Source organism: Caulobacter sp. GW821-FHT10C03 (assembly GCF_059415485.1).
The window spans coordinates 1-57,671 of record NZ_JBWKNI010000019.1; the positions used below are offsets into that span (position 1 = coordinate 1).

A 57,671-nucleotide genomic window follows, 5' to 3' on the forward strand; every position below is an offset into this window, starting at 1 on the left:
GGCCTGCTGGCCGGCTGGATCCTGTTCGCCATGTTCCTGACCGGCACGGCCAGCTACTTCCGCCCCGAGATCACCCAATGGATGCAGCCGGAACTGCGCTCGGCCTCTGTGCTTGCCGAGCAGGCCGCCCAGGCGGCGATCGCCCACATGCAGGCGACCACACCCGACGACCAGCAGTGGTTCATCTACCTGCCCGACGACCGCACGGCCGTGACCCGGGTGTTCGCCCGCGCCAAGCCCAATCCCGAAAAGCCGCCGGCCCGCCGCCCCGAACTGAAGCTGGACCCGGCCACCGGCCAGGCGCTGGAGGCGCGCGACACGCGCGGCGGCGAGCACTTCTATCGCTTCCACTTCCAGCTCCAGCTGCCGCATCCCTGGGGACGCTGGCTGGCCGGGATCTGCGCGATGTTCATGCTGACGGCGATCATCTCGGGCGTGATCACCCACAAGCGCATCTTCGTGGACTTCTTCACCCTGCGCTGGCGCAAGGGCCAGCGCAGCTGGCTGGATGCGCACAACGCCTCTGCGGTGCTGGCCCTGCCGTTCCACGCCATGATCACCTACACCGGCCTGATCACGCTGGTGGCGATGTACATGCCCTGGCCGGTGAAGGCCAATTTCGACAAGCCCGACGCCTTCACGGCCGCCGCCTATGGCGCGCCGGCCGAGGCCAAGGCTTCGGGAACGCCGGCGCCGCTGCTGCCGGTCGGTCCGATGATCCAGGCGGCCGGACGGGCCTGGAGCGGCGACGCTCCCCGCACCGTGGTCATCCGCAATCCGGGCGACGCGGCTTCAACCGTCACCCTGCTGCGCGCCACCGAGGGCCGGCTGAATGCGCGGCCGGACTCGATCACCTTCTCCGGCGCCACGGGTCAGGAGCTGTCACGTTCGCCATCGCCCGGCCCGGCGATCGCCACGGCCGGCGTCATGCTGGGCCTGCACCTGGGCCATTTCGCCGGCCCCGCCCTGCGCTGGGTGTATTTCGTGCTCGGACTGACCGGCGCGGCCATGGTCGGGACGGGCCTCGTCCTCTGGGTGGTCAAGCGCCGCAAGCCGAACGCCGCCCCGTTCTTCGGGCTAAGGCTGGTGGAACGGCTGAACATCGGCGCCATCGCCTGCCTGCCCAGCGGCATGGCCGCCTATCTGCTGGCCAATCGCCTGATCCCCGCAGATCTGCCCGGCCGCGCGGAACTGGAGGTCAAGGCGATGTTCTGGACTTGGTTCGGCCTGGCCGTGGTCTCGCTGCTGCGTCCAGCCCGCCGCGCCTGGATCGAGACCCTGAGCCTGGCGACGCTGGCTTTCGCCGCCCTGCCGGTGGTCAACGCCGTGACCACCGATCGCGGACTGGTCGCCAGCCTGCGCACCGGCGACTGGCTGTTCGCCGGCTTCGATCTGGCCATGCTGGCCATCGCCGCGCTGTGCGGGCTGGCCTCCTTCAAGGCCTCGCGCAAACCGCAGCCACCCAAGCGTAAGGCGTCCATCCGCGCGCCCGCGACGGCCGGTCCTGCGCCAGCGCCGGTCAAGGAGGGCGTCGATGCCCTTTGAAAGCGGCCTGATCAGCTTCGCGGCGTTCACCTGCATGGCCCTAGCCATGAAGAAGCATGGAAGCAGTCTGGCCTGGAAGTCCCTGCCCTCGCAGCGCGTGCTGCGGATCCTGGGTTGGGTGCTGCTAGCGTTGGCGGCCACGACCGCCGTGGCTCGGTTGGGCGCGCCGCTCGGCGTCACCACCTGGGTCGGCCAGATGTGCGTGGCCGCGTCGCTGCTGGTGCTTCTGCTGTCGTGGTGGCCAAGGCTGGCGGCGATCCTAGCCGGCAGCGCCTTTGTCGTCGCCGTCTTCTTGGCGCTCCTTTGATCGGGAAGACCTAGCTTCGTGCTAAGAATGCAACGCCATGAAAACACGCCCGGCTGATCATGATTCCAGAGGGGCGTAGTAACTGGTCTACGCTGCGCCATAAGAAGAACTTAGCTCACCTCCAAGAACTGGACGCTCAAACACTGCGCCAACGCCGCCGGCATGGCTTTTCCACCCTTGACCGGCGCCTCATCGGCGCGGTCTGGATCACGGATAAGAATGCAACCGCAGCGTCGCGTGAGCTATTCGCCTCCGGTCGCGGTCGTCACGCTTTCGATCGCGGTCACCGTCGGCGCACTGGGGAAGATATGTCAGCGGCATAGACTGAAGGGCCGCCTTTGCGCCGCCGTTCTGCTGGCGGCCTCAACGATAAGGATGCCGACGCGGGGTGAAGGTCCACGCCCCGTTGGCCACGGGCTCGACGGGGCAGCATTGACCACTATGAAGGCCAGGGCTGAGCGGTCGCCAAGCGCACTTCCCAGATGATCGCGCTCGGCGTGGATGTCGCTAGCGCCGTGTCGAAATGGAGCCTGGCCTCACTAATCTGAGGGAATGAGTCTGAGGGAATGGCTGCTTTGGACAGAGTCCTTGAAAAGGCGCTGTCGCAGAACCGTTATGATTGCTCGGTATCAGCGCCGCCGTGCCGCCCGAACCCAAATCCAACGTCGAGCGCCTCGTCCATGACGAGGAGCCCCTGCTACGGGCCTATCTGCGCCGGCGCCTGCGGGGCGCGGACGACGTGGACGACTATGTCCAGGAGGTCTACGCCCGCGTCCTGGCCACCCCGCCGGCCGAGCCGGTGCGATCCTGGCAAGGCATGCTTCGCCGCATCGCCTCCAACCTGATCATCGATGGCGCGCGCAACGCCCGCCGGCAGGGGAGCAAGGCTCAGGTCAGCCTGGACGACGGCTGGGACCTTGGCGACGACCGTCCGTCGGCCGAGGATTCGGTGATCGCCCGCGAACGGCTGTCGAGCGTCATCGCCACCCTGCAGCAGGCCTCGCCGGTCGCGCGGAGCGTCTTCCTGCTGGTCCGCGTGGACGGCCTGACCCACAAGGAGGCCGCCGAGCGGCTGGGCCTTGAGCCTAAGGTCGCCTCGCGCCACGTCGAGCGCGTGCTGCTCTTGATTTCGCGCCGGCTCGCGGAGAGCTTCCAGCCGTGACCGCCGCCCCCGCCGACACCCTGACCTCCACTGAAGAACGCATCCTCGAGGAGGCGACGCGCTGGTTCGTTCGCACCCGGTCAGAAGCCCTGTCGGACACCGAGCGCGCGGAACTGCTGGCCTGGCTGCAAGTCGCCCCCCAACACGCAGCCGCGATGGACCTGGTCTCCCGATCCTGGACGGCGTCGGAAAAGGCCGGGCGCTCCGAAGCCCTGGGGCCGGCCCTGCTGCGGGCGCGGCGGCTGCGCGACAGCCGGGCCGCCCGCCCGCGAGCGCGGTTCAGGGCCTGGGCGCGCGCGACGGCGCTCGCCGGTGCGTCCCTGGCGACGCTCGCAGTCACGGCCGTGGTCATGACCACCAGCCGGCAAACCTACGTCACCCCGCGCGGCGAACAGCTGAACGCCGTGCTGCCGGACGGCACCCGCGTACGGCTAGACGCGGCGACCCGCCTGGAGGTGCGCTACGGCCCCCTCGCCCGTGAAGTAAGGCTGGTGAGCGGCGAAGCGGCGTTCGACGTCGGCCACGACCACTGGAGCGCGCGCGCCTGGCGGCCGTTCCGGGTGAGCGCGGGGCCGATGGAGGTCTGGGACCAAGGCACGCGCTTCACCATCCGCCGGCGAGACGACGACCTTCGCGTGGTGCTGGTGCAGGGCGGCGTCGAGCTTCGCGATCCCGCCGCCGGCGCCGTACGCGCCCGCCTGCGCCCCGGCCAGGCCGCCGCGGTCACGCCCGACGCCCGGGTGACCGTGTCGCAGGTCGACCTGGCCTCCGCCCTCGCCTGGCAGCGCGGCGAGCTGGTGCTGAAGGGAACCTCGCTGGCCTCGGCCCTGGCCGAGTTCAGCGCCAGGACCCAGACTAGCTTCGACGTCGATCCCGCGATCGGCGGCAGGACGGTCAGCGGCGTCTACCGCGTCAACGACCCCGTCGGCTTCCTCAACGCCGTCGCCCTGCTTCACCCGATCAGCTGGCGCGAGACCGGCCCCGGGCGCTTCGAGATCCGGGCGCTCGACGCTCACCGCCCCTGATCCCGCCCTCGCCTTTCGTGAAATTTTCGCGACAGCGCGGATAACAGCGTTCGCCGTCGTCAACCCCTGCGACCGCCGGAGCGCTCTCGCCTCCGCACTTCGCTTTCGGGGACGACAAGATGAATTCACGCAACATCAAGGGCGCGCTTCTTCTATCGAGCTGCGCCTGGCTGGCCGCCGCCAACCCGGCGGCCGCCCAGGCGACGCAGATCCGCGCGACCGGCTTCAGCATCCCGTCGCAGGACCTGGGCGCGGCGCTGACCAGGCTGGCCCATCTGTCCGGCCGCAACATCCTGTTCACGCCGGAGCTGGTGCAGGGCGCGCGTTCCTCGGCGGTGCAGAACGCCGCCAGTTTCGACGCGGCGATCCACGGCATGCTCGCGGGCACGGGCCTGGTCGGGGTGAGATCGGGCGGCACGGTGGTGATCCAGCGCCAGCCGCGCGCCATCCTGCAGAAGACCGCCCTCGCCTCGCCCGCAGCCGCCGAACCGTCGGAGCCGGCGCCGCTCGCGGAGGCCAGCCCGGAAACCAGCCAGGTCGAGACCATCGTGGTCACCGCCCAGAAGCGCGAGCAGAGCGCCATGGACGTGCCGATCGCCTTGACGGCCTATTCCGGCGCCACGCTCGACAAGCTGGGCATCCAGGAATTCGAGGAGTTGGGCCAGTTCGTGCCGGGCTTCGACGTGCAGAACCAGTCGCCGAACAATCCGGGCTTCGTCATCCGCGGCATCACCTCGGGCGCCGGCGAGGCGACGTTCGAGCCGCGGGTCTCGGTCTACCAGGACGGGGTGTCGATCTCGAAGTCGCGCGGCGCCTATGTCGAGCTGTTCGACCTGGAGCGGGTCGAGGTGGCCAAGGGGCCGCAGTCCACCCTGTACGGCCGCGGCGCGCTCATCGGGGCGGTCAACGTCATCCAGGCCAAGGCCAGGCCCGCTTTCGACGCTAGCGCCAAGATGGAGGTCGGGACCTACAACTATGGCCTCGTCGAAGGGATGATCAACGCGCCGCTCACCGACACTCTTGCCGTTCGCCTCTCCGGGCGCGTCAAAGTCCGCGACGGCTATGTGAAGAACCTGCTGGGCGGCGAAGACTTCAACTCCACCGACACCGCCGCCGCGCGCCTGGCCTTGGCCTGGACGCCTGGTGACCGCTTCAAGTTCGACGTGCTCTACAGCTACGAGCAGGACCACCCGTCGGGCACTTCGTTCAAGTCGCTGACCTATGCGCCTACCGACCCGACGACCGGTGCGGTGATCGGCGGTCTCGGGCGCAATTCGGGCGCGGCCCTGTCGACCATCCCGGGCTTCGAGAACGACCAGAAGCTGGGCGTGGCCCGTCGCCTGTGGAGCCTGACGGGGCTGGCCAGCTACAGGCTGAGCGACAGCCTGACCTTGAGCTCGACCTCGGCCTATCGCTACTTCACCGCCGAGGAGGTGCTGGATCCGGACGGCTTCTCGCTGCCGATGCTGGTTTCGGCCGAGGACGCCCAAGGCAAGTCGGCCAGCCAGGAACTGCGCTTCAACTACGACGGCGGCGGCAAGATCACCGCCTTCGCCGGCGGCAGCTTCTTCTGGGAGGACGGCTCGCAGCGCGGAGTGCTGGGGGTCAACGAGAAGATCGCCTATCTCTTCCTGACCGGCAGGCTGACCGCCCCCAACGCCCTGTCGATGACCACGATCAACGCGCTGTCGTCGCTGGCTGCCCTGCCCTCCAGCCGCACCGAGGAATACACTGACTCCGGCAAGACCAGGTCGTACGACCTCTATGGCGACGTCACCTGGCGCGTCACCGACCGGCTCGAGCTGGCCGGGGGCCTGCGCTACACCTACGACGACAAGACCAGCGGCTACGGGGCCCGGATCAGCAGCGGCTCGGTGATCGGCGGCAGCACAGCCGGCGTCGCGCGGGGCCTCTACTTCCAGCCGACCAAGGGCGGCGTGGCGCAGTACGCCAGCTTCAACGATTCCGGTGCCACCTATCGCGCCGTGGCGCGCTACGCCACCACCGATACGGTCAACCTCTACGCCTCGGTTTCGACCGGACGGCGGCCCAAGGTGCTCAGCGGCTCCAACGGCACGCCGGGCGCGGCGGCGACCTTCTCCGAGGTCCCGGCCGAGACCGTCACCTCGTACGAAGCCGGGGCCAAGGGCGCGTTCCTCGACCGTCGCCTGACCCTGGAAGGCGCGCTCTATCACTACGACTACGAGAACTTCCAGACGAGCGTGCGCAACAGTTCAGGCCAGATCCTGTCGGCCAACGCCGGCCAAGCCAAGGCCACCGGCTTCGAGGCGCAGTCGACGCTGCAGGCGACCCCGGACGTTAGCGTCTTCGCCACCTACGCCTACAGTCACGCCCGGTTCGGCAACGGCCTGTTCGAGGGCAACCGTTTCCGGCTCTCGCCCGACCACTCCGTGTCGTTCGGCGCCAGCCTGGCCCGCGACCTGGGATTCGGCCGGGTCACCTTCGTGCCGACTTACATTTGGCAGTCGAAGGAATTCTTCGACAACAACAACGACATACCCGCGCTGCAGAACACGGTCGGGGTCGTCAAGGACACCGTCCAGGACGAGTTCCAGAAGGCCTACGGCCTGCTGAACCTGCGCCTGACCTACCAGGCCAAAGACAGCCCCGTGACCCTGGGTGCCTTCGTCACCAACGCCCTGGGCCAGGACTACATCAAAGACGCCGGCAACACCGGCGACTCCCTGGGCATCGCGACCTTCATCGCCGGCGAACCGCGGTTCATGGGCGTGTCGATCTCCATCAAGCACTAAGCCAGATCAGGACCCAGTTATGCTTATCAACCGTCGCAAGGCCTTCACCCTGCTAGGGGCCGGCGCCGCCGGTCCCGCCATGGCCGCGCGAAAGGACAACCAGGCCGAGGCCAAAGCGGCCTTCCTGCACGGCGCCGCCTCGGGCGATCCCCTCGCCGACCGGGTGATCCTATGGACCCGCGTCACCCCCGCCTCGGCCGGAGCCGCCCGCGTGCCGGTGCGCTGGCAGGTGGCGACCGACGAGACCTTCGCCAAGGTCGTCAGCCAGGGCCAGGCCAGCGCCGGCCCCGACCGCGACTGGACGGTGAAGGTCGAGGCGACGGGCCTGACGCCGAACACAGACTACGTCTACCGCTTCGAGGTGCTGAAGGGCGGCAAGCCGGCCGGCCCGGTCGTCGTCGGGCGCACCCGCACCCTGCCGACCAGTTCGGTGCGCGACGTGGTGCTGGCGGTGACCTCGTGCTCGCTTTACCCTAACGGCTACTTCAACGCCTATGATGCCATCGCCAGGCTGCCGCGGGTCGACGCGGTGCTGCACCTGGGCGACTACATCTACGAATACGGCGCCGCGCCGCACAGCTACGGCATGGACGCGCCCACGGCGGTGGAACGCGCGCCGGATCCGGCCCACGATCTGGTCAGCCTAGCCGACTACCGCCGCCGTCACGCCCAGTACAAGACCGACCTAGCCCTGCAGGCGGCTCACGCCCGCGCGCCCTGGATCGTCGTCTGGGACGACCACGAGGTGGCCAACGACAGCTGGCGCGAGGGCGCCCAGAACCATCGTCCCGCCGAGGAAGGCGACTGGGCGGCGCGCAAGGCCGCCGCGCTGAAGGCCTATTACGAGTGGATGCCGATCCGCGAACCGGCGACCGGCGGCATGCTGGAGCAGGACTGGCGGGCGTTCCAGTTCGGCGACGTCGCCACCCTGTTCATGACCGAGACCCGGCTGACGGCCCGCACCGAACAGCTGGACTACCGCCACGACCTCCTGGGCGCCAACGGCAAGCCCGACATCGCGGGCTTCAAGACCAAGTGGAGCGATCCGGCCCGACGGATGATGGGCGAGGACCAGGAGCGCTGGCTGGCCAAGGCCGTGGCCACCTCGACGGCCGCCGGCACGGCCTGGCAGGTGCTGGGCAACCAGGTGGTGATGGCCCGCGTCGCCGGTCCCGACCTGAAGGGGGTCATGGGCGCAGCTGCCTTCGGCCAGATGCTGGCGCACCTGCCCGAGGCGCTGCGCGGGCCGGTAATGGAGGCCACGGCTTTGTCGCCGCTTGGCTTGCCCTACAACCTCGATTCCTGGGACGGTTATCCGGCCGACCGCGAGCGGGTCTACGCTATCTTCAAGGCGGCTAAGGCCCATCCCATCGTGCTGGCGGGCGACAGCCACATGTTCTGGGCCAACGAGCTGCGCGACGCCTCGGGCGCCTTGGTGGCCGCCGAGTTCGGGACGACCGGGATCACTTCGCCCGGCTATGGCGACTATCTGAAGGGCGCGCCCCTCAGCGAGGCCTTCGTCGCCCGCAACAAGGAGGTGCGGTTCCACGACGCCGCGGCCAAGGGCTACGTGCTGCTGACCCTAGAAAAGGACCGCGCGGTCGGTGAGTTGATGGCGGTTTCGACCATCGCCTCGACCGACTATTCGGTCCGGATGCTGAAGCGCTTTGTGGTCACACCGGGCGCCGATGGCGGGGTTCGCCCCCTGTCGGAGGACTAGATCAGATCGGCATCAACGGTCCGAGGGCGTGATGGCCCGCTTTGGGGCTCCGTGTGTTTTGCGGAGCCCCACGTCATCGGCCTGCTCCCCGGTCGCAACCGCACGAAAGTCGCCGTAGCATCGGGGCCCCATGACAATGCCCCAAGACCAATGCGACAGGTTCGTAGCCAGCGGCGTGGTCTAGCTAGCGACGAGGCAGCGCCAATTGCTGCCGTTGGCGTAGCTCCAAGAAGTCGACGTTCGACTGACGACCGGCGCAGGCGGCTATGGCGAGGTCGAGGTGTCCGTCTCCAAGGTGCCGTTCCGATCCTGACATCGCGGATCACGCCCCTCGCCTATCGATACCCCGTTAACGGCACCTTCGCGCTTAGCCCTGCACGAAAATTCGAACTGGAAGGACCGTGAACAGGTATCGCGTCGTAAGTCTTAATCAAGGGTTCGGCGTCGAAGGCCAAACGCTGCGTCCGTAACCTTCCCATCGCCCTCTTCCCCGGCGAGGCCCCGCCACCCCTCCAGCACTGATAGATGTGTGCGCGATCCATAGAGCGCGAAGATGTCTCCGCCCACCTCTAGAATCGCGGGGCTTGGCGCGACACGCACCCAGCGATCGACGAGATCGAGAAGTGGCCCCGGTCCACCGTCTTGCTTGACGATGTCCTTGGCGACGAAATTCACGATCCGACGATGATGAGGGCGCTCCAGCACCCCATCAAGACTCTCCATGCGCTTAGCGTCGTCATCGTGGACGGCATGCTGATAGCCGACCAGGCGCGGGTCCAGAACCTTCCGCCGCCACTCGATCCACCCCATTTCGCAGCAATGCTCGGCCAGCTGGCTGAGGTCCCAATGCTCGATATGGTCTAGGTACGGCTCAAGGGATTGTAGGCGGCGAAACTCCGTTAGCTTGCCCTGTCCCTCCACCTTTATGCCGAAATGGCTGGAGATGTGGCTGAACAATGCCGTGGGGTCCTGCGCGGCTTCTATCGTCGCGGCCGCTAAAGCCTTGGTGGCTGGCGTCGCGATATACAGCGCGAGCTGGACATAGCGAGCGATCGAACCGAGATGATCCCAGTGCTCGACAAGGATCGGTTCAACGGTGCGGTCGTCGATACTCATCATCGCGTCGGCGAGCATATGGCCGGCGTAGGAAACCTCCTCGCCATCTTTATTGATCCGACGCGCGCGCCAATTGTGAAGATAGTCCCACAGGACGGGCGTCAGATCGTCCTGCCACCGCTCGCGGCAGTGCTGCCAGTACCAGGAAGCGGAATCTTTTTCGTAGAGCCTGACGGCGAGGTGTTGCGCCACCGTGCGGTCGCGCCAGCGCAGCCTGGCGGCGATAGCTAAATCACCAAGTGGACCGGCGGGGTCCAAGCTTTGGACACGCGGCAGATCCGATCTACGGGCAGCCTTCGTCCAAATGCGCAACGCGGCGCGACGAACGTCCTCATCTTCCTCATCATCGGACCAGAGATCCGCCAAGCGCTGAAGACTGGGTAGACTCATCCTGGACCCGCCGCGAGAGCGGCGCTCGCTCCAGCCATCGCCGGCCATGGAGACGAACGGCCAGAACCCGTTCGTCTCCCGCATGCGCTTAAGGGCGGCTGCGATGGAGCGTGTCACGAACTCCTGGGCGTCAGGATCGTCCCATAGCTCAATGTAGTAGGCCACGGGCCCGGCGATCTCTGGCCCAGCGCCCCGAGCGCGCATGAGGATCTGCTGCAGGGCCGCCCTGTCGCCGCGCCGGCACAGGGCGAACCTCAGGCTATCCGCCCCAGCCTCTTGGCGCTCGGATCGCGATTTGCCGTCGCCATTCTCCCCACTTAGCGCCAGCCAAGCGTCCACGACCTCGCCGAAGAGTTCAGGAGCGCATCGCCCTGCCGCCCACATCATCTCACCGATCACCTGAGGGGTGCGCGGCCTACGCGTCCAACTCGCGCGCAGAGCAGGCTCAAGGCGAGCGTCGCCAAGGCGCCCGGCCAATTGCAGCGCCGCCGTCAAGCGGCCCGCCGACGTGGTCGGATCCTCGATCAGCCGCTCGACATACCCGAAGGCTTCTTCTCCAAAACGAGCGCGCAGATGGTTGAACTGCTCGTCGGACCGCAGGCTTGTCATGCTCGCGGTGATACTGGCGGCGACACGCAGCGCAGCGCGTAAGTCGCCGTTCAGCAGCTGGGCCTCGATCCCCCAAACGGTCAGTTCGGCGAACCCGTCCAGAATCTCAAGCGCGCCCTCGACCGGAGCCTCCGCAAGCGCCCACTGGGCCGCCCAACGCAACCGGCGTGCGGCCGCCCCCTTGGCTTGGGGCTGGCCAAGCCACGCCATGATTTCTGAGCATATCGCGCAGCGCAGTTCATCGTCGGCGACACCCGCGCGCAAGGCCATAAAAAGGGCCAACGGATTTAGCCTGACCAGGGGCTCAATGATCGCCGCCCCGGCCTGTTGGCGCGCCAACAGGCCGCCGACTAATTCAGCGTAGAAAGGCTCGCTGAGGATGTCGTTCAGCGCGCCTCCAGCGGAAGCGGCCTTTGCGCCCTCGCCCGCGACCATTCCGACCAGGGCCTGGATAAGGATTTCGTCGCGAACTCGGTCGTGGCGAAACACGATCCGCTCCTCCCGACCGTCTTCAGCCCGGCGCGCCAAACGCCCGTCCTTCAGTATCAAGCCAAGATCACCGACATGCGTGGGCAGCCATTGGCGCACGTCACGCCAGGTCGGCTCCATCCGCCGGCGCAACAACATCTCGCGGGCCAGGGCGTCCAGACCATCGGAAAGATCGGAGATCGCGACGCCGCTGGCTTGGGCGATGCGCCTGAGTTGATCGGCGACGAACCCGCCAAGTCCGGCCGCCACGAAGTCCCGGTAGTCATTGAGCCCTAGAAGCAACGGGTCGCGACCGACCCGGTCAACGACCAAGCCGAGCTCATGGTCGGTCAGCACTACGCCTTGGGCGCTGGCATGCCCCGCCGCCATGGACTTGGCCTCGGCTCGATTGACGAGCGGCAGATCAAGGCGGTGAGTGTCGAGGAACTTTCTGGGCCCCTCCTCAAGCCCGAACACCAACTGGGGCCAGATCGGACAGAGCAGAGCCAGCCGGTTGCCCAATCCCCTGGCCTGCTGGATCCAGGCAACGATCTTCCTCAAGGCCTCCAACGGCTGAACCGATCGATTGATGTCTTCGATCAGCACGAGGGTCGTGAACCCGAATTCCCGGCCCATGAGGTCGGCCGCCGAACCTTCCGCCAGGCTGGGCTGAAGCCGGCCCAGCGCCAGGGCGAGCCCTTCCTGCAAGGTCTCGGTCCGATCCACGTCGGCATGGGAAAGGTGCAGGCAGGCGCCGCCCGCCGCCACGTGCCGGCGCCAGACATCACGGCAGATCGTCGACTTGCCGCTCCCCGAGGGCGCGACGAGGAGGAGGCCGCCATCGGCTTCGCCAAGACCGGCGCACAGATCGGCGTCGAAGGCGCGCGCCGCCAAGCTTGCCGGCTCATCGAACCCCATCAGTTCGTTGGGGATCCTGCCGGACAGGCTTCGAAGGAGCGAAGGCGAAAGTCGCGTTTGCGCCGCGCCGAAGAACCGAAAGCGGACCCACTGGCCTTCCGGATCCTGATCCAGAAATTCAGCCAGCCGTGATTGAGCCCAGAGGTCCAATTCATAGCCGGCGTCCAGACAGGCAGCGTTCAGCTTGGCCAGGAGCCGTGCGCCAGGTTCACGGGTTGTGGTGATAGCCAGGCGGTCGAACGGAGCCTGGGCGGATCGCGGGCCACGTTCCCGGGCGGCCTTGGCGATGTCGCCGTCCTCCGGATCGAGCCACTTGGAGGACAGATCCTTCAGAGCCGACGTGGTGTGAGCCACATGCACCACCGGACGCGCGCCCGTGATCGCGATGCTGTCGACCGGCGCTGCGACCGTGCGTCCCGCGTCGTTGACGCCAGGCTGGACGAGCGCGCGATAGGCCGGATCGGCCAAACGCAGCACCGCGCTCGCCAGGTTTTCGAACTCACCTGGATCTTTCAAGGCGGCGATGCGAGCGCGCGTGTCCGACACGCTGGCATCCTAAGGGATTCGGTCGAGGCATCGCCACTGCTCGACCGTTGTGGACGCGACCCGTCCATTACGGGCTCACCACCCAGACCGCCAGGGGATTTCCGAGAGCCGGTCCAAGAGCGCCACCCGGGCGTCGTCGTAGAACGTGGCGCCCAGCTGAGACATCGGCTGCGGCGCCTTGACGATCACCAGGCCGCAGACCCTGGGCGTCTTGGAGGTCCCAAAGCGCTGGCCGAGAAGCTGTGCATTCTCGCGCAAAAAGCTCACCCGACGCAGATGCCTCAGCAGCGAGTCCGGCCGCCCTTTGGCGTCGGTTTGCCCTCGGTAGCTGGACAGGCGGCGAGCCACCTCTCCCAACGTTCGGCAAAGCTTGAGATCCTTAGCTTCGATCACCCAAAACAGATTGTCCTCACGGCTGAACGCCAGCACATCGACATCGCCCAGACGGTCGAACTCCGGGGTCTGCTGCTTTTGCAGACACCAGCCCATGCCCATGCCGGACCAGGTCTGCAGGCCGTGGCGGGCGACGGCGTGGGCGACCGCGTCGTTGAAGTCCACACCGGTCCTTGCGCCCATCCGGCTGGAGAACTGCTGCATCGCTCGGCTCGACCAGAACCGGTTTTGCAGATCACCTCCCATGGCGCCGCCAACGTTGTGAACCAAGGCCCGTTCGATCACGCCCGGCGCCAGGACCAGCAAGGGGTCGTCATCGGACGACAGCGCCACGATGGGGCGACCGATGAGCGACTGTGGCCGATCGAATTTGGAGACATCGTAGTCACCGGCGGCCGCGCCGGGTGGAAGGTCCGACCAGCCGTTTCGCGCCGGCAAGGTCAGCCGATCGATCAGCGGTTCCAGCTTTGCTCCTACCAGGCCCTCGTCTTGGCCAAGCGCTTCAAGGAGGGCGCTTCGCGAACGAATGACGACATCGGTCCCCTCCTCAAGCGTGAGTTGGACGACCCCCATGGCGAACTCTCGCAGCACCGAATGAGGGACGCCATACTCCGCTTCGAGGGCTGCACTGAGCGCCTCGCCATCAGTATCGGCCGCGCCTTGGTGCGCCGGGGACCGCTCGTAGTTCTTGTCGGCCTCCATCCGATCGACGGCATGAAGCGCGACAACCGTCGCCCTCAGCGTCGCGTCGGAAAAACGATGATCCGATTGCAGGTCGCCAGACGGGCTGATCCTAAGCCGCGGGTCCTGATGCTCAGACAACAGAGCCGGCAGCATGTCGGCGCTATAGAACAGCGCCGCCGCCTTAGCCTGCAGTTCCTCCATGTCCAGGAAACCGACAGGAGCGCCGTCCAACGCCGCGGCGTCGGCTTGGGCGAATTCGGCTATGATGGCGCTGCAGCGGATCACAGTATTGATCTGCTTACGTTGCTCCAGGCTGTATCGGAGGTCCTCCTCCACGCCGTGGATGGCGCGCATGGCCCGCGCCGTGGTTTCCCAGATGCGCATCTCCATCAGGGCCGCCTGCTGCGCCTGAAGCGCGGCACTGACGAGGCTGCCGCGATCGAACCGGCCGACCATCGCCCGAAGATCGGCGATCTCCTGCGTGAGGCAGGCGCGCACCAGAGAAACACAATCCTCCACGCCCGTGATCTCGCGCGGAGCCTCACGCGACCTGACCCGCCATACCGCGCCGTACTTTTCGACTGACATCGCCGTCAGCGACATCCGCATCAGCGGCTGAACGACGCCCGCGGCGCCGAGGGCGTCGATCACGCGCTCCACCGTGTTGGCATGCCCATGGCGGACGGATGGCGGTGCGAGGTCGCAAACCAGCGCCAAGGCGGCCGCGCGCGAGAGGTCCAGTCCCGCGCCAAGGCTTGCCGCCTGCATCAGGCCAGCGGCCAAGGCGACCTCGGACCGGTTCTCGGCTCTAAGGGCGCCAAGATGCCAATCGTGACCCAGGTGCAGACGCACCACGCCGTTCTCTTCTGGCCAAACGCGCACGGCGGCGTCGATTTGCTGGTCCGAAGCCGGTTCTACGGCGTTGGGCTGCGGGTCCAGGGATAGGACGATGTCGATCACCGAAAAGACCGAACCTGACCGCCGAGCCCAGGCCTGCAGCACCGGCCTCCACCAGTGCAGCGTGGTGTTCCAGGTCTGATAGGTGGTCTCGCGATCAGCGTCACCGATGGCCTCGACCCAGGCGATCCCCATTGGATCGACGGTCGCGCCGATCAGACGCTGGCGGCGAACCGCCACGACCGAGGCATAGATCGGTTCATGCTCGCCGGAAAAGGGCGCACGCTCCATCCGAGACATCGGGGCCCATCCGAAGCGCGGGTGTGGCAAGGCCCGGCGGTCCCACGCCACGAAGGCTTCCGCCCGGATTTTGGCCTGATCAAGAAGCCCGAACTGGATGTTGGTCGGGGCTTGGAGTTGGGGACCTTTGGGCAGGAGATCATAGTCGTTCGCCCGCCAATAGGCGTGCAGGTTCAGCAGGGCGCCGGGGTGGTGCAGTTCGTAGCCGTCAGCGGAGAGCCGGCGTCGCAGCAATTCCAGCCGGAGAAGATCGTGAGGCTTTCCCGCCTCCCCTAGCGCCAGCATGCACGCATCGCCAGCTTCCACCAGGACCACCGGCCAGTCGGGAAATCGGTCGATCAGGTCAAGCGGGAGGCTGCGCGCAGCGCCCCAACTTCCAGCCACCCAAAGTGTGAAGCCCTGGCGAAAACCTGGTCTGTCTCGAGCCGCTGCCCGCGCCCCAGCGACCGAGCGCGCGAAGGCGGCCTGGCCGCCGTGCGAAACGGACTCTTGGCTCCCAAACCCTCGCGTCGGCCACCCCTCGAAATCGTCCACGGTCTGCAACACGTGGCAGACACGCCCAGGGGACATTTCGGTGAGATAATCAAAGGCCGGTTGGCCCGCATGGTCGACGACACGAAGCTCGCCGTCCTGGAGGAAGCCGCATTCGGTGAGCCGATCGTGCTGCAGCGACAGCATGCTCTTGAGCATCTGCGGCTGAAGCTGCCGTGCCATCACCGCCTCGATCAGGTGCGACCTGACGGCCGTCGAGATCGCGCCGGGGGAGAGAACGAGCCAGTCGCCCCCGGTGCGCCAGAGCGGCCTGACCTCCAGCGGCGACAGGCCAACTGACGCCGTCGCCAAGCGATCTCGATCCTCCTGCGTGAAGCGAAACGGCTCCAGGTCCTCCGTATCGATACCCAGGCTTGCAAGTTCGGCGGCGGTGAAGACCACGCGACGCGCCAACTTCTGAAGTGTCGCGTCCGTCGGCAGACGGATAGGTTCGGCGGGCGTATCTGGCCCTAGGGTCCAGTCCTCTTCTTGGGCGCGCGCGACGAGCGCGTCGCTAAGGGACAGCAGCGTCAAGCACCGACGGAAGGCTCCGACCAAGGAGGGTTGATTGAGCGCTTCGACACTGGAGACAATCAAATCCGTGAATGCGGCGGACTGATCGTAACCGCCTGCCACGAAGCGGAACTCACCACTTCGCGTGACCACCTTGCCGATGAACGGCTGCTCCAGAGGGTCTTCTTGGACGTCGAGCCCTAGCTGAGCGAAATCCTGGTTGAGGAGCCGATCCAAGGCGGATCGATGGGCGCTCCGGCTCCCCTTGGCAAAGGCCGCGAGCATTCGTATCGCCCAGTCCAGGCGAACTTGATGGGCATGAAACAGGCGGTCGGTCGCCAAGCCCGCGACGCGCGCCGCGCTCGCGGCGAAGTCCCGATTTTTCAGGCGGCTCCCTAGCCTTGGAAGCTTGGCCAGCGCTTCTCTTGGCGTCGCCGGGGCGCTGCGCGCGGCCCAGAACGCTTCCATGTCGATGGTTGGTCGCCCCCGTCGCACCCAGCCCCCCATTCCCCTCGTTCGCTCCACGACAAGTTGAGCCGAGTCGCGCCCATCCTGACAGTCGCCCCATCCCAAGCGAACTTGGCCCTAAGAGTCCGTCGATAGAGATGGGTTCGATGTCTGATCACGACACATTTCTTCACGCCGCGCAGGCAGCCGGCCTAGCCGGTCGGATGGCCGAGCTCTCGTGCGAGATTGATCAGGCAATCGCCAACTATCCGGCCGACGCCGATACGCGATACCTGCGACGTCTCATCGATCATCAGCGCCGGCTGGCCAATCCCGACCTAGACCTGGTGGTGGCGGTGACAGCCGACCTCTGCCAGCGCGATCCGGCGACGCGCACGAAAAATCGAGCCTTTGGCCCAACGCCTTAGCGAGCGCTACGCCGTCCTGCGACGCCTGGGCTGACAATATCCGCTATTTCAAGCCCGCCGGTTGAGCAGCATCCACGTCCGGCGCCCTTCCAGGCCAGGGGTCGATAGCGATCGAAGCCACAATTCCGAGGCCCGAGAGCGCCTATCCACAAGCAAATTCGTCTAGGGAATAGATCTTGAAAATAGGGACTTAGAATTTCCCAGGCGCCACAAACGGGTCGTCGGCCCGCTATGGCCCCGTTGTGTAGACTCCGCTTTCACAACAAGAGCCCCTTGACCGCATCAGCCGATTTGGCGCCCATACCCGAAGGGATTTCCGCAATTTATTTTGCTGAGGAATCCGTCATGACCTGCCTTCGAAAATCCAACGCCTCGACCGCACCGGCTCCGTCGGTGCGCGACCGCATCACTGTCAGCATCCTTGGCCTCATCAAGATCGAGGGAACGGGCACGGGCGTGGCCTGGGCCACCCGCCTTGGAATGACCGCGCTCGTCCTGGCGGCGCTGAAAATGCTGTTGGCCCTTGTCCATTGAACGTCGGTCAACAGCCTGGCTAGGGTGGCGACATGGACACGAAGACGATCGTTGGTTTGGTTCTGGGCTCATCGGTCATCGGCGGTGTGATCAGCGGCCTGATCGCGCAAGGCGCGCCTTGGTGGCGCGAAAAGATCGCCAGCGACAAGGCTGCGGCTTTCTCGGCGTTGCGCCTGGCGCTGTTGCTCGAAGAGTTCGCGGGCGACTGCTCGCAGGTCTATGGCGATCACGACACCCATCGCGCATCGAAAGGCGGCGCCGGCGAGATGGCGACGGGTCTGCCAAGGCTGATGGAGTATCCAGACGACATCGCCTGGCAGGCGCTCGAGACGAAGCTGGCCACCAAGGTCCTACACTTTCGCGTTGCCAGGGCCAATGCCGGGGCAATGATCTCAGCCGACGCGGAATTCGCCGACGCATGGGACCATTCGGCGCTGATCGCCCAGACGACTCTCGAGCTTGGACTTCAAGCCTTGGGTGTCGCGCACGGGCTGCGAGCGACCCTGAAGCTGGCGCCTGCGCAGACTTCCCCCTACGGCTCGGCGGAAGATTATCTGACAAGGTCGCTGGCCATGGTCGCCGAGCGCAAAGCCAAGCTCGCCGCGGAGAGCGACGACGAGCTCTAGGCGCCGGCGGACACGCTCACGAGCGCCCGGGCGCGCAGCGGGCTGCTCCTCCCGCGCCCGAAGTCCTGCAATCCGAACGCCGGCGCGCCTTCAACCTCAGCCCCCCGAATCGCAACCACCGCGCTAATCTGGCGGGCCTTGAAGAGGATCAAGGGCCGCATGGCCAAGGCCACCAACAAACACCAGGCGCAGAAGCGTGAGCGCACCGACGCTCAGTTGCTCAACGACGCCATAGGCGGGCGCATCGCGATCCGCGGCTTCCTCTATCAGTTGCTCTCGTCGTTCGAGGTCGGCCTGCAGGCCGTGGTCGGGCAGCTTCAGCAGCACGACGGCAAAGTCACCTCGGTCCAGATGATCCTCGAGCCGCTCGACGGCGGCGACAATCAAACCCAAGAAGGCTTGGTTCGAACGGTCGAGCAATTGAAGATCCGCACGACGGGCAAGGCCTGGACGACCAGCGACCTGGCCGCCGACGTCCTGCCCGACCTGATGCGGGCGGTCGGCAGCCAAGCCGAAGGCGTGGAGACCCGCTTCCAGTTCACGACCAACGAAGCGGTCAACGGCGCGCCGCTGCTGGCGCTGGGCAAGGTGGTGGCCGACCTTGGACAGTTCGACGCCTTGCCAGACAGTCTCGACGACACCGACAAGGCCTTTATCTATGGGGGCCTGCTGACCGCCCGGGCGTTCTTCCAACGGCTGGTCGAGCGCTCCGGAGCAACCTCGCCCGCCAGCCTGGGCCGGGTCCTGGCCGCCCTTTCGATCCGTGACAGGGTCACAGAGGAGCAGCTGATCGCACGGATCGACGGCATTCTCGCGGCGGTGCTCGACTATCAAGAGGGCGCCGAGGCCAAGCGGCACGAACTGATTAGCCGGATGGCCAATGAGGCCGTCGCGGGTAAACCGTTCGATGTGCAGGCGTTCCTGGCGACGGCGAACGTCCACCTCAGCCGCCTGCGCCACGTCAGCCGACTGGTCCCGAGCCTGGTAGGCCAGCTCCAGCGCCATGGCGCTACGCTCGGATACGACGCCCAAATCGATGTGCGCCCGCCACCATGCCTCGACCCGGCCAAGACCTTGACGGTGCTCACCGGCGAAAGCGGCTTTGGCAAGAGCTGGTCTATGGGCGCCCTGGCCCAGCGCGAACTTGAGGCGGGTCGACTGGCGGTGATCGCCAGCCACATCGCCAGCGTCGAACAGGTCCATCGCCTGATCGCCGAGCGGGTCTGGCTGACCTCCTTCGAGCAGCGCCTGCCCCTGCCCGCCTTGGCGCGTCGGCTGGGCCCGGCGTTCGGTGACGCGCGAGGCGACTGGCTTACGCTGTTCATCGACGACGTCCAAGATTACACGCTGGCCGGCCAATTGATGGCGGAGGACTGGGCCGGGAGCGCGGTTCGCCTTGTGATGTCGGTCCCCGCCGAGATCGCGGGAAGCCTCGTTCGCGCCCGCCCGGACGCGGCGCTGCTGACCCTGCGAAGGTTCAGCGGAGGGGACCTGGACACGCTGCTGTCGCGCAACAGGCTTCGCGGGCCAGAGCTGCCGGCGGACGTTTTCGAACTCCTGCGCACGCCGATCTTCGCCAAGCTCTATCTCGAACTGAAGGCGCGCGACTGGCTGCCGGCCAACGAGTACGCCCTGGTCGATCGGTTCTGGCGCGACAAGACCACGGCCGGCGCCATGGTCCACCACGAGGACGACCTAGTGGATTTGCGCGCCTTGGCCTTGTCCCTGCTGGAGCCTCAGGCGCTCTATCCGTGGCCGGCGGCGATGGCCAGGAACCACGGCGTCACCGATACGGTCCGTCAGCGGCTGACCAGCTGCGGGGTCATGCAGAGGGCGGCCGACGGCAGCCATATGATCCACGACCGGATCCTCAACTGGCTGGTCGCCGAAGCGCTGGTCGAGCGCCGCCGCCTGGGCGGGCCGACCGCCGACATCATTGCCGCGCTCAACTGGTTTCTGGGCCAAGGCGATGATCCGCTCGCCTTCGTCATGCGCCGCCGCCTGGGCTACGTGCTGATGGACGTGCTGTGGATGCTGGCCCAAGACCAGGCACCCGCGGTGATGGCCGATGTTATCGAGGCGGTACTGCCGGCCTGGCGAAGCCAGACCGAGACAAGTCGGTTCCTGGAAGAGCTTGGCGGCTTGGGCCTGGGTGCCCTGCCGGCCCTCGAACAGCTCGTCGAGCGCGCCGGCCAACAGAACCTGCAAGCTTGGCGCAAGATCAGTCTGGGCCGCGCGATCGGCGAGGCGGCCAGGATCGACCCAGCCCTCGCCGCGCCAACGATCAGCCGGCTGCTCGCCAAGCCCGTGACCGAGCGCGCTGGCCTGGAAGCCTGCGCACGCACCCCTGCGGCGTCCCTGCTCGACGACCTCTGGGCTATCCACATGCGCCACGAAACCGACTTTCAAGCCGCGCTCAAGATTGGGTGGGGCGATCCCCGGACTCGTCGGCTGTCGAACCTGACGGGCGTCACCTTCGCCGCATTCACCCGGGGGGCGAGGGAGCGGCCCGACTGGCTCGCTGCGCAGTTGGCGCGCCCGCAAGGCAATCATGCCCTGGAGCAGCTGCTTTACGCCCTGTTGAAGCTGGACCGGGAACAAGGCGCGCCGATCTGGCGCGCGACCAAGACGGCCGTCCTGAACGCCATTCGACCCGGCACTCACGCGGTCGCCCAAGCCATCGGGCGCTTCCAGGATCGCGATGAGCTCGACCGCCTGGAACGCCGCACGGCCGACGCCGACGGCCTGGAGCCGGTGCTGCGCTTGGTCAGCTTGCTGCAGCTGGCGCCGGAGCGGGGCATCCTCCAGTTCAAAGCCCTGCTGGACGAGGATTTGGGCGGCGCGTCCGGGATCTGGCTGCGGCGTCTCTACCGCGCCTCGCCTCAGGCGGCGACCGCGGCCCTGTTGGAGAAATACGACAAGGCCGACTGGGAAGCGCTTCGGGGCCTGGCCCTGGCGTTCCGAGACGAACCAGACCTTGTCGACGGAGCGGTCTTCGACGCGATCCTGACAGGCCTGACGCAGCGCCTGGCCGACGTCGATCAGGACGACGCCTGGAAACCCTGTGGCGAGAACCACCTCATCCGCTTCCTGACCCGGGCGGCGAAGCGCGACCAGTTGCAAACGCTCGCCGATCAGGCAGGACGGCCCCTGGAGCGCCTGATGGTCTCGCGGATCCGCCGCCAGCCGGAGCGGCAAAGCCTGTCGCGAGGCGTCGATGAAGGTCTCTACCCCCGTCTGCTGCTAGCGATCGGTGGAACGGGACTGGAGACCATCGCCCTGCGTGCCCTTGCAGGCTCAACGCCTTTTCAACGCATCGACGGCTATCGTCTGGCGTTGCGGCTGCCCCCCTCCGTGGCTCTGGCCAGCGCCCTGGCCAACCGCGTGTCGGCGCTCGATCGTACGTCTCAAGAGGCTCCGGATCTGGCCGTGGCCCTGGCGGCCCATCGGCTCGACGACGCGCTCCTCGCCCTGGCCCACGACACGCAAAGCTGGTTCCGCGGGGCGGCGACCGTGCGGGCCGCCGCTGGCCCCCTGCCCGAGCCTGTGATGACGCGACTGGCCACGGCCCTTTCAAGCCCCGACGAGAACCTCAGGCTGGGGGCGATCGCCGGCCTGGCCAACGGCCCCGGGACGCAGATCGGGGGCCTGCTCGTCCAGGCGCTCGCCCGAACCGCTCAAGACAGCCAGGAGGCGGAGTTCATCCTGGGGATCCTGAGCGAACATGACGTCTATGAGCCTGACGCGCTGATCACCCTGACGCCGTTCAGCGCGCCTGGCCGCCTCCAGGCGATGACGGTGTGCTTGCTGGCCCGCTGCGGCGACGCGGCCGCCAAGGACGTCGCCGCCGACGCCCTGGCCAGCCTCGCGTCCAGCCAACCGCACCTGGCGCTCGAGGCGGCCCTGGATCTTGTGGATCATCCCGGCGCGGGCGACAGGGTCGTCGCGGTCCTCGCCCAGGCGCGCCAGGGTCTGCTTAACCGAGCCGACGCCGTCCGCGCCCTTGGCGGCTTGCTGCGTCTGGGCCGGGTGTCGGTTTCCGAGGCCACCGAGACGATTCAACAGCACCGCCTGCACGACGAGGTCATCGCCGAGGTCTTGACGGCGGTGGCGCTGAGCCAGCCTGAAGAGGCGATCGTGATCGCCGAGCGACGGTTCGCCGAGCAGCCCACCTGGCCCACCATCCGCTTCCTCGTTCTGGTCGGCGGCGAGCGGGGAATGCGCAGCCTCCTGGAGAGCGCCCAGCGAGAGGTGCGCGCCTCTGTGTTGGGCATGATTGGCCGGGGCCTGCGGAGGTGCGCTGATCGCGACGCGCTCCTGGCTCACGTGGCGGGGATGGCGCAGGCCAGCGATGCGACCGCCCGCGCGGCGGCCGCATCGCTCGGCGGCTGGCAGCCGGATGCGACCTACGAGCCCTTACTGGCCGAACTCGCCGACGAGCCGGACGAGGTGGTGTCCAAGGCGGCCCTGAAGGCGCTTGAGCGCCACGCCCATGAGGGGGCCGGCAGGGGCCTGCTGACGGACATCCTCGACGATGCGCCCATGTCGCAATGGACGCGTTTGCTGTCGCTGATCGATCTGGTCGATCCAGGCCTTCTTAGCGAGACCGGCGGCGCGCTCGACCTCAACCCGGTTCTCGACGCCTTGCCCGCCGTTTTTCGGACGGTTCTGGAGCCGATCATCGAGGCGCGCGGCAAAGAGTTGGAGACATCGGAAGGCCGCGAAGACGCGCGCGCGACCGCCCCCTACTGAGCCGTTAGCTGCCCCGCCAGGGTCAAGGGATAGGGATCGATGACAGTTGATGAAAGATCGCCAGACTGCGGGTCGCCTGACCCCGGCGGGGTGCCACTTAGGGGCTGTCGCTGGTAGGGCGGCTGCGAGGCCCAACCCGTCAAAGCCGCCCTACCTCACCGCTCTAGCCGCGCTGGCCACCAGCGAGCAGACCTTCCGAACGGAAGTAATGAGTCAGGTGCGGGCTATCCACGGCTGCCGTAGCGGATCTCATCTAGATAGCCGAGGACAGCATTGCCCCACCCCTGCGCGATAATTCGCTCGGCTGTTTTAACGTCGAGCGCAGGTATCGGATGAGATCGTAGCCATTCCCGAGCTCGTTCTTCTGAGCCGAGTATGTCGGTCGATTGCGTAGCGATCTGCTCAATGACCCGAGCCAGCCTCTCGCCAGCCAGTCGTTCGCCACGCGTCAGGCTGATGCTCTCGTGGGTTTCCGGATCCTGCTGAGCGTCCATGGGCAGATCATAGCCCATCCACAGCGCCATGGGGACCAAGCAGAGCCCCCGGAGAGTTCGGCACGGGCGCTGCACCGCAGCGTCCGAAAAACGCTGGCTATCAGGACCCAGCCGATAAGAGACCCCCTCCCCTATCTTCACCTCAACGTGAGGGGTCCTAAAACAGTGTCGCGAAATCAAACGCCGGCATTTGGCGGCCGGCACGAGATTTGAGACAATCGAGCATGCTTATAGGCTACGCACGCGTCTCTACGGCGGATCAGCGGCTCGATCTCCAGGTCGACGCACTCACCAACGCCGGCTGCGAACGGATCTTCAGCGACCACGCTAGCGGTGGCCGAGGCGATCGTGTTGGGATGACTGAAGCGCTGTCGCACCTGCGCGCCGGCGACACGCTCATGGTCTGGAAACTGGATCGCCTGGGTCGCTCAGTCCGCCAGTTGGTGGAATTCACGGCGCAGCTCGAGAAGCGCGGTATTCAGTTCGCGAGTCTGACGGACGGCATCAACACCGGCTCGTCTGCCGGTCGCTTCTTTTTCCACGTCATGGCTGCGATGGCCGAAATGGAGCGCGACCTCATACGCGAGAGAACTCTTGCCGGCCTGACCGCAGCGAAAGCGCGCGGCCGACTAGGTGGACGCCCGGCCAAGCTGTCTCCTCAGCAACTCGGTCACGCCAAGCGACTACTCGCAGACCCAGAGACGACAGGGGCTGAAGTAGCGAGCACGCTTGGTGTCGCTCGATCGACGCTATATCGGTCTTTGGGTAAGTCGCCGCTGGCCACGCGCAAACGCTATAAGCGTCCCGCACAGGTGCAGTAGCGCTGAGGCTAGCCGGCCTCTAGCAACTGATCGGCGCCAAACTGTTCGACAACCGCCGTAAGCACCAAACTACCGGGCAGCCAATCGTGTTGCTCGATCGCGCCGCGAAACTTAGCCATGAACTCGGGAGCAAACCAAAGGGTCACAGGCTGAGCGCTAGCGGGAGGCGAGAAAAGCAGCACCGGGCGAACCCGACCGCTATCCATGTAGTTGGTCAGCGTCTCTTGGTAGAGATCGTTCACTCTCACATCTCGTCGCAGGGCGATTTCCCGCATGCGTCGATGGAGAGTGCGAGGCAAGCGAACCGACAAGGCGATACGCCCCTCATCAGCGAACGATGCTCGTCTAGCTTGCTGTTGCATGGAGAAGACTCTGAATCCCACGCCCCTTCCTGATCAAGCGAAATTACGACAGCCTTCGCCGATCTTCGTGCAGCCGCTTCTAGTGCCTACGGCGTCGAAATAATCCGTTCGGCCGTCATCTCCTGAACGGACCTGCGCAGTTCAGAGGGCCAATCGGAAACGTAGCTCGCGATCATATCCAATGTTGCCCAATGCCATAGGGTCGAGGCCGCTTGCCACGCTGTGATCGAGGGGCGTCGCCACGTTATCTGATCTTTGATCATGGACCACTCCAGCAGGCGCAGGGTTTCTGCGCCCTTGGGGCTCAGCAGGAGCATGGCCGTCGCAATTAGCGCCCTGACACGCGAACGCGTAGACGCCCGATCAATAATGTCCGGGGCAAATGAATTGCTGCCGATCCGATACGACAGACGCCCTCCCAGGACGGCGCCAGCGGCAGAGCAATCATACGAGCCGTAGTTCTGACGCAGCAGCGCGAAACTCGAAACCAGGCGGGCGATCTTGAGAAAAGCGCCTGGCGTCGTCACGCACCATAGATCGTTGGGCGAGCGCCCCAGCTCTGCTCCTCGCGTGGCTCGCTCAAAAGCGAGAACAAAAGCAGGCGCCTCGAGTTCGCGGCCGGTAGGCAGCCGACCGTTTAACAGCTTCCTCCACCGGCGGCTGGATGCCGGCGTCAGTTCATCTTCATCGTCGGCCCCATCCAGCAACAAACCGTGTATTTCGCACGACATTCGCCATCGACCTGCGTTTGCTTGAGCGAGAATGACTTCGCCGTGCGCCAGGCGATCTTGCACGCCGCATCTCGGGCAAAAGGCATGGCATCCCGGGAACACTGGTCCTGCGGCCATAGCGAAATCCGTGCGGGCTGCCTCGGGCGCCCGTTGAGGAATGGTCATCGACCGAAGGGTTGAAATCGATATCTCAGAGCCGCGGGACAACCAGCGCAGCAATTCGTCGTCAATCGACCAGTCGACATCGCCGGCATCAGTCTGCAGAAAAGCGCTTCCGCTAACGCCATGGCCAAGAGCCGTGCGGTGGATCCAGGACCCCAGCAACTCGTCTGGCGCCGGCGGTGGCGCATAAGCGAACGCCCCTCTCACGCGACGCGCCGACGCTTGACGCGCCGCGCCACCAAGCGCTTCCCAGCCGTAGGTGGAGGCAGGGTCGCGTCGCTGACGATGTGACGCGACTCGATCAACTCGGCGCCGTCGAGAATGGCCCGCTTGGCGGCACGTTGGAGGATCTTCACCGTCGTGTCGGTGATGCCCTGCCCTGCTTCGTGGACTTGCTCGATGAAGCTGCGGTCGATGAGCGTTTCGTTACGCAGGGGTATGGTCTGGAGATATGCACTCACGAAGCCGGCGAAGGCCTCGTCCAGCTTCCACGGCAGCAACTGAAGGCGTTCAAATCGGCGGGTCAGTTGGACATCGCCGTCAATGAGATCGAGCACCTCGTCCGTGCCAGACAGAACAATTGGAATTTGAGACTCGTTGGATAGCCAGCGAGCTACGCCGTAGAATTCCCGCACATGCGCGCGCGGCCAGTCGACGAGTTGGTTGAGCTCTTCGATGATGATGAGCCGGGTGCCGGCCTCTTCCAGCAGATCGACCAAAAGCTCGAATATGGCCATGTCACCGCGGGGCAGGGCCAATTGATAGCCTAGCTTCTTGACAAGCGCCCTGGCGAGCCAGCGGCTGTCCGTGAGAGGCGGGTACTGCGCATGCAGCACTGGGACCTTCAATCGTCCGTCAGGCGAACGCCGAGGCTTCCGGTGCTCGACGAAATCGGTGATCGCGTGGGTTTTGCCGATGCCGGACACGCCCACAATCGCGAGATTCGGCGGACGGATGACCCGATGGTGCGCGACCAGTTCACCGAGCCGCGCTTGGATGAGATTGAAGATGGGCGTCTCGATGACCTTGTCCCGCTCAATGAACGAGAAGCGCGTTGCGTTCGAAGCCTCGAGAATGCGCGCAGCCTGGGGGATGATGTTCGCGCGCATGACGACCTCCGCTACTTGAGACGGGGCTTGAAGTTCGGAATCGAAAAGTTCGGTGGCAGATCGGATCCCGGCGTGTCGCTGAGAGGTTTGCCAGGTGCCTGGGGTGTTTGAGGAGTTTCCGGCGCCAGGAACGAGAGCGTTGGTGGCGCAGACGGGTCGTGATCGCGCCCCGGTGGGCCACCTCCAAATGGAATGGGCTCGTCACCGATCATCGAGTCCAAATCGAAATATGCACCCCACTTACTTTCCTTGGCGGCCGCCAACTTTCGCAGCAGCTCGGAATCCCTTTTCTCCTGGGCGATCTGTGATTGTCGCTTGCCCAAGCGACGTAGCGCGAACAGATCATTGGGCGCTTGTGTAGGATAAGCGCGGCGGACGGCTATGTAGTCACGCTTATCCTCTACCCAGATCCTGCTTATGTCGCGTGGATCGTATCGGATTGTAGTGTTCTTGAGGCCATCATAGCGCATCTTCTCCACATCTCCCGATCGATAAAAGCAGCCCGCAAACCTGATACCCTCGAAGGTGATTTTACGGGTTTCGGAAGGCAGGAAGTCGATAAATACTTCGGTCGGATCTCTGGGAACGCGCCGGTTCACCGCTGCGAGTGACGCCAACTCGCGCCATTGCATGACGGGGGGGGAATCTTTGACCCGCCGTAAGTCTCATTATTGTACGTCGTTGCAGCGATTAGAAACCTTCGCTGCACCTCTTCAAGGTCCCAAGCCGGAGGCTGTTGGCCTCCATGCCGCTTCAACTCTTCGGTGTTTGATAGAGTTGTGCCTTCCCAGTTGTGGATATCACTGGTGAGGGTCCCCCAAAATCTCTCCATCCGCCCGCGCCGCTCGGGATGTCCTGGCCACCCCACGCGCAGTTCGATGTTATGGCGCTTGCACCCCCATTCTACCGCTTCAGAGGTCAGTTCGGCGGCGCCATCGACATAAAGCGTCTCCCCAAGACCCCCCGCCTCCCATTCGCCCGGAAGGCCATAGGCCAACAGAATATCGGTTTTCGGGATCGCGCTCAGCGCCATGGCGAGCGCGACGGTTGTCGCGCTTGGCGGAAAAAGCGAGACGAACGCTGCTAGACATACGGAGGTATGAACATCGAGCGCGGCAGTGGCGGTGGGCCTGATAATGACCTCTTCATCGCCAAGAGCAAATGTGCGGTGATCTAGCGGTGTATGATCGATGCAAACGATCTCCAAGGGCCGCGTCGTCTCTAATGAGCCGACTTGGAGACTGTAGTCACGTCGCCCCTTTCGCCCATAGCGGCGAAGCGCGAAGGGTCAGCAGCCTCAATGTCCCTTACCAGGCGCTCCAGCGTGGACTGAGATGGAATATCGACCGTGTTGTAGCCTTGGTTGTGCAGGAGATGATCGAGGTCGCGCCCAAGTCTGGCTACGTTCAACTTCCTAGATGCTTCAGCATAGACCTTCGCTTCAATGATCGCATGAACCGCACGCGCGATACGCCGCTGTCCCCTCTTGGGCCCCGGGGGCGCGGGGCACCACTCGTCAAACGTAGGCGCCGCCAACAGCCTTTGAACATCGCGCCGTACTGTCTTCGTTGAAACTCCGAGCGCCTTTGCAGCTTCCTCATAATCCCAGCCACTCAGATCGCCCTGCGCAAACGCCAGCGCGACCCTAAAGCGGGTGCGCAATTTGCTCTCACGATCTGCGGCTGCAAGCTTTGGCAATCGACGCCTCCGATCGCCAATAACCAAATGCCGCTTGTGATCGATTGGCTAGATGCGAAGCCCGTCAAATCTATGTCTGCCGCCCTAGGACAGAAACTTTGACGTTTTTGGCGTCCACACGCCGCCACACGCGATGGACACAGACTATAGTCGTCACAATTATTGGACTAGATGGGGCGGGGCGTTTTCCCAACAAAACGGACATCAACTAGCGCTTTGCGGGACATTAATTGTGACCCGTGACAGCTCAGCCCAACGCCGCCACCACGGCCTCCAGTTCGCCCTTCACCGCGATCTTGCGTGCGGCGCTGACGACGAAACAGACGTTGGCGACCTGCGGATGCGGCACGACGCTGGTGACCCGCGCCGGATTGATCCAGACATGGTCGAAGTCCAGCGACGCCGCCGCCAGCCGTCGCAGATCGGCGTCGAGCCGCGCCGCGGCCTCGTCGGCGGTATGCAGCGCCAACACGCTCCTGGGCGCGTCGTAACGGATTTCGCAGTCAGCCGCCGGTGTCTGCGGCTCCGGCACGATGCAGAACACGTCGGTGGAATTGACCGCCACCGGTCCTTGCGGAGTGTTCATGATCACCAGCGGCATCGATCCCTCTCCAGTTCCAAGCACGCAATAGTCGCAAACCTCGCCGCTACAAGTCCAGGACGCGATTGCCTCCGGCAAACACGGCGACGCATTGACAGATCCGCTCGGCGCACCGACCATCTCATTAATTAGAACAAAGTTCCAAATTACGGGAGTTGGCGTTGAATCCGCTGTTGGGCGTCCTTTTCCATTGGCTGGGCGGTTTGGCCTCGGCCAGTTTCTACGTGCCCTATCGCGGCGTTCGGCGCTGGTCCTGGGAAATCTACTGGCTGACCGGCGGCGTGTTCTCCTGGCTGCTGGCGCCCTGGTTCTTCGCTTCCTTGCAAACGCACGATCTGCTCGGCGTCATGGCCCAGGTTCCGTCGAGCGTGGTCGGCCTCTGCGTGCTGTTCGGCGTGCTGTGGGGCTTCGGCGGCCTGACCTACGGGCTGACCATGCGGTATCTGGGCCTGTCGCTGGGCATGGCCGTGGTGCTGGGCCTGTGCACCGTGTTCGGCACCCTGATCCCGCCGCTGGTGCGAGGCACCTTCGCCGACGCCCTGCTGGCCACGACCTCTGGCCGGATCATCCTGCTGGGCCTGCTGATGACCCTGGCCGGCATTGTCGTGGTGGCCTGGGCCGGCGCCAAGAAGGACGGCGACCTGTCGCCCGAGGAAAAGCGCGCGGCCGTGGCCGAGTTCGATTTCCGCAAGGGCATCGCCGTGGCGGTGTTCTCGGGCGTGATGAGCGCCTGCTTCGCCTTCGGCCTGGCGGCCGGCGAGCCGATCAAGGCGATCTCGGCGGCGGCCGGCACCGGCCCGCTGTGGACCGGCCTGCCGGTGCTGTGCCTGGTGATGTTCGGCGGCCTGATCACCAACGGCGTCTGGTGCGCCTTCCTGATCGTCAGGAACCGCAGCGCCAGCCAGTGGATCGGCCGCGCGCCCGACGCCAAGGAAGCGGCGGACCGGCCGCCGCTGCTGGCCAACTACCTGCTCAGCGCCCTGGCCGGCACGGCCTGGTACTTCCAGTTCTTCTTCTACACCATGGGCGAAAGCCAGATGGGCAAGTTCGGCTTCTCCAGCTGGACCCTGCACATGGCCAGCATCATCATCTTCGGCACGCTGTGGGGCTTCGCCTTCAAGGAATGGAAGGACGCCCGTCCCGCCGTGCGCAACATGGTATGGGCCGGCGTCGCCCTGCTGGTCGGCGCCACGGTGGTGATCGGCTACGGCAACATGCTGGGGGCCTGAGGACCGCCATGCGTCCCCTGCCCCGTCGCCGCCTGCGCAAACTCCTGACGGCGACGGCGGCGCTGGCCCTGCTGGCCGCGCCGGTCGTCGCCCTCGCCCAGGACGGCGACCTGAAGCCGACGGGCCGCTGGACAGCCCGGAAGCCGGGCGCGGCGGCCAAACCGCCTATGGGCTGGAACGCCTGGAACGCCTTCCGCACCGAGGTCGATGAGGCCAAGGTCATGGGCTCGGCCCAGGCCCTGGTCGACACCGGCCTGGCCAGGCTGGGCTATGTGCAGGTCAATCTCGACGACGGCTGGTGGCTGAGGCGTCGGCAGAGCGACGGCCGGCTGGAGATCCGCACGGCGATCTTTCCCAGCGCCGAGGTTCCCGGCGGCGACTCCAGCTTCAAGCCGTTCGTCGATCGCCTGCACGGCATGGGCCTGAAGGCCGGCATCTATACCGACATCGGCCGTAACGCCTGCTCGCAGGCCTGGGACCTGAAGTCGCCCAACCTGCCGGTCGGCTCGACGGCCGAGCGCGAGGTCGGGCTTGAGGGCCATGTCGATCAGGACATCGATCTCTTCTTCGGAACCTGGGGCTTCGACTATGTGAAGGTCGACGCCTGCGGCCTGGCCGACTACGCGCCCGGCGCGCCGGTCTTGAGCCGCAACGGCTATCGGCCGCGCGAGCCGCTGATCGTCCGCCGCGAACCGGCCAAGGACGCCTCGGCCCAGATCGAGGCGATGTATCGCCAGGTCGCCGCCGCCATGGCCCGCCACGGCGCCGACGGCGAGCACGTGCTGTCGATCTGCACCTGGGGCCGCGGCGACGTGCGCGCCTGGGGCGGCGAGGTCGGCGCCCTGTGGCGCACCAGCCCCGACATCAGCCCGCGCTGGAGCGCGATGCTGCGCTCGTTCGACAGCGTGGCGACGCGCTCGCTCTACGCCCGCCCAGGGGCCTGGAACGACCCGGACATGCTCTACATCGGGGCGGGCGACTTCGACGAAAACCACCTGACCGAGGCCCGCAGCCACTTTGCGTTGTGGGCCATGACCGCCGCCCCGCTGCTGATCGGCTACGACCTGCGCCAGGCGCCCAAGGCGCTGCTCGACATCTGGGGCGCCGCCGATCTCGTCGCCGTGAACCAGGACCCGCTGGGCGACCAGGCCGTGCTGGTCCACCACGAGGGCGAGGCGCAGATTCTGCTCAAGACGCTGAGCGGCGGGCGCAAGGCCGTGGCTCTGTTCAACCGCGGCGACCAGCCGGCGAAGATCACGCTGACGAACGAACAGCTGAAGTTGTCCGCCGACACGCCCGTGGCCCTGCGGGACCTCTGGACCGGCAAGGACGCGCCGAGCTTCACCGGCCGGGCCGCCTTCGATCTGGCGCCGCGCGAGACCAAGGTGTTCGAGGTCAGGGGCGCGCCCCTAGTCGCCGACGGCGTGCTGCTGTCGGAAATCCCCGCCCGCATCCACGTGGCCCAGGAGCCTTCATGGCCGCCGCCGGCCGACGGCTTCGACGGACCGGTCGGGCCGGCCGGCCACACCGGCGGCGCCCAGGCCGACTTCTCGCCCTACCGCACGCCGCTGGCGGTGAACGGCCGCCGCTTCGCCCACGGGATCGGCGTGCTGGCCAATTCGCGCCTGGAGGTGCTGGCCGCCGGCGAATTCCAGCGCTTTTCCGCCAGCGTCGGCGTCGATGACGCCTCGAAGGCCTCGGGCGCGAGCGTGCGGCTGGCCGTCTACGGCGACGGTCGCCTCCTGGCGCGCAGCAAGCCGCTGCGGGCCGGCGACGCACCGGTGGCGCTGAGCGCGTCGATCAAGGGCGTGAAGGTGGTCGAGCTGGTGGCCGTCTCCAGCGACGCCGCCGCGCCGCCGGCGGTCGTCTGGGGCGGCGCGCGGATGACACATTGAGACGCCGCGAGCCGCCCGAACCGCCTTTCTGGCGATCCGGCCGATCGGCTACAATCGGCGGTTAGGTGACTCGTTTTCGTCCATGGGGGGCGCGGGCCTCACCTCGAGACCGTCGCAATCCATGGCCGCGCCCGAGCAGGATCTTCTTCGCACCCGCAACGCGCTGCTGACGGGCAAGCCCGCCGTGGCCCTGCACACGGCCAAGGCCGCCGTCGCCAAGGCGCCGGGCACGGCCGAACCGCTCTACTGGCTGGCCTCGGCCCAGGCGGCCAACCGCGATCCCGCCGCCGCCCAGACCCTGAACGACGCGCGCCTGACCCACGGCCTGGCGGTCATCCGCGCCATCGGCGGCGACGCCAAGCGACTGACGACCGACGGCGAGTACGCGCTGCAGATCGGCCATCGCCTCTACAACGCCAACTATCCGGCCTGCGCCTCCGTCGCCTTCGGCCTGGCGGTCATCGCCGGTCGGGAGGAGCCGCAGGCGCTGGTGTCGCTGGGGCTGGCCTTCCTGCACCAGGGCCGCGCCGAAGAGGCCAACAACATCTTCCGCGCGCTTTCGGAAGCCATGCCAAACAGCGCGCCGGCCCAGCAGTTCGAGCTCTACAGCCTGTTCATGGTCGCCGACGGCGTGGCGCGGCACGCCCAGGCCGCCAGAGCCTGGGCCGAGCGCTTCGAGACACCTGTGCTGACGTCCGCCCAGCCCCCGGCCCCGCTGGCCGGCCGCCGGCTGCGCGTCGGCTATGTGGCGCCGGTGTTCTCCAGCGGCCAGATCCGCCAGTTCATGGCTCCGCTGCTCCACCATCACGACACCGAGCGGTTCGAGATCTTCCTCTATCCGAATGAGGCCGACATGACGGACTGGGCCGCCAGACCGACCGTGCGCCCGATCGGCGCGCTTAAGGACGACGAGGCCGTCGCCCTGATCCGCGAGGACCAGATCGACGTACTGATCGACGCCTGGGGCCACACCTCCGGCTCGCGGCTGGGGATCTTCGCCCGCCGGGCGGCGCCCGTGCAGGCCACCTGGCTGAACTATCAGCAGACCACGGGCCTGCGCGCGATGGACTTCGCCCTCCACTCGCGGTCGATCCTGACGCCCGGCATGGAGACGCTGTTCACCGAGACCGTCTGGCCGGTGGAGCCGATCTCGGCCCCCTTCCGCGCCGATCCGGCGACGCCCTCCCCCGCCCCAAGCCTGGCCAGCGGAACCGTCACCTTCGGTAGCTTCATCAATCCGTCGAAGCTCAGCGACGAGGCGGTCGCCGGCTGGTCGCGGCTGCTGCTCGCCGTCGCGGGCTCGCGGCTGCTGCTCAAGTACCGCTATTTCGAGGATCCGGTGCTGGCCCGCGCCACGACGGCGCGCTTCGCCGCCCATGGCGTGGACCCCGATCGGCTGGTCTACGAGGGCCACGCGCAGGGCGACGAGTACGAGCAGGCCTTCGCCAGGATCGACCTGTCGCTCGACCCCTCCCCCTGCCCCGGCGGCACCACCACCCTGGAAGCCCTGGCCCGCGGCGTGCCGGTGATCACCCTGCGCGGGCCGACCTTCTACAGCCGCATCGGCGTTCAACTCGTCGAGGGCGCGGGCCTGCCCGACCTGGTGGCCGACAGCTGGGACGACTACGTCGCCAAGGCCGCGGCTGCGGCCGCCGACCCGGCCAGCCTGCAGGCCCTGCGCGACCGCACCTGGGCAGGCTTCGCCAAGGCCTCGTTCCGCGACGAGGCGCTGGTCACCCGGACGCTCGAGGAGGCCTATCTCGGGATGTTCGGGGCGAAGTGGCCGGATCAGGTCTAGCCGCCCGACAGGATCCCTCTCTCTTTGAGAGAGGGAGGGGCCCGCGCCGAAGGCGTGGGAGGGTGAGAGGTAACAAACTCTCCGAACGAGGCGCGACATCACGCGAGATATGGATATTTATCCGCTTATTTATCATCCACTTAACGACACATGATCACGCATCAGGATTTGCCTGCCAGCGGTGAAACCTCTCACCCTCCCACCGCTTCGCGGCGGGCCCCTCCCTCTCTCTAAGAGAGAGGGGTTTTCATCCCCGCCAGCCGCTCATGCAGGAGCCGCAGGCGCTCCTCGGATCGCGCGAAGGCCCGCTGGGGCTTTTCCAGGTCGTAGGCGGGGCTGACGCGTTCGCAGATCTGGCGATCCTCGTCGAAGATCCGGCGGTTCATCTCGGCGCTGGAGTCGAGGAAGGCCTCGACCGCCCGTTCGGCGCCGGGGCGCACGCGGCCGTCGAGCAGGCGGGTGCAGAAGTGGGTCCGCCGACCCTCGCGGGCCGGGAAATAGGTCTGCACGGCGTAGGAATAGCCGAAGGTCGACGAGATCATCGCGAACGGAAAGACGTGGATCGTCCAGTAGCCCTGATAGGCCTCGGCGGCGTCGAAGTAACGCCCCAAGGTGGAGAGACCGCGCAGGGTGCGCTTGTCGGTGACCTCGCCCTCCCAGGTCAGGTTGGGGCCGTCGACGACGAGGTTCTTCTCGACCATGGCCAGGCTGGCCAGGGTTTCGCCGTGTATCAGGTTGACGTGGTAGGTCTCCAGCGCGTTCTCGACCGCCACCCGCCAGTCGCATTCGAACGGCAGGGCGTGGAAGTCGCGGCGCGCGGTGATCAGCTTCGACACCGTCTCCAGCTGCGCCGCCGCGCCGCCCAGTTGCTCGGCGAGGTCCTGCTCGGGTTCGACGCCGACGAACAGGAAGTCGCCGCACCAGGCTGTGCGATAGCGGCCGATCGCCTGGGCGGCCAGCACCTCGGGATCGAAGCTCTTGGCCAGGGCCGGCTTCAGGGCGCCGCCGCCGTAGCGCCAGCCGTGATAGGGGCACAGCATCGGCCCGACGCCATGGTCGCCGACGAAGAAGCGCGCGCCGCGATGCGGGCAGACGTTGTCGAAGGCCCCGATCTCGCCGTCGTCGTTGAACACCAGCAGGTCGCCGAACGCCCAGTCCAGGCGCAGCCAGGCGCCCGGCTCGGCCACTTCCGAGCGGTGGGCGACCAGGTGCCAGTAGCGGCGGTAGAGCGCGTCGACCTGAGGCGTCATCAGAGCTTTCGGGCTTACAGCTTTCTGGCGGGCGCGGCGTAGTAGGTGCCGCCCGCGGCGGTGTCGCGGACGATCACGGCGCCGGCCCCGATCGTTCCGCCCGCCCCGATGCTGACGCCGGGCAGCACGCGCGCGCCGGAGCCGAAGAACACCCCCTCGCCCACCTTCACCCGGCCCGTCAGGTCGACGTGGCAGCTGAGGGTCGAACCGGCGCCCAGCACCACGTCGTGACCGACGCCGGAATGGCCGTTGATGGTGACGAGGTCCTCGACCTTGCTGTCGGACGAGACATTGGCGAACGGCCCCACCAGCACGCCCTCGCCCAGCCTGGCCGAGGCGGTGACGAAGGCCCGGTCGTGAACGAGCGTGGCGAACCTGCCGCCGGCCGCGCGCAGGGCCTTGCCGACCGCCGCCTTACCGGCCGGCGTGCCGATGCCCATCACCAGCTGGACGCCGGCGGCCGGAACATGGCCGGCGATCTTGCCGAGGTACGGCAGGTCGCGGCCGAAGGCGGCCATCGGCGCGTCGCCGTCGTCGAGATAGCCGATGAAGCGGTCGCCGCTTTTGGCGAACTGCGGGCCGAACCAGTCGAGAATTTCCCGGGCGAGCGCGCCGCCCCCGACCATCACGTAGTCCATCTCGCGTCTCCTCCGTGAGCCGCTCACGCGGCCTTGTAGCCGCCGTCCACGTCCCAGATCGCGCCGGTGACCCAAGCCGCGGCCGGGGTCAGCAGGAAGGCCGCCACGGCGGCGACATCCTGCGGCCGGCCAAAGCCCAGCAGGTGGCGCGCGCGATAGGCCTCGATCCCGTCGCCCGTCAGGCCGCGGGTGATCCGCTCGTGCATCTCGGTCTCGACCGCGCCGGCCGCCAGGCCGTTGACGCGGATGCGGCGCGGCGCGAGCTCGCAGGCCAGCGACCGCACGAGGCCTTCCACGGCGGCCTTGGAGGCGGCGTAGGCGGTCATGCCCGCGCGACCGCGCTCGGCGGCGACCGAGCTGACCACGACGATCGAGCCCTCGTCCTTCATCACCTTGGCCTTGGCGGCGGCGCGAGCGACGGCGAAGGCGCTGCCGAAGGACGCGCCCATCACCTCGTCGAGCTTGGCGTCCTTGGTCATGCGGATGGGCAGGACCATCTCGATCCCGGCGGCGTGGAAGATCCCGTCCAGCCCGCCGGCCTCGATGGCGGCCTTGGCCACCGCGTCGGTGGCGGCGTCGCCTTCGGAGAGGTCCTGGATCAGGGAGACGTGGCCCTCGCCGGCCAGGCTGGCCAGGGTCTGGTCCAGGCGCCCGGCGTCGCGGCCGGCGGCGATCACCCGCGCGCCGACGGCGGCCACGGCCTGGGCCGTCGCCCGCCCAAGGCCCGACGAGGCGCCGGTGACGAGAATGGTCTTATCCGCCAGGGCTTCGGGATGCAGGCTCACAGGTACAGCGTCTCCGCGCAGTCGAGGGGGCCGAAGCGGCCGGCGACCGCGCCCCAGGAATAGCCGACGCCGAACCCGGCCAGGACCAGGGTCGCGGCTTCACCGCTCAAGCGCTCGGCCACGGCGTCGGTCAGCAGCAGCGGCAGGGTGGCCGAGCTGGTGTTGCCGAACTTGCCGATGTTGATCGGCAGGCGCTCGGGCGGGGCCTTCGCCTTCTTGCCGATGTGGCGCAGCATGAACTGGTTGGCCTGGTGCAGCAGGTGGAAGTCGACGTCCTCGGCCGTCAGGCCGGCGTCGGCGCGCACCGCCTCGATCAGGGCCGGCACCGCGCGCAGGGTGAAGGCGAAGACGGCGTTGCCGTCCATCTTCAGGGTTGGGGCGATGGCGCCGGCGGGACCGCAGGGCGAGCGGAAGCCGCCGTCCCGTACGATCAGGTCGGTCGCGCCGGTCCCGTCGGTGCCGAGGCGGAAATGCAGCGGCGTGGAGGCAGTATCGCGCTCCAGGGCCGTGGCCGAGCCGGCGTCGCCGAACAGCACGGCGGTGGCGCGGTCGTCGGGGTCGAGCAGCGGGCTGATCGTGTCGCCGGCCAAGAGCAGCACGCGCTTCAAACCGGCTTGCAGCAGGCACGACGCCAGCCACAGGCCGTAGACGTATCCCGAGCAGCCCATGCCGACGTCGAAGGCCTGGGCGTGCGGCGAAAGACCAAGCTTGCCATGCAGCAGGCAGGCGCTGGCCGGCAGGGCGTGGTCGGGGGTCTGGGAGACGAAGATCACCCCGTCGATCGAGGCGCGGTCCCAGGCCAGGCGCTCGATCAGCCGTTCGGCGGCGGCCTGGCAGAGGTCGGCCGTGGTCTGGCCCGGCTCCACCCAGTAGCGGGTCTGGACGCCGGTCATCTTGGCGACGTCGGCGACGGCCGCCTCGCCCAACCGTTCCTCGAACGCCTGGTTCTCCAGCCGCCTGGCGGGCACGGTCGAGACCACGCCCGCCAGGCGGACGCCTTCGACCCGATAGCCGCCGGGCGCGGGCTGCATCAGGCGGTTTCCTTGGCGACCAGCGCCTCGATGTCGGCCACGGTCTCGCACTTGGCCAGGGCCTGACCATCGACCAGCACGCCATGGATTTCGTCGACCAGGGCCAGGGTCGAGATGATCGCCAGCGAGTCCCAGTTGAAGGCGGCCAGCTCGGCCGCCGGCGAGATCTCGGACTCGTCGACCTCGAAGATCTCGGCCAGTCCGGCGTAAAGGGCGCTCATTCTTGTCTCCTCAAATGACGACGCTGGCGGCGGCCCACGACAGGCCCACGCCGAAGCCCACCAGCATCGCTCGTCTGGGGGCTCCTCTAGGGGCGCCCGCGCCCTGCAACAATGGGGCGAGGGCCAGCGGAATGGTTGACGACACGGTGTTGCCCACCTCGCGCATGTCGATGACGAAGCGCTCGGGTTCGATGGCGAGCTTCTTGCGCAGGCGCTCCAGGATGAAGCCGTTGGCCTGGTGGAAGACGAAGAGGTCGTGCTCCTCCATCGTCCGCCCCGTGCGTTGCAGCAGGCCGTCCACGGCCTTGGGCACGTGGCCGAGGGTGAAGGCCATCACCGCCGGGCCGTCCATCCGGAGCACCATGTCGTCGCCGGCCGAGGGCTCGCGGAAGCCGCCGCGTCGAACCATCAGGTGCTCGCCGCCCTTGCCGTCGGTGCCGAACACCACGGGATCGATCAGAGGCGCGTCGGCCTCGACCGCCTCGACCAGGGTGGCGGCGGCGCCGTCGCCAAACAGGGTGCGCACGCTCTGGTCGTCGGGATCCAGCAGCTTGGAATAGGTGTCGGCGGTGACCAGCAGCACGCGCCGGGCCTGGCCGCTCTCGATCAGGGCCTTGGCGAGGCTGAGGCCGTAGACGAAGCCCGAGCAGCCGAGGTTGAAGTCCAGGGCCCCGGCGCTGGTCGGCAGTCCAAGGCGGGCCTGCAACAGGCAGGCGCTGGTCGGCAGCACGTAGTCGGGCGTCTGGGTGCACAGCAGCAGGAAGTCGATCTCGCCCGGATCGAGGCCTTCCTTCGCCAGCAGGGCCCGCGCGGCGCCCTCGGCGAGGTCGAGCGCGGTCTCGCCGTCGGCCGCGATGCGGCGCTCGGCTATGCCCGTCTTTTCGAGGATCTTGTCGGCGCTCCAGTCGGGGAAGCGTGCGGCCAAGGCGTCGTTGGTCAGGCGGCCTTCAGGCAGGTGACCTGCGATCGCCTTGATCCTGGCGGTCAACATATACGCCTCGCGGCCGCGGAATGAATCATTGCAGAACAATGTCGAGCGCAATCTAAGCGCGTCGTTGGCCCAAGGGCCAGCCGTTTGATTTGCGGGAAACCTTCAATGTCGGCGCAAGACGTGTTCCCTCGGGCGATGGAGCTGCTCCTGGCCGGCGACGCCGTCGGCGCCGAGGCGCTGCTGGGTCCGCTGGCCGCCCGGAACGGCGACGACGTGCAGGTCCACTACTTCCACGCCGCCGCCCTGAGCGCGATGGGCGAGGAGGCCCGCGCCCGAGCGGCCTTCGAGACCGCGTGGATGAACCACGCCTTCACGGTGATGGGCGAGAACGACATCGCGCTGGACCGGGTCGCCCGGGACGCCGCCTTCGCCCTCGACGTCGGCCGGCTGTTCTACGCCGAGGACTATGTCGGGGTCGCCGCCGCGGCCTGCGGCTGCGCGCTGAACGATCCCACGGTGGCGGCCAACGAGGGCCTCTTCGTCTACGGCCAGTCGCTGCACCACGCCGGCCGCATCGAGGCGGCGCTGGCGGCCTTCGACAAGGCGGTCGGGCTGACCGGGGCGTCCTATCTCTCGGGCTTCGTGCTCTATTCGCTGATGTTCGCCAAGGACGGCCTGCAGCGCCAGGCCGACACCGCCCGCCGCTGGGGCGAGGTGATGCGCAAGGTCAGGCCCGCCGCCCCGACCTTCCCGCCCGCCTGGGACGGCGCGCGCAAGCTGCGCGTCGGCTATGTGGCGCCCAGCTTCGCCAACCAGCTGCGCCACTTCGTCGACCTGGTGTTCGAGAACCACGACACAGAGCGCTTCGAGGTCTTCGCCTATGTGGATCATGCCACGAGTGAACGCCTGCCCGGCCACGTCACGGTGCGGTCCTGCAAGACCCTGACCTACGACGCCCACGCCGACCTGATCCGGGCCGATGCGATCGACGTGCTGGTCGACGTCTGGGGCCACGCCTCCGGCAACCGCCTGGCGGTGTTCGCCCGCCGGCCCGCGCCGGTGCAGGTCGCCTGGCTGAACTGGATCCAGACCACGGGTCTCGAGGCCATGGACTACTCCATGCTCGGCTCGCACATGCTGACCGCCGACGCCCCGCCGCTGTTCGTCGAGACGCTGCACGACATCGGCCCGATCCTGGCCGCCTTCCGGCCGACGCCGACGGCGGCCCCCTCGCCTTCCCCGGCGATCGAGACCGGCCGTCTGACCTTCGGCAGCTTCAACCATCCGGCCAAGATCAGCGACGAGACCGTCGCCGGCTGGGCAGGTTTGCTGGCCGCCTGCCCGACGGCTGAGCTGCTGTTCAAGTACAGCTACTTCGTTGATCCGGTGCTGCAGACCACGGTCCAATGCCGGTTCCTCGCTCACGGGATCGCGCCCCAGCGCATCCAGTTCGAGGGCAAGACGACCGGCGAGGAATACGAGCAGGCCTTCACGCAGATCGACTTCGCGCTGGACCCCAGCCCCGTCGGTGGCGGCACCACGACCATGGAGGCCGTCTCGCGCGGCGTGCCGGTGCTGGCGATCCGAGGCCGCGACTACTACAGCCGCGTCGCCGTCGAGGCCCTTAGCGCCATGGGCCTGGAAGAGCTGCTGTTCGACGACTGGGCCGCCATGGCCGCCTTCGCCGCGCGCCTGGACCACGACCACCAGGCCCTGGCCGCTTTGCGCGCCAGGATCCGGCCGGCGCTGGACGCCTCGCCCTATCGCGACGAAGCGGGGTTCACGCGGCGGATGGAGGCGGCGTTCGCGCAGATGGCCGCTAAGACCCAATAAGGTCTCACTCTCTCACCCGAGCATCCCCGCGAAGGCGGGGATCCAAGCCGAGTCTGCAGGTGATCAACGGCCGCGCCCCATCCTGAACGACAGCTTGTGTCCCCGCCTTCGCGGGGACGCTCGGATAAGGGGAGACTTCGAGGAAACGCCCCCTAAGCCTCGTTGACGCTGTTGGCCTTCACCTTGGCCGCCCCGGCCTCGTCCAGATCGTTGCGCGTCGCCGTCAGGCTCAGCGGGCCCTTCAGCGTGGCGTTAACCGCGTCGATGCCGGTGTCCTTGCGCGAGGCTTTGCGAGCGATCAGGTAGCGCAGCGACAGGCGTTCGTGGTCGGCCGCGTCGGGCTGGGTGCCGTGCAGGGTGCAGGCGTGCCACATGGCGGCATAGCCGGCCGGGCCGACCAGCAGGTGCTGCGGGCAGTGCACCTGCCCGCCCTTGCGATCGCTGTAGGTCCAGCCGCTCTCGTCCTTGGTCAGGTCGTGCGGGAACAGCGTGCCGCCCAGGGTCTGGCTGTTCTCCAGCAGGAACAGCGGCGCGTCCCGCTCGCCCACGTCGTGCAGGTAGACATAGAGGGTGATGAAGTCGGCTTCCCGGTCCTTGTAGTCGATCAGGTCCTGGTGGAAGTCGATGCCGTAGAAATAGGTCACGTCCCGGTACTGCGGCCTCACATAGGGGCCCAGGTTGTTGACCGGGTTGCCGTGGATCCGCGTCTTCAGCCACTGGGGCACGGCCGAGGCCGGCACGCCGCAGATCAGCTTCTTGAGCAGGATCTCGTAGTCGTCGCCCAGCAGGCCGGCCACCGCGCCGGTCAGGCCCGTGTCCTTCTCGACGAAGGCCAGCTCCTCGTCGAAGCGCTCCAGCAGGTTGCGGCCGGGGGCCGGATTGACGCCGACATACTGCGGGTTGGCGTCGAACTCTTCCTCGCTGAGGAACAGCTCCTCGCCGAAACTGCGCAGATCACGGATGCGGGCGAGCAGTCGGCCCGCCGCGTCGGCGTCCAGGCCGCCAGGAAGCACGTGATAGCCGCGCTCGATCAGATCCCGCACCGGGCCGGGCGACGTAGCCGACATCGAAAGCTTCTCCATGACCGCCGAACACGACGGCGACGGATGAGATGAATACCGCTTCAAGGCGACGAGGCAATCCGTCGCAACCCGTACACGGCGACGGTTAGCGTCCGTTAACCATGTGACGCGCAGGCTACGTACCGCATTCGGGGATTCTCAATGGCCAAGACCGCCCGCAATCCGCGCGCCGACATCATTTCGCCAATCGCGGTCGCGAAACCTCGCCTGCCCCTGGCCGACGCCATTCTTCCCTATCTTCGCCGCATCGACACCGCCCGCTGGTATTCGAACTTCGGCCCGCTGGTGCAGGAGCTGGAAGAGCGCCTGGCCCATCGATTCGGCCCCTCCGCCCTTGCCGTCACCTGCAGCAACGCCACCCAGGGCCTGACCCTGACCCTCAAGGCCCTCGGCGCGACGCCGGGAACGCTGTGCGCCATGCCGTCCTGGACCTTCGTGGCCACGGCGCACGCGGCCGTGCAGGCCGGGCTGATGCCCTGGTTCCTCGACGCCGACCACGACAGCTGGATGCTGACGCCGCAGACGCTGGAAGCGGCCCTGCCCCGCGCGCCCGGGCCGGTCAGCGCCGTGATCATCGTCGCCCCGTTCGGGCGCATGCCCGACGTCGCCGCCTGGCTCGATTTCCAGGACCGCACCGGCGTGAAGGTGATCCTCGACGCGGCGGCCGCCTTCGACGCCGCCAGCGACGCGCGCCTGCCGACGGTCGTCAGCCTGCACGCCACCAAGGTCCTGGGCATGGGCGAAGGCGGCTATGTCGTCACCGACGACCCGGCCCTGGCCAGCCGCCTGCGTCGCCTGACGGGTTTCGGCTTCGAAGGCTCGCGCCTGTCGCAGCACGCCGCCACCAACGCCAAGATCAGCGAGTACGCCGCGGCCGTGGGCCTGGCCGCTCTCGACGCCTGGCCGGGCGACCGGCTGCGCTGGTTCACCGCCGCCCAGACGCTGCGTCAGGCCCTGTTCGCCTCCGACCTGAGCTTCCAGCCGGGCTGGGGCCACGACTGGACGACCAGCGTCTGCGTGGTCGGCACGCCGGACGGCGCCGCGCCGCGGCTGGCCGCCGCCCTCAAGGCCGCCGACATCGACACCCGCCAGTGGTGGGGCGACGGCTGCCACGCCTCGCCCGCCTTCGCCGAGTGCCCGCGCACCGACCTGCCCAACACCGAGCGCCTGGCGCGCTCGACCCTGGGCCTGCCGTTCTACATGGACCTCGACGCGGCGGACGCCGCGCGGATCGCCGACATCCTCAAGTCGGCTGGCTGAGCCGCCAGTCGGCGCCGGTCGCGGCGAACAGCCGGATCGCATCGGCCAGCCGGCGTCCTTCGGCGCGGGCGCGGGTCGACCGCGCGCCGCTCAGCGCCCGCTGGGCGTCGATCACCTCCAGCATCGTGCCGCCGCCGCGATCCACGGCCAGGCGCGCCAGGCGCAGGCGTTCGCTCGCCTGGGCCTCGACGCGGTCCTGCGCCGCCAGGCTGGCCTCGTCGGCCGATAGGGCCGCCAGCGCATCGGCCACCTGACCGAAGGCGCTCAGCACCGTCTGCTGGTAGCGGGCCGAGGCGACGCGGGCGGCCGCCCTCGCCTGCTCGCGCCGCGCCTTCAGCGTTCCGCCGTCAAACAGCGGCGCCGTCAGGCCCGCGCCCACGTCCCAGCCGCTGGCGTCGTAGCTGAAGATGTCCTTCGGCTTCAGCGCGCCCTGGGTCAGCGAGGCGCTGAGCTTGAGGTTCGGATAGAGGTCGGCCGTCGCCACGCCGATATCGGCGGTGGCCGCATGCAGCTCAGCCTCGGCCGCCAGGATGTCCGGACGCTTACGCACCAGGGCGGACGGCAGGACGACGGGCACGGGGGCCGACAGCTTCAGGGTGTCGAGCGTGAAGGCCGGCGCCGTCCAGTCGGCCGGGGCCTTGCCGACCAGCAGGGCCAGGGCGTGACGGGCGGCCGCCAGTTCGCCTTGCAGCGGCGGCAGCTGCGCGCGGTCCTGCTCGAGCTGGGCCTGGGCCGAGACGCCGGCCAGGCGGGTCGCCCCGCCCAGGGCGTCGGCGCGGCGCACCAGGGCGATGTTGGCCTCATCGTCGGCGATCATCTGTTCGACGCTGGCGATCTGGGCCTGGAGCGTGGCGATGGTCGCCGCCTGCAGGGCTATATTGGCCGTCAGGCTGAGATAGGCCGCCTCGGCGCGCCGCCCTTCCGCCTCGGCGCGGGCCGTCGCGCCCTCGATCCGGCGCTTCTGGCCGCCCCAGAGGTCGAGGTCGTAGCCGACGCCCGCTCCAACCGAATAGAGGCTGAAGGTCGGGTTGCTTAGCGTGATGTCGCCGAAGCTGGTGAAGCCGAAGGCCTGGAGATTGGCGCGCTCGCGGTCGATCCCGGCATTGGCGCTGACCTGCGGCCCGGCCTGGCCGCGCGCGGCGGCTAGCGCCGAACGGGCCTGCGCCAGGGTGGCGTCGGCCTCGACCAGCGAGGGGTTGTCGGCCAGGGCCTGGCGGATCACCGCGTCGAGTTCGGGCGAGCCCAGCGCCGTCCACCACGGGCCGACGCCGGCCTGGTCCAGCGTGGCGGCGGCGGCCGGAGTGGCCTCGTCCTTGGCCAGGTAGCCGGCCGTCTTCGGAGCTTCTGGCGCCTGGAAGTCCGGACCGACGGTGGTGCAGGCCGAGGCGAGCGCGGCGAGGCTGATCGCGCCGGCGAGGGCGGCCAGGCGGGAGGTCTTAGTGGTCGGCGACATGAACGGTCTCGCCCCCTTTGGCTTTCGGGGTTCGCATGAGCAGGATGAGCGGTGAGCAGGCCACGGTGATGACCAGCATCAGGCGGAAGTCGTCGAGATAGGCCAGCATCGAGGCCTGGCGGTTGATGACGCCATTGAAGGCCGCCATGGCGCTGTGGGTCAGGAACACGCTCTTGGCGTAGGCCTGGTAGAGGGGGTTGTCGGGCCGGGCGTGCTCGACCAGCACGGCGTGGTGCTTCTCGATGCCGCTGACGAACAGGGCCTGCATGATCGAGATGCCGGCCGCCGAGCCGATGTTGCGCACCAGGGTGAACAGGCCCGCGCCCTCGGCCCGCAGCTCCGGCTTCACCGTGGCGAAGGCGATGGTGCTGAGCGGCACGAAGATCAGGCCCGTCCCCGCCCCCGACAGGAAGCCGGAGATGATGATCAAGTGGGTGTCCATGCCCAGGCTGAAATGGCTCATCTGCCACAGCGACACGATGCTGACGGCCATGCCGATCGCCAGGATCAGCTTGATGTTCATCCGCCCGACGAGCTGGCCGACGGCGAACATGGCGATGAACGAGCCCAGGCCCCGGGGCATCGAGACGAGGCCCGTGAAGGCCACCGGATAGCCCAGCAGGGTCTGCATCATCGGCGGCAGCAGGGCCAGGGTGCTGTAGAGCAGTATGCCGATGAAGAAGCCGAAGAAGCAGCAGGTCATGAAGTTGGCGTCGGCCAGCAGGGCGCGCGAGACGAACGGCTTCTGCGCCGTCGCCAGCTGCACGGCGAACACCCACAGCGAGATCCCGCAGACGATCAGGTAGGTCCAGATCTCGGCCGAGCCGAGCCAGTCCTGGCCCGGTCCGCGGTCGAGCATCAGCTGGAAGGCGCCGATGGCGATGGCCAGGCTGGCGAAGCCCAGGATGTCGAAGCGCTTCTTCTCGGTTCCCTTCTTCTCGGACAGGAAGAAGAACACCCCGCAGAAGGCCAGCACCCCGACCGGCAGGTTGATGAAGAACACCCAGCGCCAGTCGAGATTGTCGGTCAGCCAGCCGCCCAGGGCCGGGCCGAGGATCGGCCCCAGCACCGCGCCGGCGCCCCAGACGGCCATGGCCTGGCCGTGGCGCTCGGGCGGGTTGATGTCGAGCAGCACCGCCTGCGACAGCGGGATCAGCGCCGCACCGAACAGGCCTTGCAGCAGCCGGAACAGCACGATCTCGACCAGGCTGTTGGCCACGCCGCACAGCATCGAGGCGATGGTGAAGCCGACGATGCAGACGTTCAGCACCATCTTGCGGCCCAGGCGCTCGGTCATGAAGCCGGTCAGCGGCGTCATGATCGTGGCGGCCACGATGTAGGAGGTCAGCACCCAGGTGATCTGGTCGGCCGAGGCCGAGACGCTGCCCTGGATGTGCGGCAGGGCGACGTTGGCGATCGTCGTGTCCAGCGAGATCATGATCGTCGCCAGCATCACCGAGACGGTGATGGGCCCGCGGTTGGCGACGTCGCGATCGTGGCCGGAAAGGGCCCGCGCGGCGTTCATCCCTGGCGGCCCGAGCGGACGTCCACCGTCGCCTTGGCGCTGAGGCCCGCGCCCAGATTGCCCGGGACGGCCTCGTCGAGGATCAGGCGCACGGGCACGCGCTGCACCACCTTGACCCAGTTGCCGCTGGCGTTCTCGGCCGGCAGCAGGGCGAAGCTGGAGCCGGTGCCGGGGCTGAAGCTGGCCACGTGGGCCTTCAGCGGATGGTCGTAGGCGTCGACCTTGATGCTGGCCGGCTGGCCGACGCGCATGTGGGCCAGCTGGTCTTCCTTGAAGTTGGCCTCGACCCAGGGCTTGCCCGAGATCAGCCAGAACACCGGCTGCGAGGCGGTGACACGGGCGCCGACCTGCAGCTGCTCGACCTTGGCCACGACGCCGTCCGCCGGGGCGACCACGGCCGCGTAGGAGCGATCGAGCCTGGCGCGCTCGAGGCGGGCCTGGGCTTCCAGCACCTTGGGCTGGCGCTCGGTCGGGGCGTCGGGCGAGCCGCCCAAGTCGGCCAGAGCGGTGGCGATCTGCTGGCGGACGACGCCGATCTGGCGCTGGGCCTGGTCGGCGGCGTGGCGGGCCTCGTCGGCCTGGGCCTGGGTGGCGACGCCGGCGGCCGCCAGGTCGCGCTGGCGGGCGGCCTCGCGCTTGGCGTAGGCGGCGGTCTCTTCGGCGGCGGCCATGTCGGCCAGGCGCTGGCCGTAGACGGCGCGGCGGGCCTGGACGTCGTAGCGGGCCTGGGCCAGGGCCGCCTCGGCCTCCGACACGGCGACCTGATAGTCGGCCGGATCCAGGCGGAACAGCACCTGGCCCTTCTTGACAGTCTGGTTCTCGCCGACCTCGATGCCGACCACGCGGCCGTCGACGCTGGCGCTGATGGCCGTGCGGCTGGACTGGATATAGGCGTTGTCGGTGGTCTCGGACTTGCCGCCGGTCAGCACCACGACGCCCACGCCGGCCAGCACGACCAGCGGAACGCCGATCATCAGCGGCAGGCGCAGCCGCTGGCCCAGCGTCTTGCCTTGCACCTTGCCTGGCCGCTTGCGGGCCGCATCGGCCTCGGCTTCGGCGATGGCGTCATAACCTTCAGCGTCGCTCACGCGCTGCTCCACGTCTCTTCGAGTTGTCGGGAATCGCTAGGTCCGTTCGATCGCGAACCTTGAGCGGGCAGATAGGACTCCACCCATCATGAGTGAAATGATATCTCTTCACGTCAGCCATGAACGCCTCGAATTTCAGAACCGCCGACCTCAATCTCTTCCGGGTTTTCGTGACCCTGCTGGAGGAGAACAACGCCACGCGCGCCGGTGAGCGCCTGGGGCTTTCGCAGTCGGCCGTGAGCCACGCCCTGCGCCGCCTGCGCGAGATGGTCGGCGACGACCTCTTCGTGCGCGGCCAGACCGGCCTGCGCCCCACGCCCCGCGCGCTGGAGATCGCCGAAACCGCCCGCACGGCGCTGAAGCTGCTGGAGACGGCGGTCCTGGCCCCGCGCTTCGACCCGGCCGTCGACCAGCACGCCTTCAACGTCGCGGCCGGCACCTACATCACCTACGTGCTGGGTCCGCTGATCGCCGAGCGGGTGATGGCGGTGGCGCCCAACGTCCAGGTCCACTTCCGCAATCTCTACGCCGGCATGACCGAGGACCTCGACACCGGCCGGCTCGACATGGTCATCGGCTGTTTCGAGGCCGTGCCCGGCCGCTTCACCCACACCCGGCTGTTCGACGAGAGCGGCGTCTGGGTGGCGCGGATCGGCCATCCGGCGGTCGTCCAGGGACTGGACCACGCCGCCCTCGCCCGCCTGCCGCGCCTGGGCGTGACAGGCGGTAACGACGATCCCGATCGCACCTCGGCCGGCCACCTTGGCCTGCGCCGGGTGACCTCCTGGGGCGAGCGCTACGGCCTGGGCGAAAGCCCCGACCCGTCGTTCTCGGTGCAGGACTCGTTCAGCGCCCTGAACATGGTCAGCCGATCCGACATGATCTGCATCCTGCCCCGCCGCCTAGCCCAGACCGCCGCCGAGCGCGGCAAGGTGGTGATGATCGAGCCACCCAACGCGCCGCCGCCCACGCCGTTCGGCGCGGTGATGCGGGCCAGCGACGCCCCGGACTCGCCTAACGGCTGGCTGCTGGAGCTCTGCCGCGAGGCTGGCGCGCTGCTCTGAGGCCTTGAGCCGGCTTCTCGACCGGCGTCACCGGCAGCCCGATCAGCTACCCCTGAGATATTTCGAAATACAATTGCGAGTGATTTGCAATCCCATCCTCCCCTCGCTATAGCCTGCCGGACGCCGACACCGTCGGCGTCCGGATTATCTGGCGCCGCTCTCCCTTTGCGTGATCGCAAGCGGCGCAACCAAGGGGTGGCCCATGTTCCTGAAGACCACGCTGCTGGCGAGCGGCGCTTTCCTGGCGCTCGCCGGGCCCGCTCTCGCGCAGACGACGACCGACGACACCGACGTCGAGGGCGTGGTCGTCACCGGCGCCTACACCGTCAACAGCCGCATCGACACGGCGACGGGCCTGGGCCTGACCCTGCGCGAGACGCCGCAGTCGGTCACGGTGATCACCGCCCAGCGCATCCAGGACCAGAACCTGTCGACGATCGCCGACGTCGTACGCAACACCGCCGGCGTCTCGATGGTCGAGGTCGACGACGTGCGCAACGTGTTCAACGCCCGCGGCTTCGAGATCAAGAACTACCAGATCGACGGCGTGCCGCTGTCGTGGAGCCTGGCCGGCGATAGCGGCGAGACCGTCGCCGACGTGTCGATCTACGAGCGCATCGAGATCGTGCGCGGCGCCACCGGCCTGCTGACCGGCGCCGGCGACCCGTCGGCCTCTATCAACCTGGTGCGCAAGCACGCCGACTCCCGCGAGTTCAAGGGTTCGGTCACCGGCTCGCTCAGCAGCTGGGACCGCCGCCGTCTCGAGACCGACCTGTCGGGCGCGATTAAGGACGGCGCGATCCGCGGCCGCTTCGTGGCCAAGTACGAGCAGGGCGACACCTATTTCGACCGCCAGACCACCGAGAAGCACGTGCTCTACGGCGTCGTCGAGGCCGACCTGACCGACACCACCCTGCTGCGCGTCGGCGCCAGCCAGCAGGTCACCACGCCGAACGCGGCGTTCTGGGGCTCGCTGCCGAGCTTCTACACCGACGGCACGCGCACGAACCTGCCGATCTCGACCAACACGGCCGCCAACTGGTCGTACTGGGACACGACCAACACCAACTACTTCGCCAACCTGACGCACAGCTTCGCGAACGGCTGGAAGGTCTCGTTCAACTACAACCGCATGATCAACGAGCAGGATTCCCAGCTGCTCTATCTCTACGGCACCATCGACCGCACCACGGGCGTCGGCCTGGCCACCTGGCCCTACAAGAGCAAGGGCGAGACCACCCAGGACAGCTTCGACATCCAGCTGCACGGCGACTACTCGCTGTTCGGCCGCGAGCACGACTTCACCGTCGGCGCCCTGCGCAGCGTCCAGAAGTCGGACGTGGTCTACTACCAGGCCGGCGGCGCCAACGCCTTCCTGCCGGCGACCAGCATCTACAGCTGGGACGGTAACTTCCCGCAGCCGACCTTCGCCACGACGCCGACCCAGTACACCGACAACGAGACCGAGCAGAGCGGCTTCTTCGCCGCCACCCGCCTCAACGTCACCGACGCCCTGAAGGTGGTCGGCGGGGCGCGGATCTCGGCCTGGAAGCGCAGCGGCCTGAACGGCGGCACGCAAGAGAACTACTCGTCGGACAACGTCGTCATTCCCTATGTCGGCGTGCTCTACGACCTGACCCCGACGCACCGCCTCTACGGCAGCTACACGGAAATCTTCCAGCCGCAGAACCTGCGCGACGTCAACGGCACGGTGCTCGATCCGGTCACCGGCAAGGCCTATGAGCTGGGCCTCAAGAGCGCGTTCTTCGGCGACGTGCTGCAATCGACCATCGCGGTCTTCAAGATTCAGCAGGACGGCGTGGGCCAGGCGACCGGCCAGTTCGTGATCGGCAATCCGACCGAGCAGGCCTATGCGCCGGCCGACGGCGCCGAGAGCACCGGCTTCGAGCTGGAACTGCTGGGCCGGGTCACCCCCAACTGGAAGGTCAGCGCCAACTACGCCCAGTTCGAGGTCGAGGACTCGAGCGGCGCCAAGGTCAACACAGACCAGCCGCGCAAGAGCTTCTCGCTGTTCACGACCTACGAGTTCAACGGCGCGCTTGACGGCCTGACCGTCGGCGGCGGCGTCAACTGGCGCGACACCATCTACTCGGTCACCGGCTCGGCCCGGATCGAGCAGGAGGCCTTCGCTCTGGTGAACCTGATGGCCCGCTACGAGATCAACGAGAACCTGTCGGTGCAGGCCAACGTCGATAACCTGTTCGACGAGACCTACTACAGCCAGATCAGCTATTTCAGCCAGTACCGCTACGGCGCGCCGCGCAACTACACGGTCGCCCTGAAGTACGCGTTCTGATTACTGGGAGGCGGATGACGCCTCCCGCATGATCCAGTCGAAGAAGCCGCCGGGTTCGCCCCGGCGGCTTTTTTCGTGTCGGCGATGTCGGCAAGGCGAGGCGGCCGGCGTCCTTGGCCAGCGGCCCCGCGGCCGCGGGAGACAGCGGGATGTCCGACGCCATTCTCTGCTATCAGATGCGGGACGACGCTGGCGCATCTGGCTGCGCATCTGTTTTGGGAGCAGAGGGTCGCCGGCCCGACCGGCGTTGTGGAGCCGACCGATGACCGATCCCGACTGGATCGACGCCGCCCTCGTCTCGGCCCGTCCCCGGGCCATGGCCGCCCTGCTGCGCTATTTCCGCGACCTCGACACGGCGGAAGAAGCCTATCAGGACGCCTGTCTTCGCGCCCTGAAGTCCTGGCCGCAGAAAGGCCCGCCGCGCGATCCGACCGCCTGGCTGATCCTGGTCGGGCGCAACAGCGGCGTCGACGCCGCCCGCCGCCGGGGCCGTCAGACCGCCCTGCCCTCCGACGAAGTGCTGACCGACCTCCAGGCCGGGCTCGACGACGCCGAGGCCGCCGCGGCCGAGCGGATCGACGGCGCCGACTGGCGCGACGACATCCTGCGGCTGCTGTTCGTCTGCTGCCATCCCGACCTGCCGGCCACCCAGCAGATCGCCCTGGCCTTGCGTATCGTCTCGGGCCTGTCGGTGCGCCAGATCGCCCGCGCCTTCCTGGTCGGCGAAGCCGCCATGGAGCAGCGGATCACCCGCGCCAAGGCCCGGATCGCCAAGGGCGACGTCCCGTTCGAAGCCCCCAGCCTGACCGAGCGCGCCGAGCGGCTGCTGGTGGTCATGGCCATGGTCTATCTGGTGTTCAACGAGGGCTATTCGGCCGGCGGGGCCGAGGCCGACGCCCGGAGGCCGCTGTGCGACGAGGCGATCCGCCTGTCGCGCCTGCTGCTGGTCCTGTTTCCAGGCGAGGCCGAGGTCATGGGCCTGACGGCGCTGATGCTGCTGCAGCACGCCCGCTCGCCCGCCCGGCTCGACGCCGACGGCCTCGTGGTGCTGCTCGAGAACCAGGACCGTTCGCTGTGGAACCGGGCGATGATCGACGAGGGCCTGGCCCTGCTCGACCAGGCCATGCTGCGCCGGGATCCCGGCCCCTACCAGGCGCAGGCCGCCATCGCCGCCCTGCACGCCCGCGCCGAGCGCCCCGAGGATACCGACTGGGCCCAGATAGACCTGCTGTACGCGGTGCTGGAGCGCATGACCCCCTCGCCCGTCGTCACCCTCAACCGCGCGGTCGCCGTCTCCAAGGTCGCCGGACCGGAGGCCGCCCTGGCGATGATCGCGCCGCTGGAGGAGCGGCTTGCGGGCTATTTCCACTTCCACGGCCTGCGCGGCGCGCTGAATCAGCAGCTGGGCCGCGACGACGACGCCCGCGAAGCCTTCGGACGCGCCATCGCCCTGGCCGGCGGCGCGGCCGAGGCCGTCTACATCCGCCAGCAGCTCGATCTCCTTCAGACCGGCCCCGAGAAAAATCGCGGGCGAGTGTCGGAAGCCTGACGGTTCGAACGTCCTCGTCGCGAACGGCCCGGCAAGGGCCTCGCCTTCAAGGGAGTTTCCGATGCTGAAGATCATCGCCGCCGTCGTCGTGCTGGGCCTGGCCGCCTTGCTGATCGCCGCCGCCCTGCGTCCGCCGACCTTCCGCGTCGAGCGCTCGATCCTGGTCAGCGCCCCGCCCGAGGCCGTGCTGGCCCAGGTCTCCGACTTCAAGGCCTGGCGCGGCTGGTCGCCCTACGAGACCCTCGACGCCGACCTTTCGCGCACTTACGCCGGTTCAGATCGCGGCGTCGGCGCGACCTATGCCTGGGCCGGCAGGAAGGCCGGGACCGGGCGCATGCGCATCGATGAGGCCACCAGCCACCAGGTGCGCATCGCGCTCGACTTCGAAAAGCCCTTCAAGGCCAGTAACACCGCCCTCTTCACCGCTGTTCCCGAAGGCGACGTCACCCGCGTGACCTGGTCGATGTCGGGCCCCGCGCCGTTCGTCTCGCGGCTGATGGGCCTGGTGTTCAACATGGACAAGATGATCGGCCGCGATTTCGAGACGGGTCTGTTCAATCTCAAGACCGTGGTCGAGCGTTCATAATCCGTCGTCGCCCAAAGACCCGTCGCCCCAGGAGTCCGACATGGCCCGTTTCCTCCTGCTGAAGTTCGAACCGTCTTCAGAGCCGCGGGTTTTCCCCGGCGACCAGGAGGCGAGCCATCCGGCGGCCCACAAGGGCGGCAAGGAAGGCGGCGAGGCCTCGGCCGGCGACAGCGCCGCCGATCGTTCGGCTTCCGCCAGGAAAGCTGCGGCCACCCGCAAGCGAAACGCCGAGCAGCACGCGCATCGATGAGCCGCGCGGCTGAAAGCTCTCTTAGAAAAACTGACGCGCTCGAATCCATACTAATCCAGTAGTGATTTCTCAGCGCCGTCTTCCTCCCCTTTGGCGGCGCCGAGCGGAGCGCCGCCCCGCCAGGACTTCACGGACGGCTCCCGTGTCCTGGTCCCGTCCTTCGGGGGAAGGACTGGGGCGGCGCTCACTCTTGGACTCGCTCTTCCACCCCTTCCTTGCGCTTTGACGCACGGCGGCCCGCCCGAGGCCGCACAGGCCCCGCGAAGATTGACTTTGCGGCGATTGCGCCTATTTATCCCCACCTTCGGAGCAGGTCTGGCGAATCCGCGCCGCCCGCTCGCCCAAGCACGGGCGGCTCCGAGTTCAGACCAGCGTGAAATGACAGAATTCTCCGATCTCGGGCTCTCGCCCACGACCCTTCAAGCGGTCGCCGACACCGGCTACACGACCGCCACTCCGATCCAGGCCCAGGCGATCCCGGTCGCCCTCGCCGGCCAGGACGTCCTGGGCATCGCCCAGACCGGCACCGGCAAGACCGCCGCCTTCACCCTGCCGCTGATCGACAAGCTGCAGTCGGGCCGCGCCAAGGCCCGCATGCCGCGCGCCCTGGTCATCGCTCCGACCCGCGAGTTGGCCGACCAGGTCGCCTCCAGCTTCGAGAAGTACGCCAAGGGCACCAAGCTCTCGTGGGCGCTGCTGATCGGCGGCGTCTCGTTCGGCGACCAGGAAAAGAAGCTCGATCGCGGCGTCGACGTGCTGATCGCCACCCCGGGCCGCCTGCTCGACCACTTCGAGCGCGGCAAGCTGCTGATGACCGGCGTGCAGTTCCTCGTCGTCGACGAAGCCGACCGCATGCTCGACATGGGCTTCATTCCGGACATCGAGCGCATCTTCAAGATGACGCCGCCGAAGAAGCAGACCCTGTTCTTCTCGGCGACGATGCCGCCGGAAATCACCCGCCTCACCAAGCAGTTCCTGAAGGATCCGGTGCGGATCGAGGTCGCCAAGCCGGCCACGACCAACGCCAACATCACCCAGCTGCTGATCAAGGTGCCGTCCTCGGACCCCAAGGCCAAGCGCCTGGCCCTGCGCACCATCGTCGAGAAGGCCGCGCCGGAAACCGGCATCGTCTTCTGCAACCGCAAGACCGAAGTCGACATCGTCGCCAAGTCGCTGAAGGTGCACGGCTTCGACGCCGCCGCCATCCACGGCGACCTCGACCAGAGCCAGCGCATGAAGACCCTGGCGGCCTTCCGCGACGGCTCGCTGAAGATCCTGGTGGCCTCCGACGTCGCCGCCCGCGGCCTCGACATCCCGGCCGTCAGCCACGTCTTCAACTACGACGTCCCGCACCACGCCGACGACTATGTGCACCGCATCGGCCGCACCGGTCGCGCCGGCCGCTCGGGCGTCGCCTACATGCTGGTCACCCCGGCCGACGACAAGGGCTTCGACAAGGTCGTCAAGCTGATCGGCTCGACACCCACCGAAGAAGTCATCGACGTCGACTACAGCGACGCCGTCACCGTGCCGCGCGAAGGCGACCGCCGTCGCGGCCGCAGCGAGCGTCCGGGCCGTGAACGCGGCGAGCGGAGCGAGCGCGGTGAACGCAGCGGCCGCGGCCGTCGCGAACGCGCCGAGGCCGCTCCGGCCGAGGGCGAAGTCGTCGAAACCGTCGCCGTCGCTGTCGAGGCCGCTCCGGAAGCGCCCGTCGCCGAGCGCCCCGAACGTTCGGAGCGTCCGGAACGCGAGCGCAAGCCGCGCCGCGAACGCACCCGCGACCGTGAGCGCGCCCCCGCCGCCGTGGTCGAAGCCGCTCCCGTCGAGGAAGCCGCTCCCGCGGCCCGCCCGTCGCGCGAGCGTCCGCCGATGCCGGTGCGCGGCGTCCAGCCGGTTCGCGCCCGCGACGACGACGACGATCGCCGCGTGGTCGGCTTCGGCAACGACATCCCCGCCTTCCTGCTGCGGGCTCCGCCTCGCCTGGCCAAGGTCGAGGACTGACGAACCGCCCATTCGGGCGTAGAGTGGCCGGCGTGCTCCACGGAGCCGCCGGCTTTTTCTTTGTTTCCTCGACGGTTCCGCGCGTTTGCCAAGAACGAGCAAAAAGCCCGGAGGAACCGCCATGGCCAATTTCACGCCGTCCCAATCAGACGCCGACCTGCTGACCCACGAACGCACCTACCACGCCTTCAGCGTGCTGATCCGCTGGTGCGTCGTCGCCCTGGCGGTCGCCATCACCACCCTGACCCTGTGGTTCGCCACGCCGGCGGGCTTCTTCGGCGGACTGATCACGGGCGTCGTGCTGGCCGTGGCCGGCTATTTCGCGGTCATCCGCCACGAGGCCAAGCAGCCGCTGGACCTGTGGACCGAGGGACGGTGAGGAAATTCCCTCTCCCCTTGCGGGAGAGGGTGGCCCGCGAAGCGGGTCGGGTGAGGGGTCGAAAGACCTCTACGCCGCAAGCAGCGGTCAGGCCGGATGAGGTCTTTCAGTTCTGAGAGACCCCTCATCCGTCGGCTATCGCCGCCACCTTCTCCCGCAAGGGGAGAAGGATACTCGTCACCGCTTGATCTGCCCCGCCAGATACTTCCGGATCGCCGCGCCATAAGGCGGGCGCAGGGCCAGCATCGGACCGATGTCCTTCTTCAGCTGGTGGAACACCGCCTTGCGGTGGCTGAACTCGCGGAAGCCGTCGTGGCCGTGATAGGCGCCCGTACCGGCCGGGCCGACGCCGCCGAACGGCAGATCCTCCTGGGCGACGTGAAAGATCACGTCATTGACCGTGGCCCCGCCGCTGGTCGTGCCGTCCAGCACCTTCTCGCGCTCAGCATCGTCGGTCCCGAACCAATAGAGAGCCAGCGGCCGGGCGTGGGCGTTGACGTAGCCGATGGCGTCCTCGACGCGGTCATAGGCCTTCACCGGCAGCAGCGGACCGAAGATCTCGTCCTGCATCACCGTCATGTCGTCGGTGGGATCCAGGATCAGGGTCGGCGGCATCTTGCGGTGCTCCTGCTGGGCGAAGTCCTCGCCGGCCGGATTGAGTTCGACCACTCTGGCGCCCTTGGCCCGCGCGTCATCGACATAGCCCTTCACCCGGTCATAGTGCCGCTGGGCGACCAGGGCCGTGTAGTCGGGATTGTCCTTCAGGGTCGGGAAGCTCTTGGCGACCGCCGCTTTGGCCGCCTCGACGAAGCGCTCGACGTCCTCGGCCGGGGCCAGCACATAGTCGGGGGCCAGGCAGATCTGGCCGGCGTTCAGCGTCTTGCCGGCCATCACCCGCGCCGCGGCGGTCTCCAGATCCGCCCCGCGCGACAGGATCACCGGGCTCTTGCCGCCCAGTTCCAGCGTCACCGGCACCAGGTTCTCGGCTGCCGCCCGCATCACGTGGCGCGCCACCGAGGTCGCGCCGGTGAACAGCAGGTGGTCGAAGGCCAGGCCCGAAAACGCCTGCCCCACCTCAGGGCCGCCGGTGACGACCGCGATCTCCTCCTCGTCGAAGGCCTTGGCGAACATCGCCTTCATCAGCTCCGACGTCGCCGGCGTGAACTCCGACGGCTTGATCATCGCCCGGTTGCCGGCCGACAGCACCCCGGCCAGCGGCGCGAAGGTCAGGTTGATCGGGAAGTTCCAGGGACTGATCACGCCGACCACGCCCTTGGGCTGCCAGCGCACCTCGGCCTTGGCCCCGAACACGCCCAGCAGCGCCGGCGTGGTGCGTCGCTTCTCGGTCTTCATCCACTGGCGCAGATGGTCGCGGGCGAACTTCAGCGGTCCGATCGAGCCGGCGACGTCGGTCAGGGCCGTGGCGTCCTTGGAGCGCACGCCGAAATCGTCGCTCACCGCCTTGGCGATGTCGTCCTGGTGATCGACCAGAAGGCCGATGCAGCGGTTCAGCCAGTCGATACGCCGTCCGGCCGACGGCGCGCCGTCGCGCAGGTGGGCGGCCTTCTGCTTCTGCAGCACCGTCTCCAGGCCGGCCCGGACGGCCTCCGGACCAAGGTTGGCGGGGGCGTTCATGCGGCGTCTCTCCCGAAAACGGCCTCTCGGCTCATCTTATCAGCGTTCAGGATGCGTTGAAGTTGTGACCGGCGCAAGCGCGCCCGTCCGGCCTTAACCGCTCGTTTGAACTCTTGCGCTTATGTTTGGCGCGCAAGCGATCGGCCTCGGAGAAACCGGGACCGAACGGGGGAATGAAAGATGTCGGACGTCGAGACCACGCTGCGCGGCCCTGAAGCCTACAAGATCGCCCGTCGGGCCCTGGACCTGATGGAGCGTCATCAGATCTGGCCGACCGCGCTGAACTTCGAGCTCTGGACCCACTATGTGGCCGATCCGGACGGCGCCCTGGCGCGCGAGATCACCCGCCTGATCTCGATGGGCGAGCCCATCACCGAGATGCTGAGCGAAGAGCTGGCCGCCGCCTATCTTCCCAAGGCCCGCCTCAACGAACAGATCCGCGACGCCGGCGACCTGCTCTCCAAGGAGCTGGAATCGGTCTCGAAGGCCATCCAGAACGCCCAGAAGACCAACGCCGCCTTCGGCAAGACCCTGGCCGGGGTCTCCAAGGACCTCGACGGCCCGACCGCCGTCGAAGGCATCAAGGCCGTGGTCACCAGCCTGGCCGCCGCCACCCGGCAGGTCGCCAAGGAAAACAAGGCGCTGGAAAACCGCCTGGCCGAGTCCACCGCCGAGGTCGACCGCCTGCGCGAGCACCTGGAGCAGGTGCGCCGCGACGCCACCACCGACGGCCTGACCAACCTGGCCAACCGCAAGGCCTTCGACGAAGAGCTGGAGCGCGCCTGCGCCGAGGCCGACGAGGCCGGTTCGGCCATCTGCCTGGCCGTGCTCGACATCGACCACTTCAAGGGCTTCAACGACACCTGGGGCCACCAGACCGGCGACCAGGTCATCCGCTACGTCGCCAGCGTCATCGGCCGCGTCGCCGCCCTGCCCCGCTTCGCGGCCCGCTACGGCGGCGAGGAATTCGCGATGATCTTCCCGGGCGAAGCCGCCACCGTGGTCAACGCCACGCTGGAAGAGATCCGCGTCGAGGTCTCCTCGCGCATGCTCAAGCGTCGCTCGACCAACGAGGACCTGGGGGCCATCACCCTGTCGTCCGGCTTCGCCGAGCGGCGCAAGGGCGAGACCGCCCACTCGGTCATGGAACGCGCCGACACCGCGCTCTACGCCTCCAAGCGCAGCGGCCGCAACCGCGTCACCGCCGC

The 57,671-nt window shown here is 67.6% G+C and carries 45 protein-coding genes (1 of these 45 running past the window's edge); 24 read left to right on the forward strand and 21 right to left on the reverse strand.

Features of this window, described 5'->3' with window-relative positions; translation table 11 throughout:
• The 6 genes from AC07NG_RS20420 to AC07NG_RS20445 all read left to right on the forward strand — a co-directional run.
• On the forward strand, window positions 1–1,545 hold a 1,545-nt coding region (locus tag AC07NG_RS20420; protein ID WP_494596001.1), incomplete at its 5' end, for a PepSY-associated TM helix domain-containing protein.
• Entirely contained in the window at window positions 1,535–1,852 is a 318-nt protein-coding gene (locus AC07NG_RS20425) for a DUF3325 family protein (protein ID WP_494596003.1), read from the forward strand. The genes AC07NG_RS20420 and AC07NG_RS20425, both read left to right, overlap by 11 nt.
• A gap of 619 nt (window positions 1,853–2,471) precedes the next feature.
• A complete protein-coding gene (locus tag AC07NG_RS20430; protein WP_494596005.1) occupies window positions 2,472–3,014 on the forward strand; it encodes an RNA polymerase sigma factor in 543 nt (180 codons plus the stop codon).
• A complete protein-coding gene (locus AC07NG_RS20435) occupies window positions 3,011–4,039 on the forward strand; it encodes a FecR family protein (RefSeq protein WP_494596007.1) in 1,029 nt (342 codons plus the stop codon). Before AC07NG_RS20430 ends, AC07NG_RS20435 begins: the two co-directional genes overlap by 4 nt.
• Window positions 4,040–4,158: 119 nt before the next feature.
• A complete protein-coding gene (locus tag AC07NG_RS20440; protein WP_494596009.1) occupies window positions 4,159–6,813 on the forward strand; it encodes a TonB-dependent receptor in 2,655 nt (884 codons plus the stop codon).
• 19 nt (window positions 6,814–6,832) lie between these two features.
• A complete protein-coding gene (locus tag AC07NG_RS20445) occupies window positions 6,833–8,533 on the forward strand; it encodes an alkaline phosphatase D family protein (RefSeq protein ID WP_494596011.1) in 1,701 nt (566 codons plus the stop codon).
• Window positions 8,534–8,959: 426 nt separating this feature from the next.
• On the opposite strand, the gene AC07NG_RS20450 is transcribed toward AC07NG_RS20445, so the two are convergent.
• Window positions 8,960–12,580, reverse strand: coding sequence for a hypothetical protein (locus AC07NG_RS20450; protein WP_494596012.1), 3,621 nt, complete (start codon window positions 12,578–12,580; stop codon window positions 8,960–8,962).
• Window positions 12,581–12,655: 75 nt separating this feature from the next.
• The gene (locus tag AC07NG_RS20455) at window positions 12,656–16,366 is read right to left on the reverse strand and encodes an anti-phage protein Upx-like protein (RefSeq protein ID WP_494596013.1); all 3,711 of its coding nucleotides are present in this window, start codon (window positions 16,364–16,366) and stop codon (window positions 12,656–12,658) included.
• A gap of 146 nt (window positions 16,367–16,512) precedes the next feature.
• On the opposite strand from AC07NG_RS20455, the gene AC07NG_RS20460 reads away from it, so the two are divergent.
• The 4 genes from AC07NG_RS20460 (at window position 16,513) to AC07NG_RS20475 (ending at window position 22,685) form a co-directional block, all read left to right on the forward strand.
• On the forward strand, window positions 16,513–16,773 hold the full coding sequence (locus tag AC07NG_RS20460; protein WP_494596014.1) for a hypothetical protein: 261 nt from the start codon (window positions 16,513–16,515) through the stop codon (window positions 16,771–16,773).
• A gap of 273 nt (window positions 16,774–17,046) precedes the next feature.
• Window positions 17,047–17,307, forward strand: a complete 261-nt coding sequence (locus AC07NG_RS20465; protein WP_494596015.1) for a hypothetical protein — start codon at window positions 17,047–17,049, stop codon at window positions 17,305–17,307.
• Window positions 17,308–17,339: 32 nt separating this feature from the next.
• Window positions 17,340–17,933 carry a hypothetical protein gene (locus AC07NG_RS20470; RefSeq protein ID WP_494596016.1) on the forward strand — a complete coding sequence of 198 codons (594 nt, stop codon included), beginning with the start codon at window positions 17,340–17,342 and terminating at the stop codon, window positions 17,931–17,933.
• A gap of 159 nt (window positions 17,934–18,092) precedes the next feature.
• Entirely contained in the window at window positions 18,093–22,685 is a 4,593-nt protein-coding gene (locus tag AC07NG_RS20475; RefSeq protein WP_494596018.1) for a hypothetical protein, read from the forward strand.
• A gap of 224 nt (window positions 22,686–22,909) precedes the next feature.
• Here AC07NG_RS20475 and AC07NG_RS20480 read toward each other — a convergent pair whose 3' ends face one another.
• Window positions 22,910–23,209, reverse strand: coding sequence for an antitoxin Xre/MbcA/ParS toxin-binding domain-containing protein (locus AC07NG_RS20480; protein WP_494596020.1), 300 nt, complete (start codon window positions 23,207–23,209; stop codon window positions 22,910–22,912).
• A 194-nt stretch (window positions 23,210–23,403) separates the two neighbouring features.
• On the opposite strand from AC07NG_RS20480, the gene AC07NG_RS20485 reads away from it, so the two are divergent.
• Complete coding sequence (locus AC07NG_RS20485; RefSeq protein ID WP_494596021.1) at window positions 23,404–24,000, forward strand: recombinase family protein; 597 nt, start codon at window positions 23,404–23,406, stop codon at window positions 23,998–24,000.
• An 8-nt stretch (window positions 24,001–24,008) separates the two neighbouring features.
• Here the strand turns inward: AC07NG_RS20485 and AC07NG_RS20490 are convergent, their stop codons facing one another.
• The 7 genes from AC07NG_RS20490 to AC07NG_RS20520 all read right to left on the reverse strand — a co-directional run bounded on the left by AC07NG_RS20490 (window position 24,009) and on the right by AC07NG_RS20520 (window position 28,663).
• Window positions 24,009–24,242, reverse strand: coding sequence for a hypothetical protein (locus AC07NG_RS20490; RefSeq protein WP_494596023.1), 234 nt, complete (start codon window positions 24,240–24,242; stop codon window positions 24,009–24,011).
• Between the two features lie 206 nt (window positions 24,243–24,448).
• Entirely contained in the window at window positions 24,449–25,462 is a 1,014-nt protein-coding gene (locus AC07NG_RS20495) for a TniQ family protein (RefSeq protein ID WP_494596024.1), read from the reverse strand.
• Window positions 25,459–26,364: a TniB family NTP-binding protein gene (locus tag AC07NG_RS20500; RefSeq protein ID WP_494596026.1), complete on the reverse strand. Its 906-nt coding sequence runs from the start codon at window positions 26,362–26,364 to the stop codon at window positions 25,459–25,461. The genes AC07NG_RS20495 and AC07NG_RS20500 overlap by 4 nt, the downstream gene beginning before the upstream one ends.
• A gap of 11 nt (window positions 26,365–26,375) precedes the next feature.
• On the reverse strand, window positions 26,376–26,996 hold the full coding sequence (locus AC07NG_RS20505) for a Mu transposase C-terminal domain-containing protein (RefSeq protein WP_494596028.1): 621 nt from the start codon (window positions 26,994–26,996) through the stop codon (window positions 26,376–26,378).
• Window positions 26,960–27,571 (reverse strand): TnsB C-terminal domain-containing protein, encoded by a 612-nt coding sequence (locus AC07NG_RS20510; protein ID WP_494596029.1) that lies wholly within the window; start codon window positions 27,569–27,571, stop codon window positions 26,960–26,962. The genes AC07NG_RS20505 and AC07NG_RS20510 overlap by 37 nt, the downstream gene beginning before the upstream one ends.
• Window positions 27,572–27,585: 14 nt before the next feature.
• Window positions 27,586–28,089 carry a helix-turn-helix domain-containing protein gene (locus AC07NG_RS20515; RefSeq protein ID WP_494596030.1) on the reverse strand — a complete coding sequence of 168 codons (504 nt, stop codon included), beginning with the start codon at window positions 28,087–28,089 and terminating at the stop codon, window positions 27,586–27,588.
• Window positions 28,090–28,309: 220 nt separating this feature from the next.
• Window positions 28,310–28,663, reverse strand: coding sequence for a hypothetical protein (locus tag AC07NG_RS20520; protein WP_494596032.1), 354 nt, complete (start codon window positions 28,661–28,663; stop codon window positions 28,310–28,312).
• 173 nt (window positions 28,664–28,836) lie between these two features.
• On the opposite strand from AC07NG_RS20520, the gene rhaT reads away from it, so the two are divergent.
• The 3 genes from rhaT to AC07NG_RS20535 all read left to right on the forward strand — a co-directional run bounded on the left by rhaT (window position 28,837) and on the right by AC07NG_RS20535 (window position 33,585).
• Entirely contained in the window at window positions 28,837–29,892 is a 1,056-nt protein-coding gene (gene rhaT, locus AC07NG_RS20525; RefSeq protein ID WP_494596033.1) for an L-rhamnose/proton symporter RhaT, read from the forward strand.
• 8 nt (window positions 29,893–29,900) lie between these two features.
• Window positions 29,901–31,787, forward strand: a complete 1,887-nt coding sequence (locus AC07NG_RS20530) for an NPCBM/NEW2 domain-containing protein (RefSeq protein ID WP_494596035.1) — start codon at window positions 29,901–29,903, stop codon at window positions 31,785–31,787.
• A gap of 121 nt (window positions 31,788–31,908) precedes the next feature.
• A complete protein-coding gene (locus AC07NG_RS20535) occupies window positions 31,909–33,585 on the forward strand; it encodes an O-linked N-acetylglucosamine transferase, SPINDLY family protein (protein ID WP_494596037.1) in 1,677 nt (558 codons plus the stop codon).
• A gap of 230 nt (window positions 33,586–33,815) precedes the next feature.
• On the opposite strand, the gene AC07NG_RS20540 is transcribed toward AC07NG_RS20535, so the two are convergent.
• Genes AC07NG_RS20540 through AC07NG_RS20565 form a run of 6 tightly spaced genes read right to left on the reverse strand, consistent with a single transcriptional unit; the run spans window position 33,816 to window position 38,501 of the window.
• Window positions 33,816–34,835, reverse strand: a complete 1,020-nt coding sequence (locus AC07NG_RS20540; RefSeq protein ID WP_494596039.1) for an aromatic ring-hydroxylating oxygenase subunit alpha — start codon at window positions 34,833–34,835, stop codon at window positions 33,816–33,818.
• Between the two features lie 14 nt (window positions 34,836–34,849).
• Window positions 34,850–35,473, reverse strand: coding sequence for a NeuD/PglB/VioB family sugar acetyltransferase (locus AC07NG_RS20545; protein ID WP_494596041.1), 624 nt, complete (start codon window positions 35,471–35,473; stop codon window positions 34,850–34,852).
• A gap of 23 nt (window positions 35,474–35,496) precedes the next feature.
• Window positions 35,497–36,258 carry an SDR family NAD(P)-dependent oxidoreductase gene (locus tag AC07NG_RS20550; RefSeq protein WP_494596043.1) on the reverse strand — a complete coding sequence of 254 codons (762 nt, stop codon included), beginning with the start codon at window positions 36,256–36,258 and terminating at the stop codon, window positions 35,497–35,499.
• The gene (locus AC07NG_RS20555; RefSeq protein ID WP_494596045.1) at window positions 36,255–37,289 is read right to left on the reverse strand and encodes a 3-oxoacyl-ACP synthase III family protein; all 1,035 of its coding nucleotides are present in this window, start codon (window positions 37,287–37,289) and stop codon (window positions 36,255–36,257) included. The genes AC07NG_RS20550 and AC07NG_RS20555 overlap by 4 nt, the downstream gene beginning before the upstream one ends.
• Window positions 37,289–37,510: a phosphopantetheine-binding protein gene (locus AC07NG_RS20560; RefSeq protein ID WP_487289362.1), complete on the reverse strand. Its 222-nt coding sequence runs from the start codon at window positions 37,508–37,510 to the stop codon at window positions 37,289–37,291. Before AC07NG_RS20560 ends, AC07NG_RS20555 begins: the two co-directional genes overlap by 1 nt.
• A gap of 10 nt (window positions 37,511–37,520) precedes the next feature.
• A complete protein-coding gene (locus AC07NG_RS20565) occupies window positions 37,521–38,501 on the reverse strand; it encodes a 3-oxoacyl-ACP synthase III family protein (RefSeq protein WP_494596047.1) in 981 nt (326 codons plus the stop codon).
• A gap of 105 nt (window positions 38,502–38,606) precedes the next feature.
• Between AC07NG_RS20565 and AC07NG_RS20570 the strand changes: the two genes are divergently transcribed.
• The gene (locus AC07NG_RS20570; RefSeq protein ID WP_494596049.1) at window positions 38,607–40,274 is read left to right on the forward strand and encodes an O-linked N-acetylglucosamine transferase, SPINDLY family protein; all 1,668 of its coding nucleotides are present in this window, start codon (window positions 38,607–38,609) and stop codon (window positions 40,272–40,274) included.
• Between the two features lie 152 nt (window positions 40,275–40,426).
• On the opposite strand, the gene AC07NG_RS20575 is transcribed toward AC07NG_RS20570, so the two are convergent.
• The gene (locus AC07NG_RS20575; RefSeq protein ID WP_494596051.1) at window positions 40,427–41,341 is read right to left on the reverse strand and encodes a phytanoyl-CoA dioxygenase family protein; all 915 of its coding nucleotides are present in this window, start codon (window positions 41,339–41,341) and stop codon (window positions 40,427–40,429) included.
• A 156-nt stretch (window positions 41,342–41,497) separates the two neighbouring features.
• Here AC07NG_RS20575 and AC07NG_RS20580 point away from each other — a divergent pair, with 156 nt between their 5' ends.
• On the forward strand, window positions 41,498–42,616 hold the full coding sequence (locus tag AC07NG_RS20580) for a DegT/DnrJ/EryC1/StrS family aminotransferase (RefSeq protein ID WP_494596052.1): 1,119 nt from the start codon (window positions 41,498–41,500) through the stop codon (window positions 42,614–42,616).
• On the opposite strand, the gene AC07NG_RS20585 is transcribed toward AC07NG_RS20580, so the two are convergent.
• The 3 genes from AC07NG_RS20585 to AC07NG_RS20595 are packed head-to-tail and all read right to left on the reverse strand — an operon-like array spanning window position 42,600 to window position 46,682.
• A complete protein-coding gene (locus AC07NG_RS20585; RefSeq protein ID WP_494596054.1) occupies window positions 42,600–44,069 on the reverse strand; it encodes an efflux transporter outer membrane subunit in 1,470 nt (489 codons plus the stop codon). The two genes, AC07NG_RS20580 and AC07NG_RS20585, sit on opposite strands and share 17 nt — an antisense overlap.
• Window positions 44,053–45,594: an MDR family MFS transporter gene (locus tag AC07NG_RS20590; RefSeq protein ID WP_492855415.1), complete on the reverse strand. Its 1,542-nt coding sequence runs from the start codon at window positions 45,592–45,594 to the stop codon at window positions 44,053–44,055. Before AC07NG_RS20590 ends, AC07NG_RS20585 begins: the two co-directional genes overlap by 17 nt.
• Window positions 45,591–46,682 carry an HlyD family secretion protein gene (locus tag AC07NG_RS20595; protein WP_494596056.1) on the reverse strand — a complete coding sequence of 364 codons (1,092 nt, stop codon included), beginning with the start codon at window positions 46,680–46,682 and terminating at the stop codon, window positions 45,591–45,593. Before AC07NG_RS20595 ends, AC07NG_RS20590 begins: the two co-directional genes overlap by 4 nt.
• Window positions 46,683–46,801: 119 nt before the next feature.
• Here AC07NG_RS20595 and AC07NG_RS20600 point away from each other — a divergent pair, with 119 nt between their 5' ends.
• The 7 genes from AC07NG_RS20600 to AC07NG_RS20630 all read left to right on the forward strand — a co-directional run bounded on the left by AC07NG_RS20600 (window position 46,802) and on the right by AC07NG_RS20630 (window position 54,828).
• On the forward strand, window positions 46,802–47,746 hold the full coding sequence (locus AC07NG_RS20600) for a LysR family transcriptional regulator (protein WP_494596057.1): 945 nt from the start codon (window positions 46,802–46,804) through the stop codon (window positions 47,744–47,746).
• A gap of 202 nt (window positions 47,747–47,948) precedes the next feature.
• Complete coding sequence (locus tag AC07NG_RS20605; RefSeq protein ID WP_492855419.1) at window positions 47,949–50,063, forward strand: TonB-dependent siderophore receptor; 2,115 nt, start codon at window positions 47,949–47,951, stop codon at window positions 50,061–50,063.
• 262 nt (window positions 50,064–50,325) lie between these two features.
• The gene (locus tag AC07NG_RS20610) at window positions 50,326–51,612 is read left to right on the forward strand and encodes an RNA polymerase sigma factor (RefSeq protein WP_494596058.1); all 1,287 of its coding nucleotides are present in this window, start codon (window positions 50,326–50,328) and stop codon (window positions 51,610–51,612) included.
• A gap of 61 nt (window positions 51,613–51,673) precedes the next feature.
• On the forward strand, window positions 51,674–52,198 hold the full coding sequence (locus AC07NG_RS20615) for an SRPBCC family protein (protein ID WP_494596059.1): 525 nt from the start codon (window positions 51,674–51,676) through the stop codon (window positions 52,196–52,198).
• 40 nt (window positions 52,199–52,238) lie between these two features.
• A complete protein-coding gene (locus AC07NG_RS20620) occupies window positions 52,239–52,448 on the forward strand; it encodes a hypothetical protein (protein WP_494596060.1) in 210 nt (69 codons plus the stop codon).
• A 378-nt stretch (window positions 52,449–52,826) separates the two neighbouring features.
• The gene (locus AC07NG_RS20625; protein WP_494596061.1) at window positions 52,827–54,449 is read left to right on the forward strand and encodes a DEAD/DEAH box helicase; all 1,623 of its coding nucleotides are present in this window, start codon (window positions 52,827–52,829) and stop codon (window positions 54,447–54,449) included.
• Between the two features lie 121 nt (window positions 54,450–54,570).
• Entirely contained in the window at window positions 54,571–54,828 is a 258-nt protein-coding gene (locus AC07NG_RS20630) for a hypothetical protein (RefSeq protein WP_487289380.1), read from the forward strand.
• A gap of 177 nt (window positions 54,829–55,005) precedes the next feature.
• On the opposite strand, the gene AC07NG_RS20635 is transcribed toward AC07NG_RS20630, so the two are convergent.
• Window positions 55,006–56,463: a coniferyl aldehyde dehydrogenase gene (locus AC07NG_RS20635; protein ID WP_494596062.1), complete on the reverse strand. Its 1,458-nt coding sequence runs from the start codon at window positions 56,461–56,463 to the stop codon at window positions 55,006–55,008.
• Between the two features lie 180 nt (window positions 56,464–56,643).
• On the opposite strand from AC07NG_RS20635, the gene AC07NG_RS20640 reads away from it, so the two are divergent.
• Window positions 56,644–57,671 carry the 5' portion of a GGDEF domain-containing protein gene (locus AC07NG_RS20640; protein WP_487289383.1) on the forward strand. 34 nt of this gene lie beyond the right edge of the window, so only the first 1,028 of its 1,062 coding nucleotides appear in the window; the start codon lies at window positions 56,644–56,646; its stop codon lies beyond the right edge, outside the window.

Coding starts and splice junctions, on each gene's coding strand:
- AC07NG_RS20575 (WP_494596051.1), bottom strand. CDS start 41,341: ATGTCGGCTACGTCGCCCGGCCCGGTGCGGGATCTGATCGAGCGCGGC.
- AC07NG_RS20630 (WP_487289380.1), top strand. CDS start 54,571: ATGGCCAATTTCACGCCGTCCCAATCAGACGCCGACCTGCTGACCCAC.
- AC07NG_RS20560 (WP_487289362.1), bottom strand. CDS start 37,510: ATGAGCGCCCTTTACGCCGGACTGGCCGAGATCTTCGAGGTCGACGAG.
- AC07NG_RS20485 (WP_494596021.1), top strand. CDS start 23,404: ATGCTTATAGGCTACGCACGCGTCTCTACGGCGGATCAGCGGCTCGAT.
- AC07NG_RS20475 (WP_494596018.1), top strand. CDS start 18,093: ATGGCCAAGGCCACCAACAAACACCAGGCGCAGAAGCGTGAGCGCACC.
- AC07NG_RS20610 (WP_494596058.1), top strand. CDS start 50,326: ATGACCGATCCCGACTGGATCGACGCCGCCCTCGTCTCGGCCCGTCCC.
- AC07NG_RS20480 (WP_494596020.1), bottom strand. CDS start 23,209: ATGGCGCTGTGGATGGGCTATGATCTGCCCATGGACGCTCAGCAGGAT.
- AC07NG_RS20585 (WP_494596054.1), bottom strand. CDS start 44,069: ATGTCGCCGACCACTAAGACCTCCCGCCTGGCCGCCCTCGCCGGCGCG.
- AC07NG_RS20455 (WP_494596013.1), bottom strand. CDS start 16,366: ATGGAAGCGTTCTGGGCCGCGCGCAGCGCCCCGGCGACGCCAAGAGAA.
- AC07NG_RS20460 (WP_494596014.1), top strand. CDS start 16,513: ATGTCTGATCACGACACATTTCTTCACGCCGCGCAGGCAGCCGGCCTA.
- AC07NG_RS20445 (WP_494596011.1), top strand. CDS start 6,833: ATGCTTATCAACCGTCGCAAGGCCTTCACCCTGCTAGGGGCCGGCGCC.
- AC07NG_RS20580 (WP_494596052.1), top strand. CDS start 41,498: ATGGCCAAGACCGCCCGCAATCCGCGCGCCGACATCATTTCGCCAATC.
- AC07NG_RS20470 (WP_494596016.1), top strand. CDS start 17,340: ATGGACACGAAGACGATCGTTGGTTTGGTTCTGGGCTCATCGGTCATC.
- AC07NG_RS20505 (WP_494596028.1), bottom strand. CDS start 26,996: ATGCAATGGCGCGAGTTGGCGTCACTCGCAGCGGTGAACCGGCGCGTT.
- AC07NG_RS20540 (WP_494596039.1), bottom strand. CDS start 34,835: ATGACGCCTCAGGTCGACGCGCTCTACCGCCGCTACTGGCACCTGGTC.
- AC07NG_RS20440 (WP_494596009.1), top strand. CDS start 4,159: ATGAATTCACGCAACATCAAGGGCGCGCTTCTTCTATCGAGCTGCGCC.
- AC07NG_RS20605 (WP_492855419.1), top strand. CDS start 47,949: ATGTTCCTGAAGACCACGCTGCTGGCGAGCGGCGCTTTCCTGGCGCTC.
- AC07NG_RS20500 (WP_494596026.1), bottom strand. CDS start 26,364: ATGCGCGCGAACATCATCCCCCAGGCTGCGCGCATTCTCGAGGCTTCG.
- AC07NG_RS20615 (WP_494596059.1), top strand. CDS start 51,674: ATGCTGAAGATCATCGCCGCCGTCGTCGTGCTGGGCCTGGCCGCCTTG.
- AC07NG_RS20570 (WP_494596049.1), top strand. CDS start 38,607: ATGTCGGCGCAAGACGTGTTCCCTCGGGCGATGGAGCTGCTCCTGGCC.
- AC07NG_RS20530 (WP_494596035.1), top strand. CDS start 29,901: ATGCGTCCCCTGCCCCGTCGCCGCCTGCGCAAACTCCTGACGGCGACG.
- AC07NG_RS20520 (WP_494596032.1), bottom strand. CDS start 28,663: ATGCCGCTGGTGATCATGAACACTCCGCAAGGACCGGTGGCGGTCAAT.
- AC07NG_RS20620 (WP_494596060.1), top strand. CDS start 52,239: ATGGCCCGTTTCCTCCTGCTGAAGTTCGAACCGTCTTCAGAGCCGCGG.
- AC07NG_RS20555 (WP_494596045.1), bottom strand. CDS start 37,289: ATGCAGCCCGCGCCCGGCGGCTATCGGGTCGAAGGCGTCCGCCTGGCG.
- AC07NG_RS20545 (WP_494596041.1), bottom strand. CDS start 35,473: ATGGACTACGTGATGGTCGGGGGCGGCGCGCTCGCCCGGGAAATTCTC.
- AC07NG_RS20425 (WP_494596003.1), top strand. CDS start 1,535: ATGCCCTTTGAAAGCGGCCTGATCAGCTTCGCGGCGTTCACCTGCATG.
- AC07NG_RS20600 (WP_494596057.1), top strand. CDS start 46,802: ATGAACGCCTCGAATTTCAGAACCGCCGACCTCAATCTCTTCCGGGTT.
- AC07NG_RS20590 (WP_492855415.1), bottom strand. CDS start 45,594: ATGAACGCCGCGCGGGCCCTTTCCGGCCACGATCGCGACGTCGCCAAC.
- AC07NG_RS20635 (WP_494596062.1), bottom strand. CDS start 56,463: ATGAACGCCCCCGCCAACCTTGGTCCGGAGGCCGTCCGGGCCGGCCTG.
- AC07NG_RS20535 (WP_494596037.1), top strand. CDS start 31,909: ATGGCCGCGCCCGAGCAGGATCTTCTTCGCACCCGCAACGCGCTGCTG.
- AC07NG_RS20625 (WP_494596061.1), top strand. CDS start 52,827: ATGACAGAATTCTCCGATCTCGGGCTCTCGCCCACGACCCTTCAAGCG.
- AC07NG_RS20565 (WP_494596047.1), bottom strand. CDS start 38,501: ATGTTGACCGCCAGGATCAAGGCGATCGCAGGTCACCTGCCTGAAGGC.